Source organism: Suipraeoptans intestinalis (assembly GCF_034091795.1).
GTDB lineage: Bacteria > Bacillota > Clostridia > Lachnospirales > Lachnospiraceae > Suipraeoptans > Suipraeoptans intestinalis.
On record NZ_JAXFXH010000016.1, the window covers coordinates 1 to 57,671 of the forward strand.

The 57,671-nt window shown below is 47.2% G+C and carries 55 protein-coding genes (1 of these 55 running past the window's edge); 46 read left to right on the plus strand and 9 right to left on the minus strand.

Features of this window, described 5'->3' with window-relative positions:
* From SOW26_RS05275 to SOW26_RS05310, 8 genes are all read left to right on the plus strand, one after another.
* Positions 1–484: hypothetical protein (locus SOW26_RS05275; RefSeq protein ID WP_276958741.1), on the plus strand; the 484-nt coding region annotated here is incomplete at its 5' end.
* A 13-nt stretch (positions 485–497) separates the two neighbouring features.
* Positions 498–815, plus strand: coding sequence for a hypothetical protein (locus SOW26_RS05280; RefSeq protein WP_276958742.1), 318 nt, complete (start codon positions 498–500; stop codon positions 813–815).
* A 603-nt stretch (positions 816–1,418) separates the two neighbouring features.
* Positions 1,419–2,570: a double-cubane-cluster-containing anaerobic reductase gene (locus SOW26_RS05285; protein ID WP_320652017.1), complete on the plus strand. Its 1,152-nt coding sequence runs from the start codon at positions 1,419–1,421 to the stop codon at positions 2,568–2,570.
* Between the two features lie 209 nt (positions 2,571–2,779).
* Positions 2,780–3,655 carry a uroporphyrinogen decarboxylase family protein gene (locus tag SOW26_RS05290; RefSeq protein WP_320652018.1) on the plus strand — a complete coding sequence of 292 codons (876 nt, stop codon included), beginning with the start codon at positions 2,780–2,782 and terminating at the stop codon, positions 3,653–3,655.
* Positions 3,656–3,720: 65 nt separating this feature from the next.
* Positions 3,721–4,371: a corrinoid protein gene (locus tag SOW26_RS05295; RefSeq protein ID WP_154477587.1), complete on the plus strand. Its 651-nt coding sequence runs from the start codon at positions 3,721–3,723 to the stop codon at positions 4,369–4,371.
* Between the two features lie 15 nt (positions 4,372–4,386).
* Positions 4,387–5,460: a uroporphyrinogen decarboxylase family protein gene (locus tag SOW26_RS05300; protein ID WP_276958744.1), complete on the plus strand. Its 1,074-nt coding sequence runs from the start codon at positions 4,387–4,389 to the stop codon at positions 5,458–5,460.
* Positions 5,447–7,051, plus strand: coding sequence for an ASKHA domain-containing protein (locus SOW26_RS05305; protein ID WP_154477590.1), 1,605 nt, complete (start codon positions 5,447–5,449; stop codon positions 7,049–7,051). Before SOW26_RS05300 ends, SOW26_RS05305 begins: the two co-directional genes overlap by 14 nt.
* Complete coding sequence (locus SOW26_RS05310) at positions 7,048–8,166, plus strand: uroporphyrinogen decarboxylase family protein (RefSeq protein ID WP_320652019.1); 1,119 nt, start codon at positions 7,048–7,050, stop codon at positions 8,164–8,166. The genes SOW26_RS05305 and SOW26_RS05310 overlap by 4 nt, the downstream gene beginning before the upstream one ends.
* An 86-nt stretch (positions 8,167–8,252) precedes the next feature.
* On the opposite strand, the gene SOW26_RS05315 is transcribed toward SOW26_RS05310, so the two are convergent.
* The 3 genes from SOW26_RS05315 to SOW26_RS05325 form a co-directional block, all read right to left on the minus strand.
* Positions 8,253–8,918, minus strand: coding sequence for a Crp/Fnr family transcriptional regulator (locus tag SOW26_RS05315; RefSeq protein WP_276958746.1), 666 nt, complete (start codon positions 8,916–8,918; stop codon positions 8,253–8,255).
* Between the two features lie 70 nt (positions 8,919–8,988).
* Positions 8,989–10,104, minus strand: coding sequence for a glucose-1-phosphate adenylyltransferase subunit GlgD (gene glgD / locus SOW26_RS05320; RefSeq protein WP_276958747.1), 1,116 nt, complete (start codon positions 10,102–10,104; stop codon positions 8,989–8,991).
* 1 nt (position 10,105) lies between these two features.
* Positions 10,106–11,245 carry a glucose-1-phosphate adenylyltransferase gene (locus SOW26_RS05325; RefSeq protein WP_154478855.1) on the minus strand — a complete coding sequence of 380 codons (1,140 nt, stop codon included), beginning with the start codon at positions 11,243–11,245 and terminating at the stop codon, positions 10,106–10,108.
* Between the two features lie 195 nt (positions 11,246–11,440).
* Here SOW26_RS05325 and SOW26_RS05330 point away from each other — a divergent pair, with 195 nt between their 5' ends.
* The 20 genes from SOW26_RS05330 to SOW26_RS05425 all read left to right on the plus strand — a co-directional run bounded on the left by SOW26_RS05330 (position 11,441) and on the right by SOW26_RS05425 (position 30,609).
* On the plus strand, positions 11,441–11,599 hold the full coding sequence (locus tag SOW26_RS05330; RefSeq protein ID WP_276958748.1) for a hypothetical protein: 159 nt from the start codon (positions 11,441–11,443) through the stop codon (positions 11,597–11,599).
* A gap of 238 nt (positions 11,600–11,837) precedes the next feature.
* Entirely contained in the window at positions 11,838–12,533 is a 696-nt protein-coding gene (locus SOW26_RS05335) for an L-ribulose-5-phosphate 4-epimerase (protein WP_154477600.1), read from the plus strand.
* Positions 12,534–12,542: 9 nt separating this feature from the next.
* Positions 12,543–13,199, plus strand: a complete 657-nt coding sequence (locus tag SOW26_RS05340; RefSeq protein ID WP_320652020.1) for an HAD family hydrolase — start codon at positions 12,543–12,545, stop codon at positions 13,197–13,199.
* Positions 13,200–13,358: 159 nt separating this feature from the next.
* On the plus strand, positions 13,359–14,009 hold the full coding sequence (locus SOW26_RS05345; protein ID WP_276960003.1) for an SGNH/GDSL hydrolase family protein: 651 nt from the start codon (positions 13,359–13,361) through the stop codon (positions 14,007–14,009).
* A 513-nt stretch (positions 14,010–14,522) separates the two neighbouring features.
* Complete coding sequence (locus SOW26_RS05350) at positions 14,523–15,800, plus strand: ABC transporter substrate-binding protein (protein WP_276960002.1); 1,278 nt, start codon at positions 14,523–14,525, stop codon at positions 15,798–15,800.
* 125 nt (positions 15,801–15,925) lie between these two features.
* Positions 15,926–16,807, plus strand: a complete 882-nt coding sequence (locus SOW26_RS05355) for a carbohydrate ABC transporter permease (protein ID WP_276960001.1) — start codon at positions 15,926–15,928, stop codon at positions 16,805–16,807.
* A 2-nt stretch (positions 16,808–16,809) separates the two neighbouring features.
* Complete coding sequence (locus SOW26_RS05360; RefSeq protein ID WP_154477610.1) at positions 16,810–17,646, plus strand: carbohydrate ABC transporter permease; 837 nt, start codon at positions 16,810–16,812, stop codon at positions 17,644–17,646.
* A gap of 11 nt (positions 17,647–17,657) precedes the next feature.
* On the plus strand, positions 17,658–18,884 hold the full coding sequence (locus tag SOW26_RS05365; RefSeq protein WP_276960000.1) for an ADP-dependent glucokinase/phosphofructokinase: 1,227 nt from the start codon (positions 17,658–17,660) through the stop codon (positions 18,882–18,884).
* Entirely contained in the window at positions 18,835–19,734 is a 900-nt protein-coding gene (locus SOW26_RS05370; RefSeq protein ID WP_235899366.1) for a class II fructose-bisphosphate aldolase, read from the plus strand. The genes SOW26_RS05365 and SOW26_RS05370 overlap by 50 nt, the downstream gene beginning before the upstream one ends.
* 128 nt (positions 19,735–19,862) lie before the next feature.
* The gene (locus tag SOW26_RS05375) at positions 19,863–20,729 is read left to right on the plus strand and encodes a ketose-bisphosphate aldolase (protein WP_154477614.1); all 867 of its coding nucleotides are present in this window, start codon (positions 19,863–19,865) and stop codon (positions 20,727–20,729) included.
* Positions 20,730–20,776: 47 nt separating this feature from the next.
* Positions 20,777–21,625 (plus strand): MurR/RpiR family transcriptional regulator, encoded by an 849-nt coding sequence (locus tag SOW26_RS05380; protein WP_276959999.1) that lies wholly within the window; start codon positions 20,777–20,779, stop codon positions 21,623–21,625.
* Positions 21,626–21,652: 27 nt separating this feature from the next.
* Entirely contained in the window at positions 21,653–22,339 is a 687-nt protein-coding gene (locus tag SOW26_RS05385; RefSeq protein WP_320652021.1) for a D-lyxose/D-mannose family sugar isomerase, read from the plus strand.
* Positions 22,340–22,407: 68 nt separating this feature from the next.
* On the plus strand, positions 22,408–23,277 hold the full coding sequence (locus SOW26_RS05390) for an aldose 1-epimerase family protein (protein ID WP_320652022.1): 870 nt from the start codon (positions 22,408–22,410) through the stop codon (positions 23,275–23,277).
* A 354-nt stretch (positions 23,278–23,631) separates the two neighbouring features.
* Positions 23,632–24,495 carry a CPBP family intramembrane glutamic endopeptidase gene (locus tag SOW26_RS05395; protein WP_276958498.1) on the plus strand — a complete coding sequence of 288 codons (864 nt, stop codon included), beginning with the start codon at positions 23,632–23,634 and terminating at the stop codon, positions 24,493–24,495.
* Positions 24,496–24,681: 186 nt separating this feature from the next.
* A complete protein-coding gene (locus SOW26_RS05400) occupies positions 24,682–25,155 on the plus strand; it encodes an RpiB/LacA/LacB family sugar-phosphate isomerase (RefSeq protein WP_235899374.1) in 474 nt (157 codons plus the stop codon).
* 246 nt (positions 25,156–25,401) lie between these two features.
* Positions 25,402–26,070, plus strand: coding sequence for a response regulator transcription factor (locus SOW26_RS05405; protein ID WP_276958499.1), 669 nt, complete (start codon positions 25,402–25,404; stop codon positions 26,068–26,070).
* Between the two features lie 28 nt (positions 26,071–26,098).
* Entirely contained in the window at positions 26,099–27,730 is a 1,632-nt protein-coding gene (locus SOW26_RS05410) for a sensor histidine kinase (protein ID WP_320652023.1), read from the plus strand.
* Positions 27,717–28,586, plus strand: a complete 870-nt coding sequence (locus SOW26_RS05415) for an ABC transporter ATP-binding protein (protein ID WP_320652024.1) — start codon at positions 27,717–27,719, stop codon at positions 28,584–28,586. Before SOW26_RS05410 ends, SOW26_RS05415 begins: the two co-directional genes overlap by 14 nt.
* A complete protein-coding gene (locus SOW26_RS05420) occupies positions 28,583–29,350 on the plus strand; it encodes an ABC transporter permease (RefSeq protein WP_320652025.1) in 768 nt (255 codons plus the stop codon). Before SOW26_RS05415 ends, SOW26_RS05420 begins: the two co-directional genes overlap by 4 nt.
* 209 nt (positions 29,351–29,559) lie before the next feature.
* Entirely contained in the window at positions 29,560–30,609 is a 1,050-nt protein-coding gene (locus SOW26_RS05425) for an NAD(P)-dependent alcohol dehydrogenase (RefSeq protein WP_154477630.1), read from the plus strand.
* Between the two features lie 310 nt (positions 30,610–30,919).
* Here the strand turns inward: SOW26_RS05425 and SOW26_RS05430 are convergent, their stop codons facing one another.
* The 4 genes from SOW26_RS05430 to SOW26_RS05445 all read right to left on the minus strand — a co-directional run bounded on the left by SOW26_RS05430 (position 30,920) and on the right by SOW26_RS05445 (position 35,804).
* Positions 30,920–32,299 (minus strand): UDP-N-acetylmuramoyl-tripeptide--D-alanyl-D-alanine ligase, encoded by a 1,380-nt coding sequence (locus SOW26_RS05430; RefSeq protein WP_320652026.1) that lies wholly within the window; start codon positions 32,297–32,299, stop codon positions 30,920–30,922.
* 15 nt (positions 32,300–32,314) lie between these two features.
* Positions 32,315–33,391: a D-alanine--D-alanine ligase family protein gene (locus SOW26_RS05435; RefSeq protein ID WP_276959172.1), complete on the minus strand. Its 1,077-nt coding sequence runs from the start codon at positions 33,389–33,391 to the stop codon at positions 32,315–32,317.
* Between the two features lie 75 nt (positions 33,392–33,466).
* On the minus strand, positions 33,467–34,921 hold the full coding sequence (locus SOW26_RS05440; RefSeq protein ID WP_154477636.1) for a nicotinate phosphoribosyltransferase: 1,455 nt from the start codon (positions 34,919–34,921) through the stop codon (positions 33,467–33,469).
* 145 nt (positions 34,922–35,066) lie between these two features.
* On the minus strand, positions 35,067–35,804 hold the full coding sequence (locus SOW26_RS05445; protein WP_320652027.1) for a lysophospholipid acyltransferase family protein: 738 nt from the start codon (positions 35,802–35,804) through the stop codon (positions 35,067–35,069).
* Between the two features lie 210 nt (positions 35,805–36,014).
* Here SOW26_RS05445 and ispE point away from each other — a divergent pair, with 210 nt between their 5' ends.
* The 9 genes from ispE to SOW26_RS05490 all read left to right on the plus strand — a co-directional run bounded on the left by ispE (position 36,015) and on the right by SOW26_RS05490 (position 46,520).
* The gene (ispE, locus tag SOW26_RS05450) at positions 36,015–36,890 is read left to right on the plus strand and encodes a 4-(cytidine 5'-diphospho)-2-C-methyl-D-erythritol kinase (protein WP_154477640.1); all 876 of its coding nucleotides are present in this window, start codon (positions 36,015–36,017) and stop codon (positions 36,888–36,890) included.
* A 2-nt stretch (positions 36,891–36,892) separates the two neighbouring features.
* The gene (locus SOW26_RS05455) at positions 36,893–37,570 is read left to right on the plus strand and encodes a GntR family transcriptional regulator (RefSeq protein ID WP_154477642.1); all 678 of its coding nucleotides are present in this window, start codon (positions 36,893–36,895) and stop codon (positions 37,568–37,570) included.
* Positions 37,571–37,584: 14 nt separating this feature from the next.
* Positions 37,585–38,805: a cation diffusion facilitator family transporter gene (locus SOW26_RS05460; RefSeq protein WP_276959176.1), complete on the plus strand. Its 1,221-nt coding sequence runs from the start codon at positions 37,585–37,587 to the stop codon at positions 38,803–38,805.
* A gap of 139 nt (positions 38,806–38,944) precedes the next feature.
* Positions 38,945–39,802: a CvfB family protein gene (locus tag SOW26_RS05465; RefSeq protein WP_276959178.1), complete on the plus strand. Its 858-nt coding sequence runs from the start codon at positions 38,945–38,947 to the stop codon at positions 39,800–39,802.
* Positions 39,803–40,015: 213 nt separating this feature from the next.
* Entirely contained in the window at positions 40,016–40,249 is a 234-nt protein-coding gene (locus SOW26_RS05470; RefSeq protein ID WP_154477648.1) for a polya polymerase, read from the plus strand.
* Positions 40,250–40,592: 343 nt separating this feature from the next.
* Complete coding sequence (locus SOW26_RS05475; protein ID WP_320652028.1) at positions 40,593–44,078, plus strand: DNA polymerase III subunit alpha; 3,486 nt, start codon at positions 40,593–40,595, stop codon at positions 44,076–44,078.
* Between the two features lie 64 nt (positions 44,079–44,142).
* Positions 44,143–45,120, plus strand: coding sequence for a 6-phosphofructokinase (gene pfkA / locus SOW26_RS05480; protein ID WP_154477652.1), 978 nt, complete (start codon positions 44,143–44,145; stop codon positions 45,118–45,120).
* Positions 45,121–45,254: 134 nt separating this feature from the next.
* A complete protein-coding gene (gene murI, locus SOW26_RS05485) occupies positions 45,255–46,079 on the plus strand; it encodes a glutamate racemase (RefSeq protein WP_154477654.1) in 825 nt (274 codons plus the stop codon).
* A complete protein-coding gene (locus SOW26_RS05490) occupies positions 46,080–46,520 on the plus strand; it encodes a YwiB family protein (RefSeq protein ID WP_320652029.1) in 441 nt (146 codons plus the stop codon). It begins immediately after the preceding gene.
* A 173-nt stretch (positions 46,521–46,693) separates the two neighbouring features.
* Here the strand turns inward: SOW26_RS05490 and SOW26_RS05495 are convergent, their stop codons facing one another.
* On the minus strand, positions 46,694–47,500 hold the full coding sequence (locus SOW26_RS05495; RefSeq protein WP_320652030.1) for a DeoR/GlpR family DNA-binding transcription regulator: 807 nt from the start codon (positions 47,498–47,500) through the stop codon (positions 46,694–46,696).
* A gap of 340 nt (positions 47,501–47,840) precedes the next feature.
* Between SOW26_RS05495 and SOW26_RS05500 the strand changes: the two genes are divergently transcribed.
* The 8 genes from SOW26_RS05500 (at position 47,841) to SOW26_RS05535 (ending at position 56,293) form a co-directional block, all read left to right on the plus strand.
* On the plus strand, positions 47,841–49,325 hold the full coding sequence (locus SOW26_RS05500; protein ID WP_320652031.1) for an FGGY-family carbohydrate kinase: 1,485 nt from the start codon (positions 47,841–47,843) through the stop codon (positions 49,323–49,325).
* An 11-nt stretch (positions 49,326–49,336) separates the two neighbouring features.
* The gene (locus tag SOW26_RS05505; protein ID WP_320652032.1) at positions 49,337–50,167 is read left to right on the plus strand and encodes a transketolase; all 831 of its coding nucleotides are present in this window, start codon (positions 49,337–49,339) and stop codon (positions 50,165–50,167) included.
* Positions 50,167–51,171 (plus strand): transketolase family protein, encoded by a 1,005-nt coding sequence (locus SOW26_RS05510; RefSeq protein WP_320652033.1) that lies wholly within the window; start codon positions 50,167–50,169, stop codon positions 51,169–51,171. The genes SOW26_RS05505 and SOW26_RS05510 overlap by 1 nt, the downstream gene beginning before the upstream one ends.
* Positions 51,134–52,177, plus strand: coding sequence for an NAD(P)-dependent alcohol dehydrogenase (locus SOW26_RS05515; RefSeq protein WP_320652034.1), 1,044 nt, complete (start codon positions 51,134–51,136; stop codon positions 52,175–52,177). The genes SOW26_RS05510 and SOW26_RS05515 overlap by 38 nt, the downstream gene beginning before the upstream one ends.
* 20 nt (positions 52,178–52,197) lie before the next feature.
* Positions 52,198–53,295 carry a substrate-binding domain-containing protein gene (locus tag SOW26_RS05520; RefSeq protein WP_320652035.1) on the plus strand — a complete coding sequence of 366 codons (1,098 nt, stop codon included), beginning with the start codon at positions 52,198–52,200 and terminating at the stop codon, positions 53,293–53,295.
* Complete coding sequence (locus tag SOW26_RS05525; protein WP_320652036.1) at positions 53,282–54,781, plus strand: sugar ABC transporter ATP-binding protein; 1,500 nt, start codon at positions 53,282–53,284, stop codon at positions 54,779–54,781. The genes SOW26_RS05520 and SOW26_RS05525 overlap by 14 nt, the downstream gene beginning before the upstream one ends.
* A gap of 14 nt (positions 54,782–54,795) precedes the next feature.
* Positions 54,796–55,779 carry an ABC transporter permease gene (locus tag SOW26_RS05530; protein WP_320652037.1) on the plus strand — a complete coding sequence of 328 codons (984 nt, stop codon included), beginning with the start codon at positions 54,796–54,798 and terminating at the stop codon, positions 55,777–55,779.
* A 295-nt stretch (positions 55,780–56,074) separates the two neighbouring features.
* Positions 56,075–56,293, plus strand: a complete 219-nt coding sequence (locus SOW26_RS05535; RefSeq protein WP_320652038.1) for a TDT family transporter — start codon at positions 56,075–56,077, stop codon at positions 56,291–56,293.
* Between the two features lie 213 nt (positions 56,294–56,506).
* Here SOW26_RS05535 and SOW26_RS05540 read toward each other — a convergent pair whose 3' ends face one another.
* Positions 56,507–56,956 (minus strand): C-GCAxxG-C-C family (seleno)protein, encoded by a 450-nt coding sequence (locus SOW26_RS05540; RefSeq protein ID WP_276959617.1) that lies wholly within the window; start codon positions 56,954–56,956, stop codon positions 56,507–56,509.
* 443 nt (positions 56,957–57,399) lie between these two features.
* Here SOW26_RS05540 and SOW26_RS05545 point away from each other — a divergent pair, with 443 nt between their 5' ends.
* Positions 57,400–57,671: the 5' end (the start) of a TetR/AcrR family transcriptional regulator gene (locus tag SOW26_RS05545; RefSeq protein WP_276959619.1), read on the plus strand. It continues 319 nt past the right edge of the window; only the first 272 of its 591 coding nucleotides appear in the window; its start codon is at positions 57,400–57,402; the stop codon falls past the right edge of the window.

Here is a 57,671-nt window from a genome sequence, read left to right on the forward strand (position 1 = left end):
TCTGGCGTTTAATATAGTTACTGCCGGGAATGCCAATGGAAGTACGAAATCTGTTACGAACTCTATTGCTGACAGCACAGAAGATAGTGTGCGGAGGAAAGCAAAGGATTCCCTAGGCAATAGTGTGAGTAGGAGTGGTAGATGGGATATGACAGGAGGTGGAGGTGTAATTAATGGAAGAGAATATTCTCAACATGCAATGGAGAGAATGGCTCCAGATATACCACAGGTTAGAGCTGAATTAAGTAGACGTGCGGAAAAAATAGCAGAACAACGTGGGTATAAAGTAGGCACTAAGAACTATAATGATTTCTGTGTGAAATATGTAGACCCACGAAATATACCACCAAGTGTAATAGAGGATGCAATTGCATCTACGAAGGCTGTAGCTGGTAATAGAGCAAATACATTTATTCATGAAACAGCGGATGTTAAAATTATTATTAATTCTAGTGGAAAAGTAGTAACTGTTATATCGAAGTAGAAAGGATGTTAATATGTTTATAAAATATGATGAATCAGAGCTTTTTGAGTTTTTTGAAAGTGAACCTGCAGTTATTGGAGAAGAAGATGCAGGTGATTGGATATATACATATCAGAAAGATGATTTTAAAATAGTTTTGTTATTATCTACTTATGAAATGTATATTAAGATATCGATTTGTTATTGTGAAAATATTGTTTACACTGAAATGTTTAGCGAAATTATAGAAATTAATAAATTAGATATTAATACTATAAAAATAATTAAAAATGAGAAAAGTATACTTGTAAAAAAAGGAATACAGATAGGTGTAATTGTTGAAGAAAATTAAAAACAGTTTGTAACACAACAAGAAGAGCCAGTAGAAGTAAAAATCTACTGGCTCTTCTTATGCCCCAAATTTTATGAAATCTTATAGGAAAAATCTCCAAGTCTTCTGAAAACTTTAATGTCATCCTATTTCTTCTCCCCCGGTTCCTGTCTATGTGTTTCCCTGATCCTTCTCTTTTTTATCTATCCATGAAGCAACGGTGGTGTTTCCCTCAGAAACAGTGTCTGTCATATAGAAAAAGCCGCTGCAATCTGCACCGGCTGGAAAAAGGGAAAACAATCTATGTCAACATATAAAAATATATGGATTTCTTAGTCGAAGGCCAATACCCATACCGTTTGTAGCAGTACAGATATCGTCTTCTTTGTTGGTAAGGTCAGTATACGAAAGAATTGTGAAAGGACTGTGATTAGATGCTGAATTATTTCTAAACATTCTTAAGAAAAAGGGAGAAATCTACATAGAAAAACCCTATAAAGGAATGGCATATATCATAAAAAACGATTGGAAAAACCAGAGGGAAAAGAGTAACTTTATGTATAGAGAAGACCGCTTTTGCGGCAAAAAAAGGACGGCGAATGATCGCAGAAAAGGAGACAAGAAATGGAAATCATCAAAGAGCTACCAGAAATTTTTGAAGAATTTGCGGAACAGCGGCAGAAGTCGTTTCTGGCTGTCAAGGAGTACAAGGACAGAGGGATCCCGGTGGTAGGGGCATACTGTACTTATTTCCCAAAAGAGATCGCCATGGCGATGGGAGCAGCTACCGTAGGACTTTGCTCCATGTCGGAGGAAACTATTCCGGAGGCAGAAAAAGATCTGCCGAAGAATTTATGTCCTTTGATCAAAGCCAGTTACGGATTTGGAAAAAGCGACAAATGTCCTTTCTTCTATTTTTCCGATGTGGTAGTAGGGGAAACCACCTGTGACGGAAAAAAGAAGATGTATGAGTACATGGCAGAGTTTAAAGAGGTTTTTCTGATGGAACTGCCGAATTCTCAGAGGGAAGAGGGGCTGAAGCTCTGGACGAAAGAGATCCTCCGATTCAAAGAGTACCTGGAGGAAAAATTCGGAGTGGAGATTACGGAGGAAAAGGTAAGGGCGGCTGTTCGGGAAGAAAATGAGGTAAGAAAGGCGCTGAAAGAATTTTATGGTCTGATGCGCCACGAGCCTACGCCCATGGACAGCAAGGAGCTGTTTAGCGTGCTATATGGTTCCACCTTTAAGATGGATCGCGCGGCGGCGGCAAAGGAGATCCGCGAAGTGACGGCCAGGATCGAAAAAGAATATGCAGAAGGAAAGCGGAGAGATAAGAAGCCCAGGATCCTGATCACAGGATGTCCCATCGGCGGAGCCACAGAAAAGCTGATCCGTGCGGTGGAAGACAACGGAGGAGTGGTAGTAGCCTTTGAAAACTGTACAGGAGCAAAGGCCATCGACAGGCTGGTGGAGGAAGAGGCAGAGAACATTTATGATGCCCTTGCAGAGAGGTATCTGGCCATCGGCTGTTCCGTGATGACGCCGAACAAGAACCGGCCGGAGCTTCTGGGCCGGCTGATCGACGAATTTAAGGTAGACGGAGTGATAGAAATGGTACTGCAGGCCTGTCATACCTACAGCGTGGAAACCGGAAAGATCCGCCGGTTTGTAAATGAAGAGAAAGGACTTCCCTTTATCAGTATTGAGACCGACTACTCACAGGCGGATGTAGGACAGCTGAATACGAGAGTGGCTGCCTTTATCGAGATGTTGTAAAAAGATGAGCCCGGTGGCGGAGAGAAGCAGGAGAGTGTTTCTTTCCGCCGTTTCTGATAAGGGCGGAAATTTTGAGAGAGTTTATCAACGAGTGGGGAGAGCAAGGTGCAGCCGGGGAGAGCCGCTGCAGAAAAGGCTGGATCAAAAGCGGCGAAAAGGATGGACAAAAGCTCTGTTTGAACACACAAAGAAGAAAGGACTGTGTCTGAATGGGTGAAATGCTGGATTATGCCTGCAGGGCGAAGGAAGAGCAGAAGCTGGAGGAGGGAGAACTGGAAAAACTGGGACTTTCTCTGCCGGAGGCACATAAAAGCAAGGAAACACTGGTGGCGCTGGCAAAGGCATGGAAAGAGAAAAGAAAAGGGAAGTTTTGCGAACTGCCCTTTGACCATATGGTAGAAGCAGAAGCGATGGGAGGCGTGATCAATTACGGAGACAGTAAGGCCGGTCCCAGAGCAGGAGACTATTGCTGCCGCTCCATGGAAGAGGTACTGCAGCTTTCTGATATAGACTTTACGGCGGGACGGATCAAAGAGGTGCTGGATGCCTGCAGGATATTAAAAGAGCAGGGAGAGGCTGTGCTATTGGAAATATCAGGACCGTTTACTATTTTAAATGGATTGGTGGATCCCCGTCAGGTGTTTAAGGCCATGCGGAAGCAGCCGGAGACAGCAGATCAGGTATTTGAGAAATTAAAGCGAAATATACTGGCATTTGCAAAAAAAGCCCAGGAAGCAGGGGCAGATCTGCTGAGCTATGCGGACTCGTCCGGCGGGATCAGCATATTAGGCCCCAGACTGGGGGAAGAGGTGGCTAAAAAGTTTACGGCGCCGATGTTGAAGGAATTAAAAGACAGAAAGAAGGACATGACGGTGGTGCTTTGCCCTAAGACAGCGCTGGCTCTCGTGGGAGCGGGACTGGCAGACTGGGAGGAAATACAGGTGGCAGAAGGCCCGGTGTCCTATGGGGAGGCCTGCCTGCGGATAAGAGGAAAAGCGGATTTTACCGGGCAGATGTGCATCAAAGAGGCAGAAGAACTGCTGCAGGGGGGGAAGGTTCGGGTACTTTCCCTGAGAGAAGGATAAGATTCTCAGGCAGACAGAAATGATGACAGATCAAGGACTTCATAAAACAGAGGAGAGATGCAGACATGGAAGAAAAAATGGAATTGTTAAAAAGACTGTCGGACGGAGTGCTGGAAATGGAAGAAGAGGAAGTGGAGGAAGCCGCCAGACAGTATGTAGAAAAGGGATATCCGGCCCTGGAGGGGATCATGGGAGGGCTGGTAGATGGGATGAACCGCGCCAGCAAGCTGTATGAGGAGGAAGAGTATTTTGTGACGGACATTTTGCTGTGTTCGGATGCCATGTATGTGGGACTGGATGTACTCAGACCTTATTTGCCGGAAGAGGACGGAGAGACGAAAAAGACCGGCGTGATCGGGGTAGTGGAAGGGGACACCCATGATATCGGAAAAAATCTGGTGAAAATCATGCTGGAAACGGCAGGGTTTCGTATGATAGACCTGGGAAGAGATGTTCCCCTCAAAGCCTTTGTAGAAACAGCAAAGAAAGAAAATGCCGACTTTATCTGCCTGTCCACTTTGATGACAACCACCATGGGCGGGATGGAGGAGGTGATCCATATCCTGGAAGAAGAGGGTCTGCGAAACCGAGTCAAGGTTATGATAGGAGGCGGCCCCATTTCGCAGAAATATGCAGAGAAAATCGGAGCAGACGGGTATTCCGCAAATGCGGTAGAGGCAGTCAAACTGGCAAAACGCCTGCTGGAAACGGCGTAGGGCAGGTGACGGCAGATGACGAGAAAAGAACGATTAGAAAGAATCCTCAGACAAAAAGGCGTAGACAGAAACGCCTGTATCTGCCCCGGAGGTATGATGAATATGATTACCAGGGAGCTGATGGAAAAGGCGCAGGTCTATTTACCACAAGCCCATACCAACGCCGGACAGATGGCGGATCTTGCAAGGGCGGTCTGTGAAAATAACTGCTTTGAAAATTATGGCGTTCCGTTTTGCATGACCATAGAAGCGGAAGAAATGGGAGCAAAGGTAGATCTGGGATCGGATGTCTACGAGCCGCATGTGATCGAGTATGCCATCTCATCTGTCACGCAGTGGCAGACGCTGCCCCAGGTATCTCTGGAAACAGGAAGAAGCAAGGTGGTGCTGGACGCCATCCGTATTTTGAAGCAGGATAGGCGGGGGATTCCGGTGATAGGGAATCTTACAGGTCCGGTCAGCACGGCAAGCTCCGTGCTGGATCCGGTGGTCTTTTACAGGGAGATCCGTAAAAAGCCGAAGGAAGCGCATGCGTATATGGACTATATCACAACGCAGTTGATCCGGTTTGGGAAAGCGCAGATCGCTGCCGGAGCAGACGTTCTTGCCATTTCCGATCCCAGCGGGACAGGGGAGATCCTGGGACCGGGCTATTTTGAAGAATATGTCGTTCGGTACATGAACCGTCTGCTGGATGGGATCAGAGATGGAAAAACGGGAACGATCGTGCATATCTGCGGTCAGATGCGGTCTGTATTTTCACAGGTAGATCAGATCCAAAGCGATGCCCTAAGCTTCGATTCTATGGTTCCCATGCAGCAGGCAAAAAAACATTTGAAAGACCGGGTGTTGATGGGAAATGTAAGTACCTATGCATTGGAATTCGGAACGCCGGCCAGAGTAAGGACCCTGACCAGAAGCTGCATAGAAAACGGATCCAGTCTTTTGTCGCCGGCCTGCGGGATCGGTATGAAGGCGCCGCTTGAAAACATACAGGCAATTCTGGAGGAAGTCAATCGTTACTACGGAAGCAAGAAAGAAACGGAAGAATCAGAAGATTTGCTTGGAGGAAATGATGGCACAGATTAATATTCTTTCAACAGGAAAAAGGATCCATTGTGCAGAAGGGGAAAATCTGCTGGAAGTTTTGCTGCGGGAAGGCGTATTTCTGGAAAATCCCTGCGGTGGAAAAGGGATCTGCGGGAAATGCAAGGTGCAGATAAAAGGGGAAGGAGCCGGAGAATTATCCGCGACCGAAGGCCGGGCGCTGGGGGAGGAGGAAAAGCAGCAGGGGATCCGTCTTGCCTGTCTGACGGAAGTGGCGGGGGATCTGGAAGTTGTGCTGCTGCAAAGGGAAAGAAAGCACAAGGTATTGACCAAGGGATACCTTCCTGTGTTCAAACGGGAGCAGGGACAAAAAGGGTACGGGGTCGTTACGGATATTGGGACGACGACAGTAGTGTTGTCCCTGGTTCACCTTGCCACGGGAGAGGAGCTGGCCTCCGCTTCCATGATCAATGCGCAAAAACGGTACGGACTGGATGTTCTTACCAGGATCACCTACGAGTATGAGCACGGAGAAGAAGGGATTCAGAGGCTGCAGCAGACCATTGTAAATTCACTCAACGGGATGATCGGAGAAGTCTGCGAGGAAAGTGGCGTGGAGCGGGAAGAGATCGTGGAAATGACGGTGGCGGCGAACTGCACCATGCTTCATATGCTGATGGGAGTAGATGCCAGAAGTATTGGAAGAGCTCCCTATCATCCGGTTTTTTGTAGTGCGCAGAAACGTTTTGCAAAAGAAGTGGGGCTTAGGATGGGAAAAGATACGGTATTATATCTTCTGCCCTCCGTTTCGGCTTATGTAGGGGCGGACATTGTGGCGGGCGCATATGTTTGCGGACTGCAAAAAGAAACCAGAAAAGTGCTTTTTATAGATATCGGGACCAATGGGGAAATGGTGCTGGCGAAGGATGGAAAGCTATGGTGCTGCTCCTGCGCGGCAGGTCCGGCTTTGGAAGGGATGAATATCAGCGCCGGAATGCGGGCGGCAGAGGGAGCCATTGAAGCTGTTACCATTACAGAAGCAGGAGTTTTGCTTCAGACGATTGAGGACCAGACACCGGCAGGGATCTGTGGGAGCGGAATTCTGTCAGTAATGAAAGAGCTTCTGGAGCATCGGCTGGTAAAACGTTCCGGAGTATTTATTAAAAAAGAGAGTCTGGAGGAAGGGGACTATCGGTATCCCATGATACGAAATTGCGGGAAAAAGAGAGAATTTGTACTGGATGAATCGCAGAATATCGTAGTGACCCAGGGGGATATCAGGCAGATCCAGCTGGCGAAGGGAGCGATCCTGTCGGGAGTAAAGGCGCTGCTTCAGGCAGCGAAAATAGAAGTAGAGCAGTTGGATCAGGTAATGATAGCCGGCCAGTTTGGAGCACATCTTCCCAGAGAGTCACTGACAGGCACCGGAATATTGCCCAAAGAGGTGGAAAACAAGCTGATGTATGTAGGGAATTCTTCCAAAACGGGAGCTTATATGGCGCTGCTTTCAAAAAAAGCAAAGAAGGAAATGGAAGAGCTGGCAGAAAGGATCGAGTATATCGAGCTGGCAGAAACGGTAAATTATGAACGGCTGTTTGCTGAGTGCATGGAGTTTCCAGAGGTGAGAGTATGACATATGAAGAACTGAAAAGAGAAATGGCAAGGCAGAAAGAGGAAATGACGGCAAAGGAGCGGATGGAGGCGTATAACCGGGGAGAGGAAGTGGACTATCAGCCCTATACTCTCCAGGCGTCCGATCCGGCGATGGCGGATATTTTTGGATTTACAACGACACAATTTGGAACAGATTTTGAAGTGAAAAGTGAAGTGATCCGACGAAAAAAGGAAGAATTTGGACTGGACAGCTTTAACGTGGGATTGGGGTTAAAGACCATAGGAGGGGCGCTGGGGTCTGTACTGAAAGCGCCGGAACATGGGATCGATTATGTGGAACATCACGTCCTGCAGGATTATAAGGAGTTTGACCGACTGGAGCTGACGGATCCCTATACCAACCCGGTACTTTCCAGGATCCTGGAAAGTGCAAAGCGATTAAAAGACCGATTTCCGGATATCAGCATGACAACCAGTGTGGCAGGGCCGCTTTCTACTGCCATTGCGGTAAGACCGGTGGATCTGGTATTAAAAGATACCATAAAGCATCCGGAAATGCTGCACAAATTGCTGGATCTGGTAGTGGACTGTTCTCTGAAATGGTTTGAAGCCTTTCACAACGAATTTGGGGCGGTAGGAACCAATTTCTCCGATCCGGTCACCTGTATGGACGTCATCAGCAAAAAGCAGTTTGATATCTTTTCCCTTCCCTATATGAAAAAGCTGATTGATGGAACCAATGCGATCATGGGGAGTCGCCCGGGAGCACATATTTGCGGCAAAACGAGTCCGATCTGGTCAGACCTGGCGGATGCGGGGTTGTTTTCTTTCAGTATAGACAATTGTGAAGATCTGGAAACGGCAAAGCAGATGGTAGGAGATCGGATGCGGATCGCCGGAAATGTGCCGCCGGTAGATGTGATGCGGGAGGGCAGCATAGATGATGTGATCGCCTCCTGCATCGAATGTATGAAAAAATGTGGGGATAATCCGGCCGGGTACATCCTGAATACCGGATGCCAGCTACCCATCGGAACGCCGAAGGCGAATGTGGAAGCCTTTATCTATGCAGCAAGAAAATATGGGAGAGGCGCAAGAATGGGCAGACTTCCGAAGGGGCTGGAGGATGCGTAGAACAAAAACGTATGGAGAGAAAAAGAAAACGGGTAAATCCGCTTTCGGAAGAAAGAAAAGCTGGCTCCTACGGAAGCTGTCCGGGTTTAGTCGGGATCTGTCAGCAGTTCAAAGTAGTTCTTCCGGAAGTCAATGAGACGCTCCTGCTTCATTTTGCTCAGTTCCTTTGAAAGAGCGGTGCGGTCTACATTTAGATAGTCGGCCAGCTGCTGACGGTCAAAGGGGATGGTAAAACAATTTTTATGTGTCTTAAGAGACGTGGTGTGCAGGTATGCCAGCACACGCCCGCGGATGGTTTTGGGTGCCGTGTGAAAACTGCGCTGGGACAAAAGCAGATTTTTCTGGAAAGATAGAGACAGCAGGCTGGACAAAAATTTAAAGGCCCAGGAAGTGTTGATGGTCTGCAGCTCTTTTAAGGTACGGACAGTCAGGAACAGGATGCGGGCAGGTCTGTCTGCAGATACATCCACCAGCAGAACCTCAGAGGGGAGGAGGGCGTAGGTTTCTGCAAAAAACTGCCCTTCCCTGACCTGGCTTAGGATGGTCCGGCTGCCCCAGACGTCATTGATCTCTATGGTAACGCTTCCGGAAAGAACAAGCCCCAGCTTTTCCGTGCTGTCACCGGCATGAAAGATCAATTCTCCTTTCTGGAATTCTTTTTCCTGCGCGTTCAAAGAAGACAGGCAGGAGTGGATTTCCTCGAGAGTCATGTCCTGAAAAAGCAGCGTGTTTTGTAAAAAATGAATGTCCAAGAAAGCCTCCTTTCAAAAGGGAAGGCTGTGGGCAGAGGATCGCCTGGCCACAGCCTTTTACATGAAGGGTCTACAAAATATCTTCCCGCCTTACATATCCGGGGGATTGAGGAGAGGCAATGATCTCCTTTGCGTGGAGAACGCGGGCGTGTTTGTCTACCACCTGCGCTTCAATGTGGACACCTTCTCCCACTACAGAGTCAGGCAGGAGGATGCAGTCTTTTACGATGGCGCCCTTTTTAATGACGCAGCCACGCCCGATCACAGAGTGTTCGATGGAACCTTCGATCAGACAGCCGTTGGAAACAACGGAGTTTCTGACACTGGCCGTGTCGAAATACTGGGTGGGACAGGAGTCGTTGGTCTTGGTATAGATGGGCCAGTCCTCGTCAAACAGGCTGTCGGCCACCTTTGAGTCGATCAGGGAAAGGTTGGCGTCATAGTAGCTCTTGAAGTCAGAAATGGCGGCAAAGTATCCCCGGTGAGAAATGCCGCGAATATCCATTTCCTCACAGGCCTTATTTACAATATCCAGCAGGGAATACATGGAGGAGATCTTTTTTGCACGATAGACCAGATCTATGAAAAGCTCTTTTTTCATGACATAGGTATCCATGAAGATGTTTCGGTTTTTGGCGCTGCCCCGGTTCTGCTCGATGGAGAGAACTCCTTTTTGGCGGTTCAGATTCAGGAAGTTGCAGTTCAAAAAACTTTCTTTTGCATTATCAACCGAGTGATAGAGCAGGGTGATGTCTGCACCGGAAGCGATATGAGCCTGCAGCAAAGAATCATAATCCATGGCATAGATCATATTGTTGGGGGCGATGACTACATAAGGATAGTGCACACTTTCAATGCAGTCCATGTTCTCCAGATAAGCGGAGATATCATTGTTGTAAATATCATTGTCCATGCCGGACTCAGAAAACAGCAGATGAAGCTTTCCTCGTTTGGAGTTGATGTTGTAATGGCGGCCGGTACCCAGATGTTCAGCCAGGGAACGAGGCTTGCGCTGCACATATACCTGAATGTGATCGATACCGCTGTTGCTCATATTGGAGATGGGAAAGTCAATAATACGATAACGTCCCAGGAAAGAAAAGGCGCCGATGGGGCGATAGCTTTGCAGCCCTTTTACCTGGATCTGGGTGTTGGAAAAATTAACGATTCCAAATGCTTTTGACATATTATTCTACCCCCTTTACTTTTTTTGCGATCAGCTGGATGTTTTCGCTGTCAGGGCTTCCTACCTGGGCAGACCTGCCGATGGTGACTCCGTCTGCCACCAGAGCACGACATACGACGGCGCCCTCTTCTACCACAACGTCAGGCATCAGGACACTGTCGATCACTTTTGCGCCGGCATGGACCTTTGCACCGGTAAACAGGACAGAATGCTCTACATCTCCGTCAATGGAACATCCCTGTGTGATAAACGCGCCTTTGATATTGGCGTCAGGTCCGATGTAATGCGGCAGGGTAGAGCGGTCTTCCGTATAGATCTTCCAGGTGGGATCGTTGAGATCCAGTTCGTTGTTTTTGTTTAAAAGGTCCATGTTGGCTTCCCACAGAGAATCGATAGTCCCCACATCTTTCCAGTATCCCTTGAATTTGTATGCGTGGAGATGCTTGCCATCGGAAAGCAGCTGCGGGATAATGTCTTTTCCGAAGTCATGACTGGAGGCGCTGTCCTTCATGTCGGCGATCAAAAGCCTGCGCAGGGACTTCCAGTTAAAGATATAGATCCCCATGGATGCCAGGTTGCTCTTGGGTGTTTCCGGTTTTTCTTCAAATTCTAAAATACGGCCGGAGTCGTCTGTATTCATGATCCCGAAACGGCTGGCCTCTTTTAGAGGAACCTGGAGAACGGCGATGGTGGCGTCCGCATCATTGGCTTTGTGCTCTGCCAGCATCTTGGCGTAGTTCATTTTGTAAATGTGATCCCCTGAAAGGATCAGTACGTATTCAGGGGAATAGGTATCAATGAAATCGATGTTCTGGGAAATGGCGTCTGCCGTACCGCGATAGACATCCAGCCCTGCATCTGCTTTTTCACGAGGAGGGAGGACGTACACGCCGCTGTCACGGGCGTCCAATCCCCAGCGCCTGCCGGCAGCCACATAGCTGTTTAAGAGGATGGATTCATACTGGGTTAAAACGCCGACAACATCAATGCCGCTGTTGGCACAGTTACTGAGCGGGAAATCTACGATCCGGTATTTTCCGCCGTAGGAAACGGCGGGTTTGGCAACTTTGTTGGTCAAATCATGCAGACGAGAACCACGGCCACCCGCAAGAATCATCGCCAGCATATTGTTGTGTTTCATCGTCATAACAAATCCTCGCTTTCTTCGTGTTGTGAAAGGTTGATGCAACGAATCCTTTTTGTAGATAATCGTATATGATATTACAACATATTATACCCTTTTTTTTGAAAAATATCCACTATTTTCAGATGGAATACGATGATATTACCGAACATATCAGATTAGTATGAAATTTAATTTTAAGGAGGAGATCCCATGTACAAAAAAGACAAGATGACTTCTAATGAGAGAATGGAGGCTTTTGCGTCAGGCAGAGAATTTGACCGGATACCGGCCATGCCATTTCTGGATTCTGTTGCATGCAAATTTGCAGGAATGACACATAGGGAAAAAAGAACACTTTTGAAGGAATAGAGGGGAGGAATCTACGCAGATTTTCTCCTCTTTTTGTAAGATTCGCAGAGATCCTGTGAAAAAGAGATTTTTACGGCAAATAGAAGAGAAAAGCCGATAAGAAAATAGTTCACAAAAAGAGAAGGAGAATCTTGTGAAATCCCACTATTGAGAAGTGGATGGAAATTATATATATTACAAATATTAAGGCTGTGGGAAGGAATTATGAGACATCTGCGGTGGGAAGGAGCGAGAAATTATGTTGGAAGAATTAAAGCAAAGGGTATATGAGGCAAATATGCTGCTGCCCAGACACGGATTGGTGACGTTTACCTGGGGAAACGCCAGCGAGGTGGACAGGGAAAGTGGCCTGCTGGTGATCAAGCCCAGCGGAGTGGAGTATGAGAGGCTGACGCCGGAGGATATGGTGGTGGTCGATCTGAAGGGAAAAAAGGTGGAAGGTAAATACAATCCTTCTTCGGACACGGCGACACACGTGGTTTTATACAATCGATTCCCGGAGATCGGAGGGATCGTACACACCCATTCTTCGTGGGCAACCAGTTGGGCACAGGCGGGAAGAGATATTCCCTGTTATGGAACAACTCATGCGGATTACCTGTACGGGGATGTTCCCTGTGTGCGAAATCTTACGAAAGACGAGATTGAAGAGGATTATGAGGGAAATACAGGCGTTCTGATCGCCAACGAGTTTGCAGTCAGAGAGAAGGATTATATTGCGACCCCAGCGGTGTTGTGCAAAAATCATGGGCCATTCACCTGGGGAAAAAATGCAATGGAGGCCACGCACAACGCAGTCGTGCTGGAAGAAGTGGCGAAAATGGCGGCGAGGTGCGAAATGTTGAATCCCAGAAATGAAAGAGCTCCGCAAACCTTACAGGATAAGCATTATTACAGAAAACATGGGGCGAATGCTACCTATGGACAGAAGTAGGAGCAGGAAATGAAAAGAGAAGCATTAAAATTAGTCGTTTTTGACATGGATGGAGTGATTTTAGACAGCGAGCCATTACACGAAGGAGCCAGGCGGAGTATGTTCAGAGAACTGGGGGTGAAAGCGGATGAAAGTCTGCCCAATCCGGTGGGAACATCTGCCAGTGCGTTTTGGGGAGAGGTCATCCGGCAAAATGGAATCAAAGGATTTGATGGAGATATGCTGGAAAAAAAGCAGTATGACTGGGTGATCCAGAAAATTATCCATAACAGGCTTTCGGCAACAGAGGGGTTGCTGGATGTGATAAAAGGACTAAAACGAGAGGGAATACCAATCGCTCTGGCCTCTTCTTCCAGCAGGGATCTGGTAAATGAAGTGCTGAAATATCTGGCAATAGAAGAGTTTTTTGATATTACCATCACAGGGGATGAGGTGAAAAACAGAAAACCAGATCCGGAAATTTACCTAAAAGTGTTGGAGAAGGCGGGCGTGTGTGCAGAAAATACCATTGCGGTGGAGGATACTGTTTCGGGAGTCGGGGCGGCAACGGCAGCAGGAATCTATTGTTTTGGATATAGGAATGCAACCTCCGGAGAGCAGGATCTGTCAAAGGCGGACAGGATCATTGAAAGAATGGAAGAAATTACAGAATGGCTAAAAATATAGATATTTCTGATTAGACAAGAGAGAGCAGATAGAATAACATGAAAAGGACAGTTTTGATATCTGAAAGCGGTAGGCTGATAGCATGGGGAAAGAGCGATGTCATGCCGGCAAGAAGCATTGACCGGATCAGATATTTGACAGAAGGGCAGGAAAATCTATATGCAAAAGAAAAGGATATTGTGTTTTGGAGATTCTAATACATGGGGATATGATGCACGGACAAAAGACAGATTTCCGGAAGAGATAAGATGGACCGGCGTGATGCAGGAAAAGCTGGGATCGGATTATACGGTGATAGAGGAAGGCCTGTGCGGCAGAACGACAGTATTTGAAGATCCGCTGGTAGATGGATTAAGGGGTCTGACATACCTTTCTCCTTGTCTGCGTTCTCATGGGAGATTGGATGTGCTGATTCTTATGTTGGGGACAAATGACTGCAAGGAAAGGTTTTCGGCAACCGGACAAAATATCGCGGATGGAATGAAGCGACTGGTATGTCTGGCGCAGGAACTGGAAGTATGGGAAGAAGCGCCGAAGATTCTGGTGGTGGCACCGGCGCCTATCCGAAAAGAGTGCGAATCTTCCTTCGTAGCAGGAGAGATGGGGATCTGCAGTGAGAAGTCAGAAAAACTGGCAAAACTGTATCAGGAATGTGCCAAAGAGTGTGGCTGTGATTTTTTTGATGCAGCATCCTGTGTACAGATGAATAGTGTGGATTATATGCATCTGGACGAGGAAGGGCATAGCATTTTGGGAAACAGGCTGGCAGAGGAGTTGAAAGAAAGATACGGGAACCACAGAAGCAGTTGAAGAAACAGCTGTCAGGATCTGGCGTATAGGATAAATGTATTGAAATGATATACGTTTAGATGAGTGATGTCCGAATAATACTTAAGAAATTGCATATAGAAATTTGATTTATATACAAGAAAACGGCTGTTCGCACAGGTTGCGGACAGCCGTTTCGCATGAATGAAATACCGGTGTTGGCGGTAGAAGTGGACAGACCTGCAGTTGTGTGTATCATATCCCCTTTCAAAATCAAGGTGAGGCAAGAGAAAGGAAAAAGAAAGAAAAAAATAAATTTCATGAAAAGAAAAACAAAAAGCAAAATGCACAAAAATATAAAAATAAAACTATACAAAATATATAATTCACCCATGCATATAAGAAATAAACTTGACTTTATGAAATAAAATTTTATAATGGGGCTATAAAAAAGAATTCGTGAAATAAAAATTCACGAAACCTGCCTTGATTTATGGGCCCGTCAGGCAGAAAACACTGGTAAAGGAAACAGACATACAAAAAGGAGGACAAAACATGAGAAATGGAATGAAAAAGTTTTTATCCACACTTGTGATCTGCGCGATGGGGATTTCCCTGATTGCCTGTGGAAGCAAAGGAAACGGAGAAAAAAAGGATTCTGAAGGCAAAAATACGACCATTAAATTTCAACAGTGGTGGGGAGTGGAACTCCCGGAAGGGTATCTGGATAAAGTGGCAAAAGATTTTGAAAAAGATACCGGAATTAAAGTGGAACTGATCAGTGCGCCTTGGGCAGACACGAAAACGGCGATTACGGCCGGAGCGACAAACAAGACGATCGCAGATGTGGTAAGCGTAGACGGGGCGTGGCTTGCAGAGTTTGCAGATATGGGAATTCTGGCGGATGTAGAGGAAGCGGGAGTAAAAACAGATCTGGCAAACGATGTGTGGAAACTGGAGGGGAAGTCCTACGTAGTTCCAGTCAATAATTTTGCATACCCCCTTTATGCCAACATGGACATTCTGGAAAAAGCAGGAGTGACGGAGATTCCCCAGACCTGGAGTGAGTTTACAGAAGCTTGTAAAAAGGTAAAGGAGGCAGGATATTCCGCATTTGCACTGAATCTGGGAACTACGAATGCAAACGGCATCCAGAATGTATTCATGGGAACCGGATGGGGTTCAGGAATCGCACTAAAAAATGAAGACGGAAAGTATGCGGTAGAAGGAAATCAGGAACTCAAGGAGTTGGCAGAATTTTTCAAAGCTCTGAATGAGGCAGGCGTGCTGTATCCGGGAATGGCGACGCTGGAAGAATCTGAGATGACGAGCAATTTTGCGGCAGGAAACTGTGCGTTTACTCTGGCATCAGCAGCAACGATGTCCAATTTTGAAAAGCTGAACTTTAAAGCAGTAACCGTTCCGGTAAAAGATGGTTACGAAGGAGAAAAAGGAATTTGTTATGCAAGCTGGGCGGTAGGAATCAGCGAAGCAAGCGAAAATAAGGAAGCTGCAGCTAAGTTTATCAACTATCTTCTGGGAGGAAAAGACGGAAAGGACGGAACGATTTCCGCAGGATTGGCGTCCACCATGTCTGCCTTCCCCAACAGCAAGATTGCAGAGCCGGATTACAGCGATGCACCGGAGCAGTTCCGTGAATTTTATGAGGAATACAAAAAGGGGCATGTGATCAATGAATTTATCGGCCTTCCCAATGCGTCTTCTGTGATGACATCCATGACGAATGACCTGGTAAAATATTTAGACGGCGATATGGAAACGGATACGATGCTGACAAACTGGCAGAAATACTTAGAAGAAGCAGGAAAGTAATAACCACCTGAAAAAATTTTTCTGTCGCATATCTGTAAGGGGATCTGTCCGGGAGGGTGACAGCAGCGCCTGTCCCGGACAGAGTCCGATAACTGGGAAATTAAGAAAGGAAGGAGGAAGTTACATTGAAATCAGCTGCACAAAGATCTGCACCATATCGATACCTTGCTCCTACGCTGGTTCTGATGACGGTCTTTTTGGTTCTGCCTATCGGCATGGTGATAAAATATTCCTTTTTAGACCGGGCAGTCGTATCCAGTACTCCTGCTTTTGTGGGGATAAAAAACTATCTGACACTATTTGCAGACCGGCAGTTTTGGAGTGCAGTGTCGCACACGATCATTTTTGTGGCGGTCAGTGTAGTCGCACATCTGATTCTGGGAATGGTATTTGCATTGCTTCTAAACTCGCACTATTTTCGGATGCGGACCAAATCCATCGCAAGAGTAATTTATATCCTGCCGTGGGTATTCACCGCTTCTGTCGTGGCGATCCTGTGGAAACTGATGCTGCAGCCATCGGGGATCGTCAATTATCTCTTGTCGTTTCTTCCACAGATTTCAAGAAATACGGAATGGCTAAGCAATGAAAAAACAGCGCTGGCTACCGTTTGTTTTATCAATATCTGGTGCGGCTATCCGTTTTACATGATCAGTATTCTGGCGGGGCTGCAGGGGATTTCGGGAGATTTGTATGAGAGCGCGGCGATTGACGGAGCAACCATGACAAAACGCTTTTTCTACATCACGATCCCTCAGCTGCGTCCAATCCTCATTAGCATTGCAATGCTGGACTTCATATGGACCTTGCAGTCATTTAATGTAATCTGGATGCTGACCGGAGGAGGACCGGTGAATTCTACGGAAATGCTTAGTATCTACATCTACAAGCAGGCGTTCCAAAAGGTAGACTACAGCATGGCCGGGGCAACTGCCACCGTTCTTCTTGTTGTTTCTGTCGTGATAGCCGTTTTTTATGTTCGGCAGCAAAAGAAAGTGAGGAGTTGACTATGATAGGAAGTTATAAGCCATGGATGAAAGTGGTTTCCAGTATTCTACTGGTAATAGGAGGAATCTTTGCGGCGTTTCCTATTTTATGGATGGTCTGTTCTTCCTTTAAGGCGAACGAAGCGATTTTTTCCTGGCCACCTAAATTTATAGATAAAACGGCAGGCGTACATGCATACCTTGAGGTATTGACCGATCCGGAAAAAATCCGGTTCTTCATAAATAGTTACATTGTGGCGGGCTGTGTGGTGGCGGTGACATTGTTTATCGGGATTCTGGCAGCCTATGGATTCAGCCGGTTTGAGTTTCCGGGGAAAGAATTGTTTAATTCCATCGTGGTTGGGGTGCAGGCAATTCCTCCGATCGTTCTTTTGATTCCTTACATGGGAATGATCGTTGCAATGAAATTGTTTGACACATATCTGGCTCTGATTCTGACGTATCTGGTGATGACGCTGCCATACTGTATTCTGATGATGACCGGATATTTCAACACGCTGTCAAGAGAACTGGATGAAGCGGTGCTGGTAGACGGAGGATCCAGATGGAAGGCGCTCTGGTCGATCCTGGTGCCGATTTCTCTTCCTGGAATGGTGTCGGTTGCAATGTATACGTTTATGCAGGCGTGGAACGAATATCTGTTCGCGTTGGCACTGACCCAATCTACCAGCATGAGGACGGTGCCTATCGGAATTAACCTTTTGATGGGGCAGCACGGGTATGACTGGAGCCAGATGATGGCTATGAGCGTACTGGGTTCTGTGCCGGTACTGGTATTGTTCCTGTTTTTCCAAAAATATTTTATTGCGGGCATGTCGTCCGGAGGCGTAAAAGGATAGGAGAGAGCAGGATGAAAAGAGAAATAGGACTGGGCTTTCACACCTGCGTGGATTATGAACTGGTGTGGGATACAGAGAAAATAAAGGAAAAAATCAGAAGGTTGGATATCCGGAAAAAAGATGTGCAAAGAAGGACGGAGGCTTCCGATGAGAAGCAACTGTGGGGAGGGATCCTCTATTATCTGGAGCACGGAGTCGGTGGGGAAATCGTTCCGGAAACAGAAGAATTATGCGAAAAACTGGGAGAATCGTTCGTCTATCAAGTAACGCTGGGAGGTACCGCGACACGTGCAGCCATTGCGCTTGGCCGGCTGGAGGTTCCCAGCATATTGCAGACAAGCTGCAACAACCATTATGTCAGGGATCTCATGCCCGGGCAGGTGCAGATCTGTTCGGACATGAAAGAAGAACAGAAAATCTATCCGCATGTAGTCCTGCAATGTGAGGCCGGAGTACGGATCCAAGAGGGGGAAATTTGTTTTATTACACCGCGGGAAAACCGGATACTGATTTCCAGAGACGCCACCAGCCTGAAAATGGATATTCGTCCGGACGGGTTCGGAAAAGAATTAAAACATGTAAAAATATTTTTGCTGGGAAGCTTTAGCCAGATTTTGGAGGAAGATTTTTTGGAAGAAGCTTTGGAAAGAACAAATCAGCTGTTAAAAAAGCTTCCGGAAGATGCGGTAGTGATCATGGAAGATGGGTGCTATGTAAAAAAGAAATTTCGCCAAAGAGTGCATCAGGCACTGGCACATCGGATCGATGTACTGAGTATGAACGAGGATGAGTTGGCGGAGTTTGTGGGAGAAAAGGTCGATGTTTTAAACAGGCAGCAAGTGGCAGAGGCAGTGGAGACGGCATATAAAGAGGTGCAGGTAAAGACAATGGTAGTACACTCATCTGCCTGGGCGCTGGCTGTTGGGACACAGGCAAAAAATCTGCAAGAGGCGCTGGAATGCGGCGTTGCTCTGGCGGGAACACGATTTCGTAAAGGAGATGGCATTACAAAAGCGGAATTTGAAAAAACGCGGCAAATGCAGGAAAAGGTGGAGAGCCAAAAATTTCTGGAAGAAATAAAAGGGTTGATAGAAGAGGACATAGAAGGAGTGGCCTGCAAGGAGCTTTCCTGCGTGGAAACGCCGACCGTGGTAGGGTTGGGAGACGCTTTTGCGGGAGGGCTGCTTTATGGACTCTGGCAGAAATGGCAAAACAAAAGAGGTGACAAAGATGTATGAGACGACGAAGAACCTGATGCATATGGCGAAGAAACAGCATACGGCGGTGATTGCCTTTATCTGTATGGATTATACCATGGCAAGAGCGGTGGCGTATGGGGCGGAAGCTGCCGGAAAGCCTGCCATCATTATGCTGTATCCGGATCATGTGAAAACCTTTCATACTGCGGGATTTGCCGGGTACGCAAAAATGGCGAAGGAACTGGCAGAAGAGGTGAGTGTTCCGGTAGGGTTCCATTGTGATCATGATTTTTCCAAGGAGGGAGTTTTGCGCACGGCAGAAGCAGGGTTTGACTCTGTAATGATGGATGCGTCAGAGTATGACCTGGAGGAAAATATACGGCGCACCGGAGAGGTGGTAGAACAGCTGCATGAAAAAGGAGTGTCTGTAGAAGGAGAGATCGGACATGTGGGACTGGCCTGCGAGGGGCAGGAAACGCAGAAAGATCTTTATACAAAGCCGGAGGCAGCCAGAAAGTTTTGTGAAGAAACAAAGGTAGATGCCCTGGCGATTTCTATTGGAAATGCACATGGGGCATATAAAGAAACACCGCAGTTGGATATGGAGCGGCTAGAAGCTATTGCGGAGGCGACCGATACGCCGTTGGTGCTACATGGCGGAAGTGGAATACCGGATGAACAGCTTCAGGAAGCCTTTGAAAAGGGAATCTGTAAGTTTAATCTGGGGACAGACTACCTGGCCCGATACTATGAGGCAGTGGAAGACTTTATAAAAGAAAGTAAAGAAAAGAAAGATCCTGTTAAAGTGATCGAGATGCCGGAGTTTGTAATAAAGAGACTGACCCCTTATGTGGAGGAACGGCTGAGAACTCTGTGCAAATTTGAATAAATGAGGGAAAAGTGTTGTGTTTTTGAAAAGCGGCGATTATCATGGAATCGTAGTATAACATGAGAGTTCCTGCATCATTTTTTAAAACAGAACATAAAATAAAAAGGAAAAAGATGGAGGACAAAAAGATGTTGATGAACATGAAGGAAATTTTGACGGTGGCAAAGAAAAACGGATTCGCGATTCCGGCATTCAATATTTCGGATTATGCCATGTTTTTGGGAATCATGGAAGTTTGCGAGGAGACAAATTCTCCGGTGATCCTTGAGATTCATCCGGATGAATTGAAATTTATCGGAAATGAAATGGTGCTTGCCATTCGTGAAAAAGCGATTCACTCTAAGGTGCCTGTATGTATCCATCTGGATCATTGCAGCGATTTTTCTGTGATCGTGCGTGCTATTTGCGCCGGATTTACATCCGTGATGTTTGATGGGGCAGAACTTCCTTTCGAAGAGAATATTTCGGGAACGAAGAAAGTGATAGAAATCGCTCATGCAGCGGGGGTTTCTGTGGAAGCAGAACTGGGGACCATCGGTTCTACAGATCCTGCAGATTTTGAGGGAGGAACTGCGCAGATCATTTACACGGATCCGAAAGATGCGGAAACATTTGTGGCGGAAACGGGGGTAGACACACTGGCGGTTGCCATCGGAACCTGCCATGGCCTGTACCCGGCCGGAATGAAGCCGGAATTAAAGCTGGATATCCTGAAAGCGATCGAAGAACGGGTAAGTATTCCTCTGGTGCTGCACGGAGGATCCAACAATCCGGATGAAGAAATTGGAAAAGCAGTGGAAATCGGGATCCAGAAGATCAACATTTCTTCAGATATTAAGGTGGCGTATTTCCAGAAAATGCGAGAAGTGCTGAAGGATGAGAGCCTAAGGGAACCAAATGTGATCGAACCTTTGTGTATGGAAGCAATGAAAGCGTGTGCGAAAAATAAACTGGCATTGTTTCGGACACTCGGCCAGGGAGACAAATACTGCTAAAGAGTTGGCAGTGAGATAACAAGTGATGATGGAAAGGTGTTTTTTCAGTGAAGGAAAGCAATATACTTGAAAGAGAAGTTCTTGATGTGATAGGAGAGAATTATCATTTGATCTTTTCAGCCGAAAGAAAAGTGGCAGATGTGATTCTAAGGGATCCGCAGAAAGCAGTAGACTTTAATGTATCCAATCTTGCAAAAGAAAGTGGGGTCAGCGATGCCACGGTAGTGCGGCTGTGCCATCATTTAGGTTACGCCGGCTATTATCAGTTTCGTATTGCCCTGGCAAGAGACCTGGGAAGAAAGCAATATGAAGATTCCCCCAGAATGGATAAGCATGATGAAATCGATCAGCTGTTTCATGAATACGCGGAAAATATCCGAAATATCGGGAAAGGGCTGGACATCCAGACGATGGCAGCCTGCGTCTATCTGCTTAGAAGCTGTAAAAGAGTCCATATTCTGGCGGTGGGAAACACCTGCCATCTGGCAGAATATACAGGATTTCGCCTGGGGCGGCTGGGGATTCGCAGTACATTTCATACGGCAGCGGAATACTTTATGAACCATGTCAATCTGGCTGAGGAGGGAGATATTCTTTTAGCTATCTCCCAGTCAGGAACATCAAAGCAGGTATTAAAAGGAGTTGAACTGGGAAAAGAAAAGGGGCTGAAGGTGATCGCCGTTACGGCGTATGAAGGCTCCCCCATTGCCGAGCTGGCAGACTATGTGTTGTATTCGGCGGGAAAAGAAGAAAATTTCAACTACTATAAGCGGTATGCGCATCTGAATGAAGTGGCGGTTCTTGACGGATTGCTCAGCTTTGTGATGAATCATGAATTGATTGAGAGCCGTCAGGCAGACCGTCCGGAGATGATCCTTTCCGAATCGAAAGTATAAAATAAAACAGTATCAGGAGGCAATGCTATGAAACGTTCAGAAATTAATCAGGTCATCCGCGACATGGAGAACCTTATCCGGGAAAGAGGGTTTTGCTTACCGCCTTTTGCAAACTGGGAGGCAGAGGACTGGAAGGACAGAGGAAAAGAATTTGATGAGATTCGAGATAACCAGCTTGGCTGGGATATTACAGACTATGGGCTGGGAAGGTTCCATGAAGTAGGGTTTGGCCTTTTGACTATCAGGAATGGAAATACAAAGAATGCGAAGACTTATCCCAAAACCTACGCGGAAAAGCTTTTGATGCTGTACGAGGGACAGTCCTCACCCCTTCACTTTCACGCAGCCAAGATGGAAGATATTATCAACCGCGGAGGGAATGATGTATATATTACGGTTTATAACGGAACACCGAACAAGGAAAAACTGGATACGGATGTGACAGTTCACAGAGACGGAAAGTGTGAGGTGGTTCCGGCAGGAACAAGTATCTGCCTGACACCGGGAGAAAGCATTACGATCACGCCCTTCTTGTTTCACGATTTTAAGGTTCCTAAGGAGGGAGGACCGGTACTTTTAGGAGAAGTTTCCATGTGCAACGATGATGAACGGGACAACTTCTTTTATGAAGAGATCGGCAGATTCCCTCAGATCGAGGAGGACGAGCTGCCTTACCGATTGCTCTGCAATGAGTATCCGAAGGCGGATGCATAAAAATGAGTCGGGTGATGGAGGAATCTGATGCTGCCCGATAGAAATGAGAGAGAAAGGAACGACAGAAGATGCAGGAACTAAGGAACGAACATGTAACCGTGCGCATCCATGAAAAAGGGGCGGAACTTGTTTCTGTACAAAAAGACGGGACAGAATATTTGTGGACGGGAGAAAAAGCCTACTGGGAGGAACACTCGCCGGTGCTGTTTCCCATAGTCGGCAGGCTGTATGAAAGAAAATATCGGTTGCAGGGGCAGGAATATGTGATAGGGCTGCACGGATTTGCCAGGGAAAAAATATTTACCCTCCTAGAAAAAAGCGAGACGCAAGCACTGTTTGAACTGCAGGAAGATGAAGACAGCCTGAAGGAATATCCCTTTCACTTCCGACTAAGGATCCGATACCGGCTGGAGGGCAGCTGTGTAAAGGTATCCTACCAGGTAGAAAACCGGTCAGAGGCTTCCATGTATTTTGGACTGGGAGGACATCCGGGATTTTGCATCCCCATGGAAGAGGGATTGGAGTTTTCGGAATATCATCTGGAATTTTGCCGGCCGTGCAGACCAAAACGGGTTCAGTTTTCGGAAACTTGCCTGGTTACAGGTCAGGCGGAAGAATTTTTACTGAAGGATGGGAGGCGGCTTCCTCTCAGGCACGACCTGTTTGACGAGGATGCCATTGTACTTTCGGACACACCGGGAGAGGTATTTTTGGGAACAGAAAAGGGAACAAAAGGAATCCGCTTCTTTTACGAGGACTTTCCGTATCTGGGAATCTGGCACACGACCAAAGCGGAGGCGCCATTCCTCTGCCTGGAACCCTGGCTGACGCTTCCGGGGAGAGACGGTGTGGTAGAAGACATTGCCGGGAAAGAGGACATGGTGTGCCTGAAAGAAAGAGAGACGCTCCAGAAAAGCTGGAGAATGGAACTGGTATAAAACACTTCTATGCCATGCGGCGCTTTTTGACTGGGGCCTTTTGCCACAGACACGATCTCTCGAAACGAAGCAAGACCTGGATTGCCTTTAGGGTACTCCGGGTCTGTTTTTTAGTTATAGCATGGAAGGATAATCGAAGAAAAGAAACTTTTTTCGCTGTAAAAAATGTGGTTAACTCTCAAAAACTCGTTGTATTTTTTGTGATCACATGCCATATTGTATGTTAGATGTTTATTACTATATCAACGACAGAGGCTTCTGTGAAGTTGACATTGTCATTGCTACAGGCGAGTAGATTCTGCCCGTTGAAATAAAGACATATATTGATACAAGCTACTGACAGGAGGAAGTGACATGGATTCGTTTACAAAGCAGACAACTTGGAGACCGTGGAAGGCGTTTTTACTGGAGGGGATCGTTGTAGGACTGCTGTTTACGGCAGGCGGTTATATGCAGGCAAGATGGGGGATGACGGGACTGGTTCTGACAGAGCTGATGTTTCTTGCGCTTGCAATTGCTGTGGCATGTCTGCACAGGACGCCGCTGAAGGAAGTGTTCCCTATAAAAGTACCAAAGCCTCGGGAATGTATCGGGATATTCATCCTGGCTCCGGCAGGATTAATGTGCTCCATGATCGCCATTGGAGCAGCGCTGGTGCTGTTTCCGGGAGCTATGGATGAAGTGGAGGGGCTGAGCTCCTTTTTGTATTCCAAGCAAAGTCTTTTGTCCATTGTCCTTATAGCGGCCATTCTGCCGGCTGTTTGTGAGGAGGCTATTCAAAGAGGGGCTATCTTGTCCCATCTGCGGTCCATGAAAAAGGACGGGACGATCATTTTGATCATGGGGGTTTTCTTTGGAGTATTTCATTTGAGTGTTGCAAGATTTTTATCCACGGCTCTTTTGGGAGGTTTGTTGACCTGGCTGGTGGTGAAAAAGAACAATCTGACCCTTTCTATGCTGTTGCATTTTCTGAATAATCTGATCAGTGTGACCATCGGATTTTTTGCGGGAAAAGGAGGAGAAGTTGGGGCCGGAGCGGCACAGACGGTTTCTTCTCTTCGCATTCTGGGATCCTACTGTATTCTTGGATGTCTGATGCCGGTGCTGCTGGTGTGGGGAACAGGACTGATCGAACCTCGCTACAAAGGGAAGAAAAGATGGTTGATTGCCATCGGCTGCAGTGTGGGGCTGCTGCTGGCAGGAATTTTGCTTGTGTGAAAATTAGTATTCCGGTATGGAGGCTAATAGTATTCCAGATATCAGGTATTGTTTCATAAGGTATCATTGTTTCGATATAGGAAGGAGATAAATAAAATAGTCTGGATGAAACTGTGGTAAAATAGATCTAAGAAAAAGTTCCAAAGATGTCTGTACCGGGATAAAACATAACAGGGAGGGAGTCGTATGAAGATCATTATGGGAGCAGATCCTTGCGGATTTGCACTGAAGGATGCAATCAAGGAAGTACTGGAGAAAGAGGGGTATGAGATTTTTGACGTGGATCCAAAGGAGCCGATCCTGTTTCAGGATGTAGCGACAGCGGTGGCAGAGGGGGTGCAAACAGGCGCCTATGACAGAGGGATCGCACTTTGCGGGACAGGGATGGGCGTCAGCATTATCTGCAACAAACACAAAGGAGTGTATGCTGCCCTGTGCGAAAGTGTCTATCAGGCAAGAAGAGCAAAAACAGTCAATAATACCAACGTGCTGTGTATGGGCGGTTTCATCGTAGGGCATGAGATGGGGATCGAAATGGCCAAGGCCTGGCTGGAAGCGGAGCATATGGTTGGATTGACGCCGGAGATGGCAAGGATGGTAGAAAAAGAGTATGATAAGCTGGTGGAGTTTGAAGAAAAAGCGTTTGGAGTATCCGGATAGCCAGTAGCCGGAAGAGGAACAGGCACAGTCAAAGGAAGGAATTTCCAGAGACCGGTGCCTTTTTTCTTTGGGGAGACGCAAAAAAATAGGGCACGCGTTTGGGACGATCCGAAGAAAAGAAGATCCTCGAAAAAAGTGGCATACAAGAACCCGGAACAATGGTAAAATTTTCATGAATGCTGCACGGTATCTTCATACCAGCTTCACAGGCGTATGCTAGGATAAAAGCAGATAAGGGAGGGCAATATGGCAAAGATATTATTACTGGAAGATGAGGAGATCATACGGGGAGTACTGGCGGAATACATGTTGCTGTCGGGGCATGAGGTAACGGAAGCCGCAACAGGAAGGGAAGCGCTTGATTATCTGCAGACAGGAGCCTTTGATCTGGCGGTGCTGGATATTATGGTTCCGGGACCCGGAGGAGTGGAGGTTCTCAGACAGATCCGGGCAAAGGAGGAAACAAAGGGGATGGGAGTTATTATGCTGACGGCATTAGACGACATCAAAACGCAGGTGGAGGCTTTCAATGCTTTTGCAGATGATTACATTGTAAAGCCGGCGCCTCCTATTATCTTACTGAAGCGGATCGAGACAATCTTAAGAAGAATGGCCCCCAAGCAGCCGCAGGGTCAAAACGGCTTATATATGGATCCGGAATCTTTTCAGGTCAGTTGTGATGGGGAGCCGATTGTCCTGACGGTCAGTGAATTTTTGGTGCTGAAACTTCTGGCAGATCATCCCATGCGGGTTATGACCAGGGAACAGTTGATATTAGGGGCGTTTCATGAGGATTATGTGGGAAATGACAGGATTATTGACGCCCATATAAAAAATATCCGTAAAAAGCTGCCAAAACCCTATATTAAAACAGTGATAGGAATCGGATATCAGTTTGACAGCAGTCAAACATAAAGGAATTGGAGAGAGGAGGGACGGCAAAATGAAACTGGGGAGAAAGACGTTAATGTACAGTCTGATACTGGGAGTGCTGGTGGCAGTGCTGCTGCTGGTGCATATGGTCATTCTTCTGCCGGCATTGTATGTGGATTATCAGGAAAGCAACAACAGGGAGACGGTGAAAGCCGTCCACATGGCAGCGCTGGAGAACAAAGAGCAGGGAAAGAAAAAACTGAAGGGCCAAAGCGGAACGGTGATCTCTGTTCATATCCCAAAAGACAAGGATGTGATCACCTTTGTCAGTCCGTTTGCCAGCGGAACGGTACGGATCAAAGAAGAAAGGATCAATGCCGTCGTTTCAAGATACAAACGGTATTTACTGGAAGCGGGAAAGGATGAAAAGCTGGCGGAACAGCTACGGGAAAAAATCAAATGGAATAAGAAAACGGAAAAACTCACTATAAAAGATCCGGAATTAAAAAAAGATCTGAAAATGTTTGAAGCTTATGTCAGTCGTATGCAGGCACAGATGGCAGAAGGTACCGGGCTGGAAGCGGATATACAATGGACAACCTATGAAAGCACCGATGGAGACATTGCGTATCAGCAAATAGGAGACAATACGGTCATGCTGGAAATGGGAGTGATGGATATCTCTCAGAAGGAAGAATACAAAACTTACGTCGTATGCAGTGTGAGAAAAGACGGGATCTACATTACGGCCGCTTCCAAAATGATTCCCCGGATCAATGATATTCTTCCGGTGATCCTGCAAAATCTGCCAATGATCATAGCCGTCCTGTTTGTGATAGTGCTGGCAGGCTCCCTGCTGTTTTCCAGAAGGCTGGTAGAGCCGGTTGTCAGGATCCAGCAATATACCGCAGCGGCAAAAGAAGGGACGGAGAGTATCCTTCTGCCTCCGGCGGTAAAAGGAGGGGACGAGCTGGCAGAGCTGGCGGACAATGTCCGGGATCTGTATGAAACAAAACAGCGGCAGTATCAGCGACTGTCTGAGATCAGCCAGCGAAAGGAAGTGTTTTTGCGGGCGTCTTCCCACCGGTTAAAAACGCCCATTGCCGCAACGTTGCTTCTGGTGGAAGGAATGATCCAGAGAGTGGGGCGCTACGCAGATTATGAAACCTATCTGCCTAAGGTCAAGGAACAGCTGCAATCCATGCAGCGTATGATAGAGGATGTGCTTTACATGAATAAGGCGGAGCAGGATCCGATGCCGGTCATGGTCCCGGTTCGGAAGCTGATTGACGGGATGGTGGAAAAAACGGCGCCTCAGCGAAGGGAAAGACGGCTGAGCGTGGAAGTAACAGGAGAAGCGGTCTGGAAAACGGATGAAGATATGCTGGAACATATTTTGGACAACCTGATTGGAAATGCCGTCCAGTATACGGAAGAGGGAGGAAGAATCCGGATCACAGTGTTTCCGGAAGGCTTCCGGATAGAAAATGAACCGGCTCACATAGAAACAGAGCTTCTTTCCATGGTGAAAGAACCGTTTGTATCAGGAAATACAGAAGGAGACGCACATGGGCTGGGATTGTATCTGACAGATTTTTATGCAGGACTGCTGGGGATGGAATGCCGGATTGAAAATACAGAGCAAGGCGTAGCGGTGGTGTTGGAGTACAGGAGGGAGGAAGTAGGATATGCTGGAGTTTAGAAATCTGGAAGTCAGCTATGGAACGAAAAAAGCGCTGTCTATCACAGACAGGATAGAAATTAAAGCGGGAGAGAAACTGGGGCTGATCGGTTCCAACGGAGCGGGGAAGACCACACTGATCCGTGCGGTGCTGAAGCTGGTTCCCTATCGGGGAGAAGTAAGAAGAAAGATTCCGGTGGAGGAGATTGCCGTTCATATGCAGCAAAATGAATACAGCAGCCTGGTATCGGTAAAAGATGTGATGGAAGCGATCCTGGGATGCCGCATCAAAGAACACGAAGTGGCGCAGGAACTGATCCGGTTTTTTGAATTTGAAGAGTGCCTGCGGAAACACTACAAGGCTTTGTCAGGCGGTCAAAAACAAAGACTGACAATGATTCTGGTGATGTGCCAGGAGAGTCCGCTTACCATTTTTGATGAGGTGACATCCGGACTGGACTTTGAGACCAGGACGCGGCTGATGCAACTGCTTCAGAAATGGTACTGCAAGAGAAACACGACGCTTTTGGTCGTATCTCACTATTACGAAGAACTGGAGTCTCTGGTGGATAAGCTTCTGCTTCTGGAACAGGGACAGGTGGTGGACTACGGAACGAAGGAAGAACTGTTCCAAAAGTATTGTGGAAAACGCGCCTTGATTTTTGAACGAAATCCGTTGGCCCAGCAGATCGCACAGGGATACAAAAACCTAAAGACGGCAGAGGACCGGATCGCGGTACGATGTGATGAAGAGGAAGAGGAGAGAAGACTGGCAGAGGCTCTGCGTCAGGCAAACATCGATTATGTGAGAACACACAGGGATATTGAGCTGATGGTAACGAATGCAAAGGCAAACTGGGAGGAGGAACGGAAATGAAAAGAAGAGGCGTGCAGATGATCATTTATGAGTGGAAATGTATAGTGGGAAATATATTTTCTATCCTGTTTGGACTGGTATTTCCGATTTTCATGCTGTTTTTTATGGGGAAGATCACCTTTTCAGACGTTCCGAAGGATATGCTGCCGGAGGTGCAGACGCAGTTGTATATCACCATGGCCATGGTGATTCCCATGGCGATCATGTTTATCGGGTATGCGGCAAATTATTCTCAGGAGCTGGAAATGAAGATCCCTCTGCGGCTGCAGCTGTTTGGACTGAAACCGCAGCAGACTCTGGTGTATCGGTTGGTGGCATATCTTTTATGTATAACCGTCTGCCTGATTTTGTACACGATAGCGGCGGTTGTAGGATTGCAGATCCTGTGGCCGACTCCGGGAAGGGCGGCTGTCAGTATTGCCTGCTTTTACCTATTATCGATCGTGTTTTTGGTCATTTCCCATTCTATCGCTTATGCGATCCAGAAATTCGGACCGGCTTATGGCACCACTATGATCATCTATTTTGCCTTGATGTTCGTTAGCGGGATGATGGGAGCCAGACCGGAACAGCTGCCGCAGGGAGTCACAATGGTGGCGAAGCTGATTCCCACATACCATTTCGGTTACCGTTACATTGATTTCTGGCTGGGAAAATCATATAATGCGGCGCCGCTGGTACAGGCTTTCCTGTTTTCCTCTGCCATTGCCATCCTGTTGTTTCTGGGCAGCGTCAGCTTTCGGAGGAGAAAAGGGCTTGCTTAAAGCCCCGGGATAAGTGTTTTCGGGAGAAGGTGCTGAAAATCTGTCGGGGATTCAACAGAGAAGATAAATTGAAACCGGTATCCTATGTAGAACGCTCCACAAAGAGATCGCCTTTTTACGTACGGGAAATTACTTGACTTTTCAAGAAAAAAGAGGGATAATAAAATTACTTTATTAAAATAATTAACAAAGTAGCGGAGGGCGATAACATGGAAGGGAAAATGAAGGTCGCAGTAATGACAGGGATCGGCCAGATGGCATTTGAGGAGAGAGAGATTCCAAAGCCGGCAGCAAATGAAGTATTGGTCAGGCTGGAGTATGTGGGGATCTGTGGATCTGATCTGCACTATTACGAAACAGGTGCTATAGGAAGCTATGTAGTAGAGCCTCCTTTTGTGCTGGGGCATGAGCCCGGCGGAGTGGTAGTGGAAGTAGGAGAACAGGTGACACACTTGAAGGTAGGAGATAAGGTGGCGCTGGAGCCGGGAAAAACCTGCGGTCACTGTGCGTTCTGCCGGGAAGGGAAGTATAATCTGTGTCCGGACGTGATCTTTTTTGCTACGCCGCCGGTAGACGGAGTGTTCCAGGAATATGTGGCACACGAAGCGGATCTTTGCTTTAAAATCCCGGATTCCATGACGACACTGGAGGCAGCTTTGATCGAGCCTCTGGCGGTAGGATTCCATGCGGCCATTCAGGGAGATGCGCACCTGGGGCAGAAAGCGGTGGTAATGGGAGCCGGCTGTATCGGACTGGTGTCCATGATGGCGCTTCTGGCAAGAGGCGTTTCAGAGGTCTGCGTGGTGGATATCATGGAAAAACGCTTAAATAAAGCCCTGGAACTGGGAGCGACCAAAGTCATCAATGGGGCAAAAGAAAATGTAGAAGAGGCGATCTGCCAGTGGACAGACGGAAAGGGAGCAGACCTGGTGATCGAAACGGCAGGGACGCAGATCACTACCACACAGGCGATCCGTGTTGCCAAAAAGGGGTCTAACCTGGTGCTGGTGGGATACAGCAAGACGGGAGAAATGACACTTCCCATGAGCCTGGTGCTGGACAAAGAGCTGACCTTTAAGACGGTGTTCCGGTATCGGCATATTTATCCCCTGGCCATTGAGGCGGTTGCAAGTGGAAAAGTGAACCTGAAGGGGATCGTGACGGACATTTTCCCGCTGGAGCATGTGCAAAAAGCAATGGATTATAGCGTAAGCAATAAGGCCGATATCGTAAAAGCGGTCATTCAGATTAAGAAATAAGACGAAGAAATAGGAAAAAGTCGCTAGGAAACAACATAGATACAGCCAAAAGTAGACACAAAAAACCTCTGAGGTGCCAGAGAAGAGATCGTAAAAAGAAATCTTCCGGTACGGCAGAGGTTTTTACTTGGTTGATAGGACAACACTTACAAGAGGACTTACAGGACAAAATGTGTTGGGCTATAACTCCAAAACAAAAGCAGGAATACCCGAATAAAGGGAGGAGATAGTAGGAAGAAAGATTTAAACCCGGCCAGATAATGGAAAAGCGGATCCCGAAGGATCCGCACATTGCGTAGTAATAAAGCCTCTATCCGCGAAAGTTTGTCAATGCTTCCACCAGTTCGGGAAATTCCATGCCATGAGAAGCCTTGACCAGCACATTGTCTCCCGGCCGGATGATGTGGGAAAGTTCTGCCAGAAAGTCGGCCTTGGAGGCAAACCAGCGACTGGGAACAGACGGATCGGAGGAAGCGGCTCCTTCCACCAGATCTTTTGCCAGATCGCCGATTCCACAGACAAGATCCAGATTACAGAAGGCGGCGTACTCGCCTACCTCCCGGTGAAGCTGGCGTTCGTTCATCCCCAGTTCTCCCATATTTCCCAGAACGGCGATCTTTCGTCCTTCTGCCAGGCTTAGCACGTCAAGAGCAGCCTTCATAGAAACCGGATTGGCATTGTAGCAGTCGTCCAGTATGATGATAGAGTCAGTCTGGATGATATGATTTCTTCCGGGAATAGAAGGAAGCTGCTCGATCCCGCGGCGGATCTCATCTGCCGTTAAGCCCATCGTGTGTCCGACAGCGGCTCCGGCCAGTGCATTGGAGATCATATGTGATCCCGGCAAAGGAATGACGCAGGAAAAAGAAGTCCCGTCCGGAAGGTGGATGGTACATCTGGTGCCGCGAAGTCCCAAGGGCTCTACCTGGTCAACATAGCAGGCGCAGTTGGGCTGGGTTCCATAGAGGAGAGGAACGGCTCCTTTTGTAGGGGGGACCTGAGCCAGCAGATCATCGTCTCCATTTAAGATGATGCTGCCGCCTTCTTTCAGATCCTGGATCATCTTGGATTTTTCTTCCAGAATCCCTTCCCGGGTCTTGAAAAATTCCAGGTGGGCGACTCCGATATTCGTAAGGACGCAGACGTCGGGCTGTGCAACAGAGGAAAGACGGCGCATCTCGTCGAAATGGTTGACGCCCATCTCCAGAACGGCTACCTGATGGGAGTCATTCATTTCAAACAGGGTAATGGGAAGTCCCCACTCGTTGTTGAAGTTGCCCAAAGTCTTATGCACACAGTATTTCTGAGAGAGGACGGAGGCGATCATTTCCTTTGTGCTGGTCTTTCCTACACTTCCGGTGATTCCCACCACCTTTACCGGAAACAGATCCCGGTAGAACTTGGCAATATCCAAAAGTGCCTGACCTGTGGATTCCACCAGAATATACGGAAAATCTGTCTTTCCCAGGTCCTCGTGGGAAACGACGCAGACGGCACCATTTGCCACGGCTCCGGGAATGAACTGATGCCCATTCAGGCTTTCGCCGTTGATGGCTACAAACAGATCGCCGGATTCTACCTTCCGGCTGTCGATCACGACCTGTCCCACTTCTGTATCCAACAGGGAATCCGGACCGTGGTAGGCTCCCTTACAGGCAGCCGTAATCGCTCTTAATGTCAGATGCTTCATTGTTTCATCCTCCTTTTATTCAGGTGAGGAGTAGCGTGCCGCGATGGACTCCTCAATGATTTTTTCGCACAGGTCTCCATACTCCAGGCCGGCGGCTTTTGCCGCCTTCGGCATCAGGCTGGCAGGCGTCATTCCGGGGAGACCGTTCATTTCCAGACAGTAAAACTTTCCATCGGATTCATCTACGATGAAGTCTGCGCGGGCATAGACGTCCAGGCGCAGGGAAAGGAATGCTTTTTCCGCAGCTTTTCGCATCTTCTTCTGGGTTTTGCTGTCCAGAGAAACAGGGGGACAAAGCTCGGCTGCTCCGCCCTGCTGATATTTGTTGGCATAGTTGAAGATCCCGTCCTTGGGAATGATCTCTACAATGGGAAGCGCTTTTCCAGCGATGATGCTGCAGGCATATTCCCTTCCCTTGATGTAGGGCTCGATCACCACCTCCTCCTGTCCGTCCACATAGAAGGACTGATGGATGGCGCTACGGTATTCTTCTTCCGTGTGAACGATATAAACGCCGATGCTGGAGCCGCCGCTGCAGGGCTTGATGACCAAAGGAAGATAGTAGCCCAGCTCTTCCAGGGGAAGATCCTTGGTAGAAGCGGTCAAAGAGGTACCTCTTGGGGTAGGAACGCGTGACATTTTAAATACCTGCTTTGCCACCAGCTTATTCATGGATAAGGCGCAGCCCAGAGAATTGGGACCGGTATATCGGATCCCAAGAAGATCGAAAGTGGCCTGGATCTTTCCGTTTTCTCCGTCCGAGCCATGGAGAGCGATAAATGTGATATCTGCCATCCGGCAAAGCTCTGTCACATTGGGGCCCAGGTAGCAGGAAGAATCGTCCTGCCTGGCTGTCCGCAGCGCTTTCAGATCCGGAGCGGTCGTCTGGATGCCCTTGGCGATGGACAGACCATGGTCAGGGAGAGAAAAGACCTCATCCAACCTGGCGGAATCATAAGGAAGGCCAAAAAACACGTCCAGCAGGAATGCCTGATGGCCTTTTTCCAGCAGAGTCCGGCAGATGCCGGCGCCGGATATCAGTGAAACGTCACGTTCGGGACTTAATCCTCCCGCAAGTACAATAATTTTCATGTTATAAAATCCTTTCATCTTTCGGGGGCAGACATCTGATCATCAGAGGCTGCCGGGATGTGGCCGTTTCCCGGATCAACGGGAGGAATGGATCTGGTCCAGCAGGGTTTTTCGCACCTCATACAAACGGGGAGACAGATCTACATAAACCCGGTGGGGGTAGAAAAGACGCTTGGTCTCATCCCACAAAGTGTCCTTTTCCTGTTTGCAGTAGTCGGCGATCTCTTTCACGGTAGGGGAGGTATACACACATTCCCCGTGGCGGAATACCGGAACCAGAAGTTCCCGGATGGTGTAGGTGCCGCCGGGCAAAAGGGTCTTCTTCCAGGTTTCTACCGGATCAAACAGCAGCAGATCCTCAGAGGGATCAAAAACCTCATCTGCAAAAGCGATCAGATCCGCTTTGACCTTCTGGGAAGCCTTGTCGTAGATGCGGAAGATCGTCTTATTTCCCGGATTGGTGATCTTTTCTGAATTTTCAGAGATCTTGATCTTGGGAAGAAAAACGCCTTCGGCATCCTGGATGGCCGCCAGTTTATAGACGCCGCCGAAAGAGGGGCAGTCCTTGGAGGTGATGAGATTAGTGCCCACTCCCCAGGAATCAATGGCTGCTCCCTGCATTTTCAGATCGTGGAGCAGGTATTCATCCAGATCGTTGGAGGCACAGATGGTGGCATCCGAAAATCCGGCCTCGTCCAGCATCTGTCTGGCCTTCTTGGACAGGTAGGCAAGGTCGCCGCTGTCCAGGCGGATGCCGTATCGCTTCAGAGGCTTGCCTTCCTCTTTCATTTTGTGGAAGACCCGAATGGCATTTGGAACGCCGGACTTCAGTGTGTCATAGGTGTCCACCAGAAGCGTGCAGTTATCCGGATACATATCCGCATACGTTTTAAACGCCGTGTATTCATCGGGGAAGCTCATGATCCAACTGTGAGCATGGGTTCCCATGACCGGCACGTCAAACAACTGACCCGCCAGGACGTTGGAAGTGCCGACACATCCGCCGATCATGGCGGCTCTGGCTCCATACAGACCGGCATCGGGTCCCTGCGCTCTTCGCAGTCCGAATTCCATGATGCCGTCTCCATTCGCCGCAAACACGATGCGGGAGGTTTTGGTGGCGATCAGGGATTGATGGTTCAGAATGTTCAGGATAGCAGTCTCCACCAGTTGTGCTTCCATGATGGGAGCAATTACCTTTAAAAGAGGCTCCCGGGGAAAGACTACGGTGCCTTCCGGTATGGCGTAGATGTCTCCGCTGAAATGAAATCCGCTCAGATAGTGGAGAAAATCGTCAGAGAACAGGCCGAGACTGCGAAGATAGTCCACATCCTCGTAGGTGAAGTGGAGGTTCTTGATGTAGTCGATGATCTGATCCAGTCCGGCGCAGACGGAATATCCGTTGTTGCAGGGATTGCTTCGGAAAAACACATCAAAAATAACGGTTTCTGTCTGACCATGTACGTAATACCCCTGCATCATGGTCAATTCATACAGATCCGTCAGTAATGTCAATTTTGGTCGATTCATAGGTCGTCTCCTTTTCAGATTCCGTACACAATAAAACTTTGCCTTATTATAGCACCAAAGACTCAAAAGGGAAAGGAAAACAAAAGCTTAACAAAGTGACCCGCTTCAAGAGGGGCATCATATCTCACAAAGTCTTTGAAAAGACTTATTTTGCGAAGCTGCCGTTTTTGATCAGGGTTTCCTGAATCAAAGCCTGGCAGGAAGCGCTGATGTTTTTTCTTTCCTCCGGGGTCAGACGATCCAGGTAGATGGGATCTCCGTATTCCAGTACCACGGATGTAGGGCGGATCTTTGGGAATTGCTGTTCAAAGATGGCGGCGGTATGGTTCAGTGTGACCGGGACGATGGGACAGCCGGATTTTTCCGCGATCTTGAAAGAACCGCTGTGGAAGGGCAGCAGGCTTCCTTCCTCCTGCCGGTTGCGGGTTCCTTCCGGAAAAATGAAAATAGAAATTCCCTGCTTTACCTGTTCGATGGCGGTCAGGATGGTCTTTAGCCCTTCGCGGGGATTGTCACGGTCTAGGAACAGACAATACAGCCGCTTCATCCAGGTGCGCAAAAGAGGATAGCGCAGCATTTCTTTTTTTGCGACAAATCCGGTCAGTCTCCGACATCTGGAGTAGGTCAGGAGGATGTCAAAGTAGCTGCGGTGATTCCCCACAAAAAGAGCTGCTTCCTCCGGGATCCGATCTTCTCCGATGACGGTGACGGAAACCCCGGATAAAAACAGGAAAAAGCGGAAGGCATACTGGACCATGCGGAGACTGATGTAATCGGCGGCCTTCGGATTTATTTTTTTCAGAAGCCACAGAAGTCCCAGTACGGGGATCCCCAGTACCAGATAGGCGATTAAAAACAGTGCAACAAAACAAAATCGAATCATATACTTGTCCTTTCCTTTTGCAGGCAGCCTGCATCTTGGGATTTTTCATTTCTGGATATTTGAAAAAGACGTGTTTGACGCCTTCCTCCAAACATTTTTATATACCTACTTAATATACCATAGATCAGAGAAAGTTGGGCAGAATTCTTTTATTGCTTTTTTGGAGGAATAAAGGTACACTGTATACAAGATACAATCAGGAGGTGTCTCATGGATCAGATAGAATTAAAGGCACTGGGGAAAGTGAATCTGGGGCTGGATGTGTTGGGCAGGAGAGACAATGGCTACCATGATGTGCGCATGGTCATGCAGTCTGTTTATCTCTACGACGATATCTGCATCAAGAAAAAGAAGGAGCAGGGGATCGAGCTGACCACCAATCTGTTCTTTTTGCCTGCAAATGAAAAGAATCTGGCATACCGCGCCGCAAGGCTTCTCTTGGAAGAATTTCAGATAGATACCGGAATCCGCATGCACATTGAAAAACGGATCCCGGTGGCAGGCGGGATGGCAGGCGGAAGCACCGACGCCGCATCTGTTTTGTTTGGGATCAATCGTCTGTTTCAGCTGGGGTTGTCCCAGAAAGAATTGATGAAGCGGGGAGAGACGCTGGGAGCAGATGTTCCCTACTGCATTTTGCGGGGAACGGCTCTGGCAGAGGGAATCGGAGAAAAACTGACGCCGCTTCCGGATCTGCCCAAATGTATCATGGTCATTGCAAAGCCGCCTGTCAGCGTGTCAACGGCGAAGGTGTATGAGAAGCTGGATGGGACGCCCATCAAGGAACACCCTCCCATTGACGGGATTCTGGAGGGACTGCAGGCAGGATCTTTGGAGACTGTGGTGAAAAACATGGGAAATGTACTGGAATCTGTAACGGTGAAGGAATATCCGGTGATCGCCGACATCAAGGAAAGTATGATACAAAATGGCGCGGTGAACGCTATGATGAGCGGCAGCGGACCTACCGTGTTCGGGATTTTTGAAAATAGAAGGCAGGCAGCATCGGCGGCAAAAAGACTTTGGGAACAGCGTCTGGCGAAGCAGATCTACGTGACCAACGTCCATCGGCCGGGAAGGAGATAGAGATGGAAGCAAATTTTCAAGTGACGATGAATGAATATTTACCCTTAAGAGATGTGGTGTTCCATACCCTGCGGCAGGCGATCCTGAAAGGAGAACTGAAGCCGGGAGAGAGGCTGATGGAAGTCAAGCTGGCAAACAAGCTGGGCGTCAGCCGGACGCCTATCCGCGAAGCGATCCGTAAGCTGGAGCTGGAAGGTCTGGTACTAATGATCCCCAGAAAAGGGGCAGAGGTGGCAGAGATCACGGAAAAAAGCTTAAGAGATGTGCTGGAAGTAAGAAAGGCGCTGGAAGAACTGGCGGTACAGCTGGCCTGCGATAAGATCACGGAGGAAGAGATACAGCAGCTGCGGGAGGCGGCCAGGGAGTTTCAAAAAAGCCTGCAGAGCGGAGACATTACCAGAGTGGCGGAAGCAGACGTGCAATTTCATGATATTTTATATATGGCTACGGACAATCAGAAGCTGGTGCAGCTGCTGAACAACCTGCGGGAGCAAATGTACCGGTATCGGGTGGAATATCTGAAAAATGACGAGGCTTATCCGGTGCTGACAAGGGAGCACGAAGACATTATCCGCCATATCAGCAGGAGAGATAAGGAAAAAGCTACGGAAGTGATGTGCCGCCACATTGACAATCAGGTGGAAACTGTCATTGATGCGATCCGTACCAAGCAAAACTAACAGGGAGAAAATGTATGACAGAATTTTTAGTGAGGCACCTGATCAAAGATTATGAGCAGACCGATCAGGTATCCGTCCGCACCGCCTATGGCGTACTGACCAGTACGGCAGGCGTGATCTGCAACTTTCTTCTGTTCCTTCTGAAGGCGGGGGTAGGGCTGGTATTAGGGAGCGTATCCGTATTGGCGGATGCCTTTAACAACCTGTCAGATGCAGGAGCCTCTGTGATAGGGCTGGTGGGAATGCGGATGGCAAGCAAGCCGGCAGACAAGGATCATCCCTTCGGACATGGCAGGATCGAGTATATCGCGGCTCTGATCGTAGCGTTTCTGGTCATGCAGGTGGGATTTCTGTTCCTGAAGGAATCTATCACAAAGATACGGCACCCAGAGGCATTAAAATTTCAGACAGGATCCGTGGTCATTTTGTTGATCTCTATAGGGGTGAAGCTTTGGCTGGGAGGATTTAACCGGAAGCTGGGAAAAAGGATCGGCTCCAAGGTGATGCAAGCTACGGCAACGGATGCCTTTGGAGACGTTCTGATCACGACGGTAACGGTCGTCTCTGTCCTCTTTTTCCGGTTCACAGGCTGGAATGTGGACGGGTATGTGGGAGTAGGGGTATCGTTTTTTGTCATGTGGGCAGGGATTGGGATCGCGAGAGAAACCATTGAGCCGTTGATCGGAGAGCCGGTGGATCCGCAGGAATATAAAAGGATCACCACCTTCGTGGAAGGCTATCCGGGGATCCTGGGAAGCCATGACCTGATCGTACATCACTACGGGCCGGGCAGGAACATGGCGTCGATCCATGCAGAGGTGCCAAACCATGTGGGGATCGAAGAATCCCATGAGATCATTGACCGAATCGAAAGAGATGCGATCAAAAAGCTGGGGGTCTTTCTGGTGATTCACATGGATCCGATAGAAACCCAGAATGTTCGTGTGCTGGAGGCAAAAAGGAAAGTAGAAGAAGTGCTGGACGCCGTCGATCCGGGCGTCGCCATTCATGATTTTCGGATGGTGGATGGAAAAGAGCAGGCAAACCTGATCTTTGACATGGTGGTACCCTATGAGTATGACGGAAAAAAACAGGAGCAGCTGAAACGTGCTGTGATCAAGCTTCTTAGGATGGCGGATCCCAGGTATCAGTGCGTGATCACAGTGGAGAAAAGCTTTGTGGCGGCAGAGGAACCGCAGAAAAAGGAAGATGTGGATCAAAAGGATGACCGGTAGAGAAGGCCGACAGGCGTGGGAACAGGCAAGAGATCGGCAAGGCTGCCGGGCAGAGCGACAAAGGCCTGGAACAGACAGAAGAGAGCGGTGAAAGAGAAAGCTGCCGGGCCGGAAAGTTCAGAACAGGAAAGAGGAAGATATGGAAGAGAAAAATCTAAAATTAGAAGGCTATCTGGGGCAGGTGCAAAAGCTGGCGGTGGTAAAGCAGGTGGATTTTGGAGTTTATCTGGGAAGTGAGGCGGAAAAGGTACTGTTGCCCAAAAAGCAGGTGCCGGAGCCGGTGGAAAAAGGACAGGAGTTGGAAGTGTTTTTATACAGAGATTCTATGGACCGGCTGATCGCAACCACACAGCTGCCAAAGATCACGTTGGGAAAGCTGGCGCTTCTGACGGTGAAAGAAGTGGGGAAAATAGGCGCTTTTTTGGATTGGGGACTGGAAAAAGATCTGCTTCTTCCCTTCCGGGAACAAACGGGAAAAGTCAGGGAAGGGCAGGAGGTTTTGGTATCCTTGTATGTGGACAAGACCAAGCGATTGTGCGCGACGATGAAGATCTATGAACACCTGCGGACAGACTCCCCCTATGAGAAGGATGCCCAGGTAGAAGGGCGGGTGTACGAGATCAGCGACAATTTCGGAGTGTTTGTGGCAGTGGACGATCAATATTCCGGGCGGATCCCCAAGCAGGAAGCGCTGGGAACCTTCGCAGTGGGAGACAGGATACAGGCCAGGGTGTCCCGGGTAAAGGAGGATGGAAAGCTGGATCTGAGCATCCGGAAAAAAGCATTTTTGCAGATGGAGGACGATGGAAAGCTTTTGCTGGAAAAGCTGAAAGAAAGAGGAGGAAGCCTTCCGTTTACCGATAAGGCAGATCCCGATCGGATCCGACGGGAAACAGGGCTGAGCAAAAACGGGTTTAAGCGTGCGGTGGGCCGCCTGATGAAAGAAAAACAGGTGAAGATCCTGGAGCACTCCATCGTACTGGAAAAGGAATCATAATTGTACTTTCCCGGATTCCAAAGCAAGGCTGTCGGGAATTGGGGAAAACAGTAGCAAAAACCGGCAACATAGAGTATAATGAAAGTCACAGGATGCAACCCGGCTTCCGAGAGGAAGGCCCCGGCTGCAGAAAAGGTTTTGGAGGTAGCAGGCACGGAGGCTGCCGGGCAGGACAGAAGATATTTTAAGAGAAAGAAAAGGAGAAAACAGAGCATGAAAGTACAGAACATTACAGATATTGAAGGATTTTTTAAAGTGGTAGACAGCTGTAAAGGAAAGGTAGAGCTGGTAACCGGCGAAGGCGACCGTCTGAACCTGAAATCCAAGCTGTCACAGTTTGTATCCATGGCAAATATTTTTTCTAACGGAGAGATCCCGGAGCTGGAGATCGTGGCTCACGAGCCGGAAGATATTGATAAGCTGGTCAGCTTCATGATCAACGGCTAGGGAAGCGGATTAGAGGCGAGTAGGGGAAGCTGCCCGCGCCCAAAGGCTCAGACACGAAAAACGGTGTACAGATCATATACAGATAAAAAAGATTTCCAGGAGAGTGTGGGACTTCCGCCAGAAAAGGCAGAGGCTTCACACTTTTTTGAATGTATGACGGGATTTTGGGGGAAGTATGCTTCCGGGGTGTTCCAAAGGAGAGGAGATGGTGTATAATAGAAAAAAAGCTGCGTGGTCTCTGGGAACCTTCGGAGTCGGATGGCTGCGCGCAAAAAACAGAGGGATTAACACCAAATGAAGGATTTCTAGCAGATAGAATCATCAGACAGAAAAGAGGAAAGCTATGGGATTTGCACACCTTCACGTCCATACAGAGTACAGCCTGCTGGACGGTTCCAATAAAATCAAAGAGTGTATTGCAAGAGTGAAAGAGCTGGGCATGAACAGCGTGGCCATTACCGACCACGGAGTCATGTTCGGAGTCATTGATTTCTATAAGGCAGCCAAAAAGGAAGGAATTCACCCGGTCCTGGGCTGTGAAGTCTACGTGGCGCCCGGATCCAGATTTGACAAGGAGATCGGCGGAGGAGAAGACCGGTATCACCATCTGGTGCTTCTGGCAGAGACACAGGAGGGCTATCATAACCTGATGAAGATCGTTTCCAGGGGATTTACGGAAGGGTATTACTACAAGCCGAGAGTAGACCTGGAGGTGCTGCAGCGGTTCCATAAAGGGATCATTTCCCTGAGCGCGTGTCTGGCGGGAGAGGTGCAGAAAAACCTTTTGCGGGGGATGTATGAAGAGGCAAAAAAGGCCGCCCTCCATTACCGGGACATTTTTGGGGAGGACAATTTCTTTCTGGAGCTGCAGGATCACGGGCTGCCTCAGCAAAAACAGGTAAATCAGGCGCTTTTGAGATTGTCCCAGGATACAGGGATCCCGCTGGTGGCCACCAACGATGTGCATTATACCTATGCGGAGGATGAAAAACCTCACGATATGCTGCTTTGTATCCAGACAGGGAAAAAGCTGTCTGATGAGAACCGGATGCGGTACGAAGGCGGCCAGTACTACATCAAATCAGAAAAAGATATGCGGGAACTGTTTCCTTATGCACTGGAGGCTATTGAAAATACTCAGAAAATCGCAGATCGGTGTCAGGTGGAGATCCGGTTTGGACAGATGCATCTGCCTAAATATGCGGTGCCGGATCAGGAAGAGGCAGCCCCCTACCTTCGAAGGCTGTGCCGGGAAGGGCTGAAAAGGAGATATCCATCAACCCGGGAAGAACAGTGGAACATGCTGGAAGAGAGACTTCTGTTCGAGCTGTCTACCATCGAGTCCATGGGATATGTGGATTATTTCCTGATCGTGTGGGATTTTATTAAATATGCAAGGGATCATCAAATCATGGTGGGACCGGGACGAGGCTCGGCGGCGGGAAGTCTGGTATCCTACTGTCTTGGGATCACCAGTATTGACCCGGTCAGGTATCAGCTACTGTTTGAGCGGTTCCTGAACCCGGAACGAGTGTCTATGCCGGATATTGATATTGACTTCTGCTTTGAAAGACGGCAGGAGGTTATTGACTATGTCGTGGAGAAATACGGAGTAGACCGGGTAGTGCAGATCGCTACTTTCGGAACCATGGCGGCCAGGGGTGTGATCCGGGACGTGGGACGGGTACAGGATCTTCCCTATGCGTTTGTGGATGGGATCGCCAAGATGATCCCCATGGAACTGAACATGACACTGGAGAGGGCGCTGGTAGTCAATCCGGAACTGAAGCAAAGATACGATACGGAAGAGGAAGTCAGGGAGCTGCTGGATATGGCAAGACGTCTGGAAGGACTGCCTCGCCACACATCCATGCATGCAGCCGGCGTGGTGATCAGCCAGGAGCCTATTGAGGAATACGTGCCCCTCTCCCTGGGATCGGACGGTTCTGTTACGACGCAGTTTACGATGACGACCTTGGAAGAGCTGGGGCTTTTGAAAATGGATTTTCTGGGGCTCCGTACCCTGACGGTGATCCAGACCGCCGTCAGACTGGCAGAAAAAAGCAGCGGACACCCGATTTCCCTGGATGAGATGGATTACAATGACAAGGATGTGCTGGCCTCTATCGGAACAGGAAGGACAGACGGGGTGTTCCAACTGGAAAGCGCCGGGATGAAAAGCTTTATGAAGGAACTGCGTCCCGAGAGTCTGGAAGATGTGATCGCAGGGATCTCTCTTTACCGGCCGGGACCGATGGACTTTATCCCGCAATACATCAAAGGGAAAAATAATGCGGGGACCATTACCTATGACTGTCCACAGCTGAAGCCGATCCTGGAAGGGACGTATGGATGCATCGTTTACCAGGAGCAGGTTATGCAGATCGTAAGAGATCTGGCGGGCTACAGCCTGGGGCGGAGCGATTTGCTGCGCCGTGCCATGTCCAAGAAAAAAGGGGACGTGATGCAAAAGGAGAGACAGAACTTTGTCTATGGGAATAAGGAGGAAGGGATTCCGGGCTGTATCGCCAATGGGATCCCGGAGCAGGTGGCGAACAAGATCTACGATGAAATGATCGACTTTGCCAAATATGCGTTCAACAAATCCCATGCGGCAGCCTATGCCGTAGTGTCCTATCAGACGGCGTGGCTGAAATATTATTACCCGGTGGAATTTATGGCGGCTCTTATGACGTCGGTGATCGACAACCCCAAGAAGGTATCGGAATATGTCTACACCTGCCGGCAGATGAATATTGAGCTTCTGCCGCCGGACATCAACCGGAGCCAGAGAGACTTTTCGGTAGAGGAAGGAAAGATCCGCTATGCCCTGACGGCGATCAAGAGTGTGGGAAGGCCGGTGATTGAGGCCATCATCCGGGAGAGAAACCAGGGAGGAAGGTTTGATAGCCTGAAAAATTTTGCACAGCGTCTTTCCGGAAAAGAGATCAACAAACGCACCATAGAAGGCTTTATCAAAGCGGGAGCCTTTGACGGCCTGGGAGGAACCAGAAAGCAGTTTATGATGATCTACATCCAGGTGCTGGATCAGGTGGCGCAGGAGAAAAAATCCTCCATGTCCGGACAGATGTCCCTGTTTGATATTCTTCCGGAAGAACAGAAAAGTGAGTTTGAGGTGGGGCTTCCCGATGTGGGAGAATACAAGAAAGAGAACAGGCTGTCCTTTGAAAAAGAAGTGCTGGGCATTTATCTAAGCGGGCATCCCATGGAGGACTACGAAGGGATCTGGCGAAAGGGGATTTCCAGGACGACACTGGATTTTCAGCTGGATGAAGAGACCGGTTCTACGAAGGTGCAGGACGGCGCCCTGGAGCAGGTGGGAGGAATCATTACAGCCAAGACCATAAAGTACACAAAAACGAATAAAGTTATGGCATTTCTTACCCTGGAGGATCTTCTGGGGACGATGGAGATCGTGGTTTTTCCCAGAGATTATGAAAAAAACCACCGGTATATGGAAGAAGAGAGCAAGGTATTCATAAAGGGAAGGGTGTCTCAGGAGGATGGAGCGGACAGTAAGCTGATCTGCCAGACCATCGTTCCCATTGAAGGAGGCAGGAAGGAGCTGTGGCTCCAGTTCCCGGATATAGAGACCTACGGAAGGGAGGAGCGGCAGCTTTACACCCTTTTGGAAGGAGCGGAGGGAACGACAGAGGTTGTGATCTACTGTAGAAAAGAGAAGGCGGTAAAGCGCCTGCCCAGACACCGGCAGGTGCTGGCAGATGAGGTGCTGTTAAGCAGATTGACAAATTATTTGGGAGAATCTTGTGTAAAAGTGATAGAAAAGCCCATTGAAAAGCCGACTTAATTCTTGTACAATGTAGCAAGTGAAGAGAATGAAATGTTTTGGAAGGAAATGGGAGGAAAGATACATGGCAGAGAAAATCATCAGAACGATCGGAGTCCTGACCAGCGGAGGAGATGCACCCGGAATGAATGCGGCGATTCGTGCGGTAGTCCGCACCGCGCTGGGTAAGGGAGTAAAAGTCAGAGGGATCCGCAGGGGTTACCAGGGGCTTCTGAATGAAGAGATCATAGATCTGACTGCCAGAGATGTGTCAGATACCATCCAGAGAGGCGGAACCATCCTGCAGACGGCGCGGTGTGAGGAGATGCGGACCGAGGAGGGGCAGCAGAAGGCGGCGGCCATCTGTAAGAAGTACGGCATTGACGGGCTGGTGGTCATAGGAGGAGACGGTTCTTTTGCGGGAGCACAGAAGCTGGCTAATCTGGGGATCAACACCATCGGTCTTCCGGGAACCATTGATCTGGATATTGCATGTACAGAATATACCATAGGATTCGATACGGCTGTGAATACGGCGATGGAGGCCATTGACAAGGTGCGCGATACCTCCACGTCCCATGAGAGATGCTCTATCATCGAGGTAATGGGAAGAGATGCCGGATATCTGGCACTTTGGTGCGGGATCGCCAACGGAGCAGAACGTATTTTGATGCCGGAGGAGCACGACTACAACGAAGACGCTATTGTGGCAGATATCCAGGAGTGCCGCAAACGCGGGAAAAAGAACTACATCATCATCAATGCGGAGGGGGTAGGAGATTCCATCAACATGGCCAAGAGGATCGAGGAGGCCACCGGCATGGAAACGAGAGCCACCATACTGGGACACATGCAGCGAGGTGGAAGTCCCACCTGTAAAGACAGGGTATATGCCTCTGTCATGGGAGCCATGGCAGTGGATCTCTTGATGGAAGGAAAGTCTAACCGGGTAGTAGGATACCGGGAGGGACGGTATGTGGATTTTGATATTGACGAAGCTCTGGGAATGAATAAAGGAATCCCGGATTATCAGTATGAGATCGCAAAAGAGCTGGCTTTGTAGAAGAGCTCTTGTGTAAACAAAACAAAAAACAGATCCCTGTCGGACAGAAGGGCAGAAGGATCCAGGTAGAAAAACGGCGAAAAGAAAGACTGGCAGAGTCTCATTTTCGCTGTTTTGTCACGGAGGGAATAAAAATGGAAAGGGCACAGTCAGACAACAGGCCCATTGGTATTTTTGATTCGGGAGTGGGCGGCCTGACGGTAGCAAGAGAGATCATGCGTCAGCTGCCGCAGGAGCAACTGGTCTATTTTGGGGATACCGCAAGACTCCCCTATGGAAACAAATCGCAGGATAATATTATCCGATTTTCCAGACAGATCATCCGGTTTTTAAAAACACAAAATGTAAAGGCGATTGTGATCGCATGCAACACAGCCAGCGCACTGGCGCTGCCTACCGTGGCGGGAGAGGAAAAGATCCCGGTGCTGGGAGTGATCGCAGCCGGAGCAAGGGCAGCCATACGTGAGACCAGGAATCAGAAGATCGGCGTGATCGGAACGGAGGCCACCATTCAGAGCCAAACCTACGGAAAGGCGATCCGGGCACTCTGCCCGCAGGCAGAAGTGACAGGAGTTGCCTGCCCATTGTTTGTTCCTCTGGTGGAAGAAGGATTTGCGGAGCATGCTATTACGGAGGAAGTCATAGACATTTACCTGAACGGGATGCGGCAAAGCCGGATGGACACACTGATCCTGGGTTGTACCCATTATCCTCTTCTGCGGAAAAAGATCGCGGAATATTTTGGGGAGGGCGTACACATTGTCAATCCTGCCTATGAGGCGGCAATGGATCTGAAAGCAGTGCTGGAAAAGGAAGGACTGTGCAGCCGGTTGGGACAGAAAAAGGCAGAGGATCTGTTTTATGTCAGTGATGCGGCAGAAAAGTTTACGAAGCTGGCAAGTTTTATTTTGCCTTACGATGTAGAAAAGACGAAAGAGATTCGGATCGAGGAGTATTAGATGACAAAAGATGTATTGTTGTCCATCAGTGGAATGCACTATGACGTGGACGGAATTGAGAAAGGGACGGAGGAAGCGCCCATTGAGCTGATCACTCCCGCCTCTTATTATCTGAAAAACGGAAAGCACTATGTGAAATACGAAGAACCGGTGGAGGGGATCCCCGGGGTGATCAAAAATACGGTGAAGGTTTCGGAAGATAAGGTGGAAATGATCAAGAGCGGCCTGTCCAACACCCATATGATCTTTGAAAAAGGCAAGATCCATATGACAGATTATGAAACGCCATATGGGAATCTGCTGGTGGGAGTTCACACGAGAGTCCTGGATGTGCAGGAGGAAGAAAAGACCATTGGCATCAGGGTCAATTATGAGCTGGATGTCAACGGAGATAAGCTGGCAGACTGCAATATCCGGATGGAGATCCGGGCAAGGGGATAGGAACAAAGCAGAAAACAGAAAAAAGATATGATTCTTAGCTGAAGGCCTCAGCCAGGAAATCATATCTTTTTTTATGAAACGACATTGGCCTGAAAAGCGATGAATTTAAAACTGTCTTAAAACTATGCGGTGCTGTATTTAGTGAGCTCTCTTGGTTTTAAGACAGTTTTTGATTAAAAGATAGGTTCTGAACGATTAAAATGGGAATCCACAGTATTTGTATCAGGATTTACGATCAATATTTCTTTCCCGAGAGAAGCTGCCTTTTGAATAGAATGTTCAGGAGCCTTGTTATCCGTAATGATAATATCCAATTCTTCTAATCGCACAGAATTGCAGAGGGAATTTACTTCCCACTTGGAGTGATCCAACAATAATATACGCTTGTCTGCAATGGAAGCCAAAGACTTTTTTGTGGCGGTCAAAGGCTGGGAATGTTCGAAGGCTCCTCCGGGAATACGGAAAGACCGGCAAGACAAAAAGGCTATATCTGCTTTGTATTGCTTCATATTTTCTGGCTCAGAAATAAGTATGGAGCGATTACTGTGATGCAGGAGACCGGCGGGAAGGAGAATCTGTATGGAATGATGATTGGACAAGGTCATCGCAGCTGTGAGACTTGGAGTGATGATAGACAGTGGCAAGTCGGTGGGTAACAGCTGAACTAACTGCTGAATTGTGGTGCCGGAATCCAGACAGATATTTGTGTTTGGCTGGATGTATTTTAAAGCTATTTGCGCGATGGCTTGCTTTTCCTTGGCGTTCTCTTGGATTTGGACATAATAGTCCGTGGGTTGGGCTGTATGAAGAAGTGTCGCATATCCCCGTTCCCGTTTGACAAAATTCATAAGTTGCAGTTCATCTAGATTTCTGCGGACAGTCATTTCCGTGCAATTGAGTTTTTGAGCCAGTTCTCGAATGGAAATAACATTTTGAGTTTCCATGATTTCGATAATTTCAGAGTGCCGTTTTTTTCTCATAGTGTATCCTCGATTATTTCTATGTGTATGATCATTTTGGAAAGTTTGCAAAACAATCTATATTCCTATGTTAGATATATGTGTTTTTGCGAACGAAATAAATCCAAAATAACACAATCTAAAATTGAAGAAGATTGCATTTATAGAAATTATAAAGGAAATTTCTAAACAATACAAGTGCTTTAAAAACTGAAATAATGTTCTAATTAGAACATTAATAAAACAAAAACAGAACATTATATCTTGACAACGGTGAAAATGTTGTGTATTATTACTTTAAAAGAATGAAAAAGAACAAAATTAGAAGCAAAACACATAAAAACGTAGGAGTTAAAACAAAATGAAAACATTTTATGTTTTAGGCATTGATCAAAGTACTCAGGGAACCAAAGCAGTCATTTTTGATGCAAAAGGATATCTGCTGAAGCGAGTTGATGTACCGCATCGACAGCGGATCAGTGAGCAGGGATGGATTTCTCATAGTCCGTCAGAAATTTATGAGAATGTATTAAAGGCTTGCAAGGAAGTCGTTTCTAACTCCGGGGTTGACCCATCAGCCATACGTTGCATGGGGATTACAAACCAGAGAGAAACAACAGTGGTTTGGGATAAAGTCAGTGGAAAGGAACTTGCAGATGCAGTTGTCTGGCAGTGCAATCGGGCAAAGGATATTTGCCGGGATATTCTTGAAAAATATCAGTGTGGTCAGATCGTTTACAAAAAAACGGGTCTGAAACTTTCTCCGTATTACCCTGCTGCAAAGATGGCATGGCTGATTGAAAATATCCCGAAAGTAAAAGAAAAAATGGAAGAAGGAAAAGTTGCATTTGGGACGATTGACAGTTGGCTTTTGTTTAAACTGACAGAGGGAAGAGTGCATCGGACAGAATATTCTAATGCTAGCAGAACACAGCTCCTTAATTTGGAAACGTTGGAATGGGACAAAGAAATCTGTAGATATTTTGGGATTAACGAAAATTCGCTTCCTGAAATTGTGGCCTCTGATCATTTGTTTGGAAAAACTACGTTAGGAGGATTTTTGGAACATCCTATTCCCATTTGTGGAATGATCGGGGATTCGCATGGCGCTTTATTTGGCCATGACTGTCGACAGCCGGGAAAAATAAAGGCAACTTATGGAACGGGTGCTTCTGTTATGTTGAATACGGGAACCGAGAGAATTTTTAGCAAGCATGGATTATCTACATCAATCGGATGGAAAGTGGACGGAAAGATAACATATGTACTGGAAGGAAATATTAATTACGCAGGAGCGGTGATTTCCTGGTTGAAAGAGGATCTGGGGATGATAAGGCAGGCCAAAGAGACAGAACAATTCGCATTGCAGGCAGATCAGGAGGATGAAACTTATATCGTACCGGCTTTTTCAGGTTTGGGAGCCCCATGGTGGAATAGTGATGCAAAAGCTATGATCGTTGGCATGAGTCGAAAAACCGGGAAAAAGGAATTGATTAAAGCAGCGTGTGATTGTATTGCACATCAGATTCAAGATGTTATTGACGCCATGGAAGGAGATACAGGATTGAAGATAAAGGAATTGTGTGTAGACGGAGGGCCAACGCGGAATCAGTATTTGATGCAATTTCAAAGCGATATGGCAGAAGCGCGGATAAGGATACCTCAAATGGAGGAAGTTTCAGTTGCAGGAGCCTGTTACCTGGCTGCCATGTCGGCAGGTGTTTACGAGAGACAGACAGCATATCAGGCAATGCATTATGAATGCTATACGGCTAAGATGCAAAGAGAAACCAAAATGAAAAAAAGACAGGGATGGAAACAAGCGATTCAGATGTTGTGCAAATAGTGGAGGAAAAGATGGGATTGACAGATCAACACAAAAAAGAATTGTTGCTGCAGGCCTCTGCAGTCAGAGAAAAAACGGTCGAACTGATATATAAGGGAAACGGGGGGCATATAGGAGGAGATCTTTCAGAGGTGGATATATTGGTAGCCACATTTGACTATATGAAGCATGATCCGAAGAATCCTGAATGGGAAGGCAGAGATTATTTTATTCTCAGTAAGGGACATTCAGCAGAAGCGTATTATCTCGTATTACATCAGCATGGATACATTGAAAATAAAGATCTGGAAGCATTTGGAAGTTTTGGTGCAAAACTGGGAGGGCATCCCTGTAAAAAAATCAGAGGAGTAGAAGCAAATACAGGATCCTTGGGTCACGGCTTAGGATTGGCGGCAGGAATGGCTTTGGCACTAAAAAGAGACGGAAAAGAAAATCGGGTATTTGTTTTGACTGGAGACGGAGAACTGGCGGAAGGAAGTAACTGGGAAGCAGCTATGTCAGCGGGGAAATTCCAGTTGGAGAATCTTACATGGATTATTGATAGAAATCATCTTCAGATCAGCGGGGATACAGAGGAAGTTATGCCGTTAGAAAAATTAAAAGAAAAAACGGAGGCATTTGGATTTTACACAATGGAAATAAATGGCCATGATATGGACGCAATTATGGCAGGCTTGGAAACAAAAAAAGAGAAGCCGATTTGCATTATAGCGAACACAATAAAAGGAAAGGGAATGCCGTGTGCTGAAAATCAGGCTTCCTGGCATCACAAAACACCTTCCAAAGAGCAGGTAGAGGAGATGAAACAGGAAATGGAACGATACAGAAAGGAGCTGTCATAGTGAAAAGTGAGACGTGCAGAGAGGCTTTTTCTGAAAAAATTCTCGAAGAAGCAAAAAAAGATAAAAGTGTAATTGTGGTATGTACAGATTCCAGAGGATCTGCGTCGCTAGGAAAGTATCCACAAGAACTTCCAAATCAGTTTGTAGAATTGGGAATTGCAGAGCAGAATGCGGTAACAGTGTCAGCAGGAATGGCAAGTATAGGAAAAAAGGTATTTACGGTAGGGCCTGCCAGCTTTTACAGCACCCGTGCTGCCGAGCAAGTAAAGGTAGATGTGGCATATTCTCGCAACAATGTAAAAATTGTGGGGATCAGTGGAGGGATCAGTTATGGAGCACTGGGAGCGACCCATCATTCTTTACAGGACATTGCACTTATGCGGGCAATTCCGGGACTGATCGTGGAGATACCGTCAGATGCAGTACAAATGAGGAAGATAGTGGATGTGATGGTAGAAACGGAAGAGCCGGCATATATCAGAATTGGGCGCGGGGCAGTGCCTGTACTCTACGAAGAAGATGTACAAATTATGGTTGGAAAATCAATTTGTTGGGGAGACGGTACAGATGCGGCTGTGATTGCCTGTGGGCAGATGGTATGGCGGGCATTGGAAGCGGCAGAACTCCTGAAGAGGGAAGGGATTTCAGTGAGAGTATACGATATGCATACGATCAAGCCAATGGATAAAGAGGCAGTTCTGGAAGCGGCAGAAGAATGTGGGTGTATTTTGACGGTAGAGGAGCATAGTCTTCATGGTGGCATGGGAGGTGCTGTAGCAGAAATTATCTGCAGGAATTGTCCGATTCCCCTTGAGATATTGGCTGTGCCTGATGAGGACATTCCTAATGGAACAGATGAGGAAGTTTTTCGCTATTACCACATGGATCCAGAAGGAATTGCAGATGGCATAAGGGAATTGCACAAAAGGAAAAATCAAAAATATATCTTACAAGAAGGAGGACGGAATGAAAGGAAAGATGAAAGCTTGTGTACTAACAGGTAAGCGGAAGCTGGAATGGACAGAAAGAGAGATTCCGCAGCCTGGGAAGGGAGAAATTCAAATCCAATTGAAGCATGTAGGAATTTGTGGATCGGATTTGCATTTTTATCAAGAAGGGAGGCTGGCAAACTGGGAACTAAAGGAGCCGTTGATTTTGGGCCATGAGCCGGGAGGAGTGGTATCGGCAATTGGAGAGGGAGTCGAAGGATTCGACATTGGAGACAAAGTTGCAATTGAACCGGCGGTACCCTGTGGAAAATGTGAAAACTGCAGGAAAGGGCATTACAATTTGTGTAAGAATATTAAAATGCTGGCAATTCCAAAGGAAAGAGACGGGGTTTTTTCAGAGTACTGTATTCACGATGCGACTATGTGTTACAAATTGCCGGAGAAGGTAGGGACGATGGAAGGAGGCTTGATAGAGCCGTTGTGCGTAGGTCTACATGGAGCAGAAATATCCAATGCAAAAATAGGAGAGACAGCGATTATCCTAGGAAGTGGATGCATTGGCCTGTGTGTGTTGATGAGCTTAAAAGCAAGAGGAGTGGAAGAAATCTATGTAGCAGATGTTCTGGATAAAAGGCTGGAAAGGGCGAAAGAACTTGGGGCAACAAGGGTATTTAACAGTACCAGAGAAAGCATAGAGGAGTTTGCAAAAAAACTACCGGGCGGAGGTGCTGACCAGGTATATGAATGTGCCGGGAACCGAATTACAACCCTCCAAACATGCCGACTGATTCGGCGAGCAGGAAAGGTCACTTTAGTAGGAGTATCTCCGGAACCGGTTTTGGAGCTGGATATTGCAACGCTGAATGCGATGGAAGGAACTATATATACTATGTATCGTTACCGTAACTTGTATCCCCAGGCGATTAAGGCTGTGGAATCCGGGGCAATTCCACTGAAGAAAATCGTATCTCATGTATTCGAGTTTCAGAATTGTGTAGATGCACTGGAAGAAAGTTTGAACAATAAGGAAGAAATTATCAAAGGCGTTATTGAATTTTAAAGCGACAGGAGGAGAAGATTATGAAGAAGAAAAGAATTGTATCATCATTGACGGCTGTATTGCTTGTAATTTGTATGCTGGCAGGCTGTGGAAGCGCAGATAGTGACAGTTCGACGAAGTCGGGAAAAGAAAAAAAGGCAGCACAGGCAGGAGAAAGCGCGACAGGTAAAACGGATTTAGCAGATGCGTCTTTTGACACAAGTTATCAACCTAAGAAAGATAGTTATAAAATTTATTGTACATATAAAAATATTCATAGTTGGTATGATGCGATCAAATGTGGAATTGATGCAGCAGTAGCAGACATGGAAAAGAAAGGAGTTACCATTGATTATGAATGGTACGGACCGGCAGAGCCGGATGCAGTGGATCAAGTTAACTCTATAGAAACAGCAACAGGACAAGGATGGGATTTGATTGCGGTGGATGTGAATCAACCAGAAACAACAGCCGCAGCTATTAATGCAACAGTAGCGGCAGGGGTTCCTGTAGCAACATTTGCCAGTTCGGACATAAAGGACTGTGATAGAAGCTTTTTTGTGGGAAATACGAATAATTATGGAGATGGCTGCACTTTGGCAAAAGAAGTGTGTGAAAAAATGGGTGGAAAGGGACAGATTGCCATTCTCGCAGGAACCATGGGGGCAGCTTCTCACGAAGAAAGATTAAAGGGCTTTAAGGATACGATCGCGAAATATCCTGATATCGAAATTGTAGATGAACAAAGAGATAACGATGCGGTGGAAAAAGCGATTAGCATTACAGAATCCTGGCTTCAGGCATATCCGGATCTGGGAGGAATTCTTTGTAATAATATGTCTAATCCGGTAGGAGCGTGTCAGGCGGTCAGCGATGCTGGAAAATCCGGGGAAATAGTGATCGGCGGCATGGATCATGATTTGAGAACTTTAGAATATCTGAAGGATGGCACACTTTATGTAGCGCAGGTTCAGAATTGTTATGATATGGGATATAAATTAATTTACAATGCAGTGAAAACAATTGACGGAGAATCTATCGAAGAAGTAACAAATGTAGGATCAACATCTGTACATGCAAAAGAGGCAGACAAATATATCAAAATGTTATATGGAGAGGATGCAGATGCAAAAAAATAACAGTCCTTATATTGTGGAAATGAAAAATATCACAAAGACATTTCCGGGGACAAAAGCACTTGATAAGGTGTCGTTAAGACTGAGAAAAGGTGAAATACATGCATTAGTAGGAGAAAATGGCGCGGGAAAGAGCACGCTGATGAATGTGTTGACAGGACAGTTTTTCTGTGACAGTGGAGACCTTTACGTGGAAGGAGAACCAGTAAGGTTCTCCTCTCCGAAGGAAGCTATGAAGAAAAGTATCATCTTAGTTCCGCAGGAACTAAATCTTGTCATGGAAGCCAGTGTTGCAGAAAATATATTCCTTGGGAATGAAAAAGTATCAGGAATATGGATAGACTGGAAAAAAGTGCAGAAGGAAGCAAAAAAACTTTTAGAACTTTTGTCAGTAGAGATAGATGTGACCCGCCCGGTGAAGGAATTGTCTGCGGCGTATCAGCAGTTGGTGTCTATTGCCAGGGCTCTGGCTTATCGCCCCAAAGTATTGATTCTGGATGAACCGACTGCGGTGCTCACAAATAAAGAAGCAACCAGTCTGTTTGTGTGTATGCAGGAACTGAAAAAGAAAGAAACAGCTATGGTATTTATCTCTCATCATCTGGATGAGGTTATGGAACAGTGTGACCGTATCACGATTATGAAGGATGGATGCTTGGTTAAAGAGGTTTCTGTGGAAGAGATTACGAAGGATCAGATGATCAATTTGATGGCAGGGAAAAAGGTGGAAAAATCTCAAAGGATCCAGAGAGAAGTTTCCGATGAAATATTTATGAAAGTACATAATCTGAGTCGAAAAGGAGAATTTGATAAGATCAGCTTTCATGTGAATAAGGGGGAAATCCTATGTGTGTCAGGATTGGTAGGAGCAGGCCGTACAGAAATATTCAAGTGCATATTTGGGATTACGGAAAAAGAGCCCGGAGGAAAAATATATATAGAAGGGCAGGAGGCAGAGATTAAATCACCGATAGAAGCCATAGCTTATGGAATGGGATATGTATCGGAAGAAAGAAGGCATGATGGAATAGTACCGGATTTATCAGTGATGGAAAATCTGGTGTTACCCTCTTTGGGAAATATGAAGAAGGCAGGGCTACTGGATTGGAAGAAGGCAGCTGACGTGACGGATAGATATGTTCAGTCGTTTCAGATAAAAACGGCTTCCAGAGAAACACGTATTAAAAATTTGTCAGGAGGAAATCAGCAGAAGGTCATTGTGGCCAGGTGGATGGCAAAAGGAATCAAAATGCTGATTCTTGACGAACCAACACGGGGAATTGACGTAAATGCAAAGGGAGAAATTCATCAATTAATCCGTGATTTGGCAGATAATGGTGTTGCTGTGATTGTAATATCTTCGGAAATGGAAGAGGTTCTTGCATTGGCAGACAGGATCATGGTAGTGCATAAAGGAATGATCAGTGGCTACCTTGAAGATGTGGATATAGCTACACAGGAAGATGTATTGAAAGTCGCATTTCAATAGGAGGACAGAGATAAATGGACAAACTAATCAAATTTTTCAAATCCACAGCAGGGATGGTTCTGGTTGTAACAATATTGGTTGGAAGTGCCGTACATATGGCAACAGGGAATTTTTTCACAGCATATAATACAAGTACGTTAACGAGAGCGGCGGCATTCGTAATTCTTGTGGGATTTGGTCAGACACTGGTTCTCTTAACAGGAGGAATTGATCTGTCAGTGGCCACAATAGGGTCAGTTTGTGGACTACTCAGTGCGATTTTTATGGTAAAATACGGGATCAATCCATATATTGCTATGATTGTAGCCAGTGCAGTGGGCATTGTTCTTGGAGGGATTAACGGGTTTTTTATCGCCTATTTTAAAATGACTCCATTTATTGTAACATTGGCGACTATGCAGATTTATCAAGGAATCGTATACATTATCACAAAAGGTATGCCTATCACTGGTATGCCAAAAGCAGCAGAAAGACTTGCAAATGGAGTGGTGGGAGGTGTTCTTCCTAATATTGTGATTATTATGGTAATTGTATGCATAATATTGACGGTGCTACTGAAGAAAACGAAGACAGGACGTTATATTTACGCACTGGGAGGAAATAGGAACTGTGCAAAAATAGTAGGAATATCGACGGAAAGAGTAGAGGTGCTTGTATATTGTTTAAGTGGCTTTCTTTCTGCGATGGCAGGGGTTCTCATGGCATGCAGACTTGCATCTTTCCAAGCAAGTATTGGTGAAAGCTGGCAGATGGGGTCTATCACAGCCGCTGTTTTAGGTGGTACTTCCATGGCTGGGGGGATTGGAAGTGTCGTAGGAACCATCATTGGAGGTCTTCTAAGTAGTGTCATTAGCACATGTATTACTCTGCTTCGGATTTCATCTTACTGGGAAACGGTGGTAACAGGTGCAGTTGTGTTGATTGCCGTGTTTGTAGATGCGGTGAAAGATAATTCCGTAATCAGAGAAAAAATAAGGCATGCGCTACATAGAAAATAAGAGTAGTTGAACTGCAGACATCAAACGATAGGAAAGGTTGGGAGAACTGGGGATGCAGGAGACAGACACTTGAAAAATATTTGGAAAACAGAATTTAAATGCCAAGCAAGACGGTCGGGTTCCCGATCGCCTTGTTACAGTCACTTTGTCGAATAAAAAAGAGAGCAGAGAAACTACAGGAGGAATCCAAAGACAGAGCACTACGCAGCAAGAGAGGGGAAGTTCCCGGACAGACATTGACAACTATCCCGAAAATCTGTTACAAAGAAACACACAGGAGGGGGAGTGGCAGTGTTTGAAGATGCTATTTTTTCCCAGTTATGCTGCGTTTACCTTTCCTTTTGTAATCAGCGCCATTGCAGCAAAGCAGACAATGGTGTGTGTGGCAAACCTGGGGCATCCTCTGCCGGTTCTTCGATTTGTGGTACTGGCAGAAACGGCAATAGCCGTGTGCCTGGTAGTGTACACCTACATACGGTTTGTGGGATTTCTGTTTGGGAAAGGGGAAAAATAGTCCTCGGAAACAGGGGCTTTCAGGGAAAGTCCTGTGAAGATGTGGGAGTCCCAACACGTTTTGTCCCATAAGTCAAGACGTGGTAAAAAATATTACAGATGAAGTCATGGAAGGAAGGAGTCCACTTCTACGCTGTTTTGCGAAAAGTGGACTTCTTCCTTCTTTTTTATTTCGCGAAAAATGACGTCCTGTCTGTCGTTACCAAGGAGAAAATCAGGAGGTCCCTGCTTCCCGGAGAAGGATTTCCGCTACTTTTTCTACGGTATGTTCCACAAAAGCGGTACACTGTGCTTTTCGCTCAGGGGACTGCTTTTCCATGCCTCTGGTCAGAATCCGGCAGCAGGTGCCGCCGCAGCTGTTCCGAAAGGAGTCATGCAGTTCCTGGGTCAGTCGAAAGCAGGTCTGGACCTTGGAATCGCCCGGCACGGTGCGGCCAAACACGTAGCCGATACACATGGTGCCGCCGGCAAGAGCGCCGCAGATACAACCGCCGCCCCCAAGTCCCCAGGGGAAGCCGGAGCTCATGGCAATGGCGTCATCAGACATTTCTAAGGCAAAGTGCTTTCGGATAGCAAAGATCACAGATTCAGAACAGGCAAAACCACTGTGAAAGGCTTGTGAAGCATCTTTTTTGAGTTCCGGGAGATGGATTTCTGTATTCATAAAGCTCCTCCTTTTTACATAGAGTCTACGCTAAGACCACCTTATCGAAACCGTCTGGATTTGTCAATGTGATTTGGCAGTTATGACAGTAATCGCAGGTTAAGAAGCAAGAGTCAGACCTGTAAAACCTGACTGAAGTATGGTACGACAAATAAAGGCATTGGAGGAATTGGTATTCACAAGTTGGAGCATTCATTGGGAGAGCAAGATGATAAGAGCAAGAATTTATTGTTCAATTATATCGTAAAGAAAGCAAATACCATTGTATGTACATTAATTAAAGAGCGGAATTTTGAGAAGAAGCGGATAAAATAAATGCTGTCTACATTTAAAGATATTTTTAAAGAAAATAAAAAAATGGTTGTTAGATAGCGCTAACTGATATATAATATCGTTAGTGTCATACCGACGATACCGTCGATATAGAAGAGGAGGGAATAGATATGTGTGCTGTTAAAAGATTGAGTGAAGTAGAAAGAAAAAAAGAAATTATGAATTCAGCTGCAAAAGTAATTGTCGCAAAAGGGTTTGAAAAGACAACTATGGAAGAAATTATTGCGGGAACAACTCTATCTAAGGGTGGTGTCTATCACTATTATGGAAGTGTTATCGAAATCTTTAAAGATATCATGATTCATGGAATTGAATATAGGAATGAAGTTATAAAAAAACATTTGGGTGGGTCTGAGAAGATTGTGACAAAGGAGTTTATGGC

Bases quoted from the DNA above. Each gene is read 5' to 3' on its own strand.
- SOW26_RS05280 (WP_276958742.1), top strand. From the start codon at position 498: ATGTTTATAAAATATGATGAATCAGAGCTTTTTGAGTTTTTTGAAAGT.
- SOW26_RS05285 (WP_320652017.1), top strand. From the start codon at position 1,419: ATGGAAATCATCAAAGAGCTACCAGAAATTTTTGAAGAATTTGCGGAA.
- SOW26_RS05290 (WP_320652018.1), top strand. From the start codon at position 2,780: ATGGGTGAAATGCTGGATTATGCCTGCAGGGCGAAGGAAGAGCAGAAG.
- SOW26_RS05295 (WP_154477587.1), top strand. From the start codon at position 3,721: ATGGAAGAAAAAATGGAATTGTTAAAAAGACTGTCGGACGGAGTGCTG.
- SOW26_RS05300 (WP_276958744.1), top strand. From the start codon at position 4,387: ATGACGAGAAAAGAACGATTAGAAAGAATCCTCAGACAAAAAGGCGTA.
- SOW26_RS05305 (WP_154477590.1), top strand. From the start codon at position 5,447: ATGGCACAGATTAATATTCTTTCAACAGGAAAAAGGATCCATTGTGCA.
- SOW26_RS05310 (WP_320652019.1), top strand. From the start codon at position 7,048: ATGACATATGAAGAACTGAAAAGAGAAATGGCAAGGCAGAAAGAGGAA.
- glgD (WP_276958747.1), bottom strand. From the start codon at position 10,104: ATGTCAAAAGCATTTGGAATCGTTAATTTTTCCAACACCCAGATCCAG.
- SOW26_RS05325 (WP_154478855.1), bottom strand. From the start codon at position 11,245: ATGAAACACAACAATATGCTGGCGATGATTCTTGCGGGTGGCCGTGGT.
- SOW26_RS05330 (WP_276958748.1), top strand. From the start codon at position 11,441: ATGTACAAAAAAGACAAGATGACTTCTAATGAGAGAATGGAGGCTTTT.
- SOW26_RS05335 (WP_154477600.1), top strand. From the start codon at position 11,838: ATGTTGGAAGAATTAAAGCAAAGGGTATATGAGGCAAATATGCTGCTG.
- SOW26_RS05340 (WP_320652020.1), top strand. From the start codon at position 12,543: ATGAAAAGAGAAGCATTAAAATTAGTCGTTTTTGACATGGATGGAGTG.
- SOW26_RS05345 (WP_276960003.1), top strand. From the start codon at position 13,359: ATGCAAAAGAAAAGGATATTGTGTTTTGGAGATTCTAATACATGGGGA.
- SOW26_RS05350 (WP_276960002.1), top strand. From the start codon at position 14,523: ATGAGAAATGGAATGAAAAAGTTTTTATCCACACTTGTGATCTGCGCG.
- SOW26_RS05360 (WP_154477610.1), top strand. From the start codon at position 16,810: ATGATAGGAAGTTATAAGCCATGGATGAAAGTGGTTTCCAGTATTCTA.
- SOW26_RS05365 (WP_276960000.1), top strand. From the start codon at position 17,658: ATGAAAAGAGAAATAGGACTGGGCTTTCACACCTGCGTGGATTATGAA.
- SOW26_RS05370 (WP_235899366.1), top strand. From the start codon at position 18,835: ATGGACTCTGGCAGAAATGGCAAAACAAAAGAGGTGACAAAGATGTAT.
- SOW26_RS05375 (WP_154477614.1), top strand. From the start codon at position 19,863: ATGTTGATGAACATGAAGGAAATTTTGACGGTGGCAAAGAAAAACGGA.
- SOW26_RS05385 (WP_320652021.1), top strand. From the start codon at position 21,653: ATGAAACGTTCAGAAATTAATCAGGTCATCCGCGACATGGAGAACCTT.
- SOW26_RS05390 (WP_320652022.1), top strand. From the start codon at position 22,408: ATGCAGGAACTAAGGAACGAACATGTAACCGTGCGCATCCATGAAAAA.
- SOW26_RS05395 (WP_276958498.1), top strand. From the start codon at position 23,632: ATGGATTCGTTTACAAAGCAGACAACTTGGAGACCGTGGAAGGCGTTT.
- SOW26_RS05400 (WP_235899374.1), top strand. From the start codon at position 24,682: ATGAAGATCATTATGGGAGCAGATCCTTGCGGATTTGCACTGAAGGAT.
- SOW26_RS05405 (WP_276958499.1), top strand. From the start codon at position 25,402: ATGGCAAAGATATTATTACTGGAAGATGAGGAGATCATACGGGGAGTA.
- SOW26_RS05410 (WP_320652023.1), top strand. From the start codon at position 26,099: ATGAAACTGGGGAGAAAGACGTTAATGTACAGTCTGATACTGGGAGTG.
- SOW26_RS05415 (WP_320652024.1), top strand. From the start codon at position 27,717: ATGCTGGAGTTTAGAAATCTGGAAGTCAGCTATGGAACGAAAAAAGCG.
- SOW26_RS05420 (WP_320652025.1), top strand. From the start codon at position 28,583: ATGAAAAGAAGAGGCGTGCAGATGATCATTTATGAGTGGAAATGTATA.
- SOW26_RS05425 (WP_154477630.1), top strand. From the start codon at position 29,560: ATGGAAGGGAAAATGAAGGTCGCAGTAATGACAGGGATCGGCCAGATG.
- SOW26_RS05430 (WP_320652026.1), bottom strand. From the start codon at position 32,299: ATGAAGCATCTGACATTAAGAGCGATTACGGCTGCCTGTAAGGGAGCC.
- SOW26_RS05435 (WP_276959172.1), bottom strand. From the start codon at position 33,391: ATGAAAATTATTGTACTTGCGGGAGGATTAAGTCCCGAACGTGACGTT.
- SOW26_RS05440 (WP_154477636.1), bottom strand. From the start codon at position 34,921: ATGAATCGACCAAAATTGACATTACTGACGGATCTGTATGAATTGACC.
- SOW26_RS05445 (WP_320652027.1), bottom strand. From the start codon at position 35,804: ATGATTCGATTTTGTTTTGTTGCACTGTTTTTAATCGCCTATCTGGTA.
- ispE (WP_154477640.1), top strand. From the start codon at position 36,015: ATGGATCAGATAGAATTAAAGGCACTGGGGAAAGTGAATCTGGGGCTG.
- SOW26_RS05455 (WP_154477642.1), top strand. From the start codon at position 36,893: ATGGAAGCAAATTTTCAAGTGACGATGAATGAATATTTACCCTTAAGA.
- SOW26_RS05460 (WP_276959176.1), top strand. From the start codon at position 37,585: ATGACAGAATTTTTAGTGAGGCACCTGATCAAAGATTATGAGCAGACC.
- SOW26_RS05465 (WP_276959178.1), top strand. From the start codon at position 38,945: ATGGAAGAGAAAAATCTAAAATTAGAAGGCTATCTGGGGCAGGTGCAA.
- SOW26_RS05470 (WP_154477648.1), top strand. From the start codon at position 40,016: ATGAAAGTACAGAACATTACAGATATTGAAGGATTTTTTAAAGTGGTA.
- SOW26_RS05475 (WP_320652028.1), top strand. From the start codon at position 40,593: ATGGGATTTGCACACCTTCACGTCCATACAGAGTACAGCCTGCTGGAC.
- pfkA (WP_154477652.1), top strand. From the start codon at position 44,143: ATGGCAGAGAAAATCATCAGAACGATCGGAGTCCTGACCAGCGGAGGA.
- murI (WP_154477654.1), top strand. From the start codon at position 45,255: ATGGAAAGGGCACAGTCAGACAACAGGCCCATTGGTATTTTTGATTCG.
- SOW26_RS05490 (WP_320652029.1), top strand. From the start codon at position 46,080: ATGACAAAAGATGTATTGTTGTCCATCAGTGGAATGCACTATGACGTG.
- SOW26_RS05495 (WP_320652030.1), bottom strand. From the start codon at position 47,500: ATGAGAAAAAAACGGCACTCTGAAATTATCGAAATCATGGAAACTCAA.
- SOW26_RS05500 (WP_320652031.1), top strand. From the start codon at position 47,841: ATGAAAACATTTTATGTTTTAGGCATTGATCAAAGTACTCAGGGAACC.
- SOW26_RS05505 (WP_320652032.1), top strand. From the start codon at position 49,337: ATGGGATTGACAGATCAACACAAAAAAGAATTGTTGCTGCAGGCCTCT.
- SOW26_RS05515 (WP_320652034.1), top strand. From the start codon at position 51,134: ATGAAAGGAAAGATGAAAGCTTGTGTACTAACAGGTAAGCGGAAGCTG.
- SOW26_RS05520 (WP_320652035.1), top strand. From the start codon at position 52,198: ATGAAGAAGAAAAGAATTGTATCATCATTGACGGCTGTATTGCTTGTA.
- SOW26_RS05525 (WP_320652036.1), top strand. From the start codon at position 53,282: ATGCAAAAAAATAACAGTCCTTATATTGTGGAAATGAAAAATATCACA.
- SOW26_RS05530 (WP_320652037.1), top strand. From the start codon at position 54,796: ATGGACAAACTAATCAAATTTTTCAAATCCACAGCAGGGATGGTTCTG.
- SOW26_RS05540 (WP_276959617.1), bottom strand. From the start codon at position 56,956: ATGAATACAGAAATCCATCTCCCGGAACTCAAAAAAGATGCTTCACAA.